The 57671-nt window shown below is 70.0% G+C and carries 52 protein-coding genes (2 of these 52 cut by a window edge); 9 read left to right on the top strand and 43 right to left on the bottom strand.

The genetic code is table 11. The annotated features are described in order from the left end of the window. Window positions 1-181, bottom strand: the 5' end (the start) of a protein-coding gene (gene nadC / locus ABD732_RS13150) for a carboxylating nicotinate-nucleotide diphosphorylase (RefSeq protein WP_344784579.1). The gene continues 713 nt to the left of window position 1, outside the view; 181 of the gene's 894 nt are visible here — the first part of the coding sequence; its start codon is at window positions 179-181; its stop codon lies off the left edge, out of view. 4 nt (window positions 182-185) lie between these two features. Further along, window positions 186-1196, bottom strand: coding sequence for a quinolinate synthase NadA (gene nadA, locus ABD732_RS13145; RefSeq protein WP_344784577.1), 1011 nt, complete (start codon window positions 1194-1196; stop codon window positions 186-188). 275 nt (window positions 1197-1471) lie between these two features. On the opposite strand from nadA, the gene ABD732_RS13140 reads away from it, so the two are divergent. Next, window positions 1472-2173, top strand: coding sequence for an NUDIX hydrolase (locus ABD732_RS13140; protein ID WP_344784405.1), 702 nt, complete (start codon window positions 1472-1474; stop codon window positions 2171-2173). Here ABD732_RS13140 and ABD732_RS13135 read toward each other — a convergent pair. Genes ABD732_RS13135 through ABD732_RS13110 form a run of 6 tightly spaced genes read right to left on the bottom strand, consistent with a single transcriptional unit; the run spans window position 2136 to window position 7319 of the window. Next, complete coding sequence (locus ABD732_RS13135; protein ID WP_344784403.1) at window positions 2136-2804, bottom strand: DUF2567 domain-containing protein; 669 nt, start codon at window positions 2802-2804, stop codon at window positions 2136-2138. The genes ABD732_RS13140 and ABD732_RS13135 overlap by 38 nt on opposite strands. Next, window positions 2801-3037, bottom strand: a complete 237-nt coding sequence (gene bsaP / locus ABD732_RS13130) for a biotin synthase auxiliary protein BsaP (protein WP_344784401.1) — start codon at window positions 3035-3037, stop codon at window positions 2801-2803. The genes ABD732_RS13135 and bsaP overlap by 4 nt, the downstream gene beginning before the upstream one ends. Window positions 3038-3087: 50 nt before the next feature. Continuing rightward, window positions 3088-4128 (bottom strand): biotin synthase BioB, encoded by a 1041-nt coding sequence (gene bioB / locus ABD732_RS13125; protein WP_344784399.1) that lies wholly within the window; start codon window positions 4126-4128, stop codon window positions 3088-3090. Between the two features lie 13 nt (window positions 4129-4141). Continuing rightward, on the bottom strand, window positions 4142-4840 hold the full coding sequence (gene bioD / locus ABD732_RS13120; RefSeq protein WP_344784397.1) for a dethiobiotin synthase: 699 nt from the start codon (window positions 4838-4840) through the stop codon (window positions 4142-4144). Beyond that, window positions 4837-6018: an 8-amino-7-oxononanoate synthase gene (locus tag ABD732_RS13115; protein ID WP_344784395.1), complete on the bottom strand. Its 1182-nt coding sequence runs from the start codon at window positions 6016-6018 to the stop codon at window positions 4837-4839. Before ABD732_RS13115 ends, bioD begins: the two co-directional genes overlap by 4 nt. Further along, window positions 6015-7319 (bottom strand): adenosylmethionine--8-amino-7-oxononanoate transaminase, encoded by a 1305-nt coding sequence (locus ABD732_RS13110; RefSeq protein ID WP_344784393.1) that lies wholly within the window; start codon window positions 7317-7319, stop codon window positions 6015-6017. The genes ABD732_RS13115 and ABD732_RS13110 overlap by 4 nt, the downstream gene beginning before the upstream one ends. 103 nt (window positions 7320-7422) lie before the next feature. Here ABD732_RS13110 and ABD732_RS13105 point away from each other — a divergent pair, with 103 nt between their 5' ends. Then, window positions 7423-8010 carry a TetR/AcrR family transcriptional regulator gene (locus ABD732_RS13105; protein WP_344784391.1) on the top strand — a complete coding sequence of 196 codons (588 nt, stop codon included), beginning with the start codon at window positions 7423-7425 and terminating at the stop codon, window positions 8008-8010. Between the two features lie 9 nt (window positions 8011-8019). Further along, entirely contained in the window at window positions 8020-10452 is a 2433-nt protein-coding gene (treY, locus tag ABD732_RS13100; protein WP_344784389.1) for a malto-oligosyltrehalose synthase, read from the top strand. Here treY and ABD732_RS13095 read toward each other — a convergent pair. From ABD732_RS13095 to lspA, 14 genes are all read right to left on the bottom strand, one after another. Further along, on the bottom strand, window positions 10386-11174 hold the full coding sequence (locus tag ABD732_RS13095; protein WP_344784387.1) for a hypothetical protein: 789 nt from the start codon (window positions 11172-11174) through the stop codon (window positions 10386-10388). The two genes, treY and ABD732_RS13095, sit on opposite strands and share 67 nt — an antisense overlap. A gap of 87 nt (window positions 11175-11261) precedes the next feature. Beyond that, entirely contained in the window at window positions 11262-12419 is a 1158-nt protein-coding gene (locus ABD732_RS13090) for an MlaD family protein (protein ID WP_344784575.1), read from the bottom strand. Beyond that, the gene (locus ABD732_RS13085; RefSeq protein WP_344784385.1) at window positions 12419-13519 is read right to left on the bottom strand and encodes an MlaD family protein; all 1101 of its coding nucleotides are present in this window, start codon (window positions 13517-13519) and stop codon (window positions 12419-12421) included. Before ABD732_RS13085 ends, ABD732_RS13090 begins: the two co-directional genes overlap by 1 nt. After that, complete coding sequence (locus ABD732_RS13080; RefSeq protein ID WP_344784383.1) at window positions 13516-14622, bottom strand: MCE family protein; 1107 nt, start codon at window positions 14620-14622, stop codon at window positions 13516-13518. The genes ABD732_RS13085 and ABD732_RS13080 overlap by 4 nt, the downstream gene beginning before the upstream one ends. Then, a complete protein-coding gene (locus ABD732_RS13075) occupies window positions 14616-15608 on the bottom strand; it encodes an MCE family protein (protein ID WP_344784381.1) in 993 nt (330 codons plus the stop codon). Before ABD732_RS13075 ends, ABD732_RS13080 begins: the two co-directional genes overlap by 7 nt. Further along, window positions 15608-16645, bottom strand: coding sequence for an MCE family protein (locus ABD732_RS13070; RefSeq protein WP_344784379.1), 1038 nt, complete (start codon window positions 16643-16645; stop codon window positions 15608-15610). Before ABD732_RS13070 ends, ABD732_RS13075 begins: the two co-directional genes overlap by 1 nt. Further along, window positions 16642-17949 (bottom strand): MlaD family protein, encoded by a 1308-nt coding sequence (locus tag ABD732_RS13065; RefSeq protein ID WP_344784377.1) that lies wholly within the window; start codon window positions 17947-17949, stop codon window positions 16642-16644. The genes ABD732_RS13070 and ABD732_RS13065 overlap by 4 nt, the downstream gene beginning before the upstream one ends. Window positions 17950-17955: 6 nt before the next feature. Then, window positions 17956-18822, bottom strand: coding sequence for an MlaE family ABC transporter permease (locus ABD732_RS13060; protein ID WP_344784375.1), 867 nt, complete (start codon window positions 18820-18822; stop codon window positions 17956-17958). Window position 18823: 1 nt separating this feature from the next. Then, on the bottom strand, window positions 18824-19597 hold the full coding sequence (locus ABD732_RS13055; RefSeq protein ID WP_344784573.1) for an MlaE family ABC transporter permease: 774 nt from the start codon (window positions 19595-19597) through the stop codon (window positions 18824-18826). A 391-nt stretch (window positions 19598-19988) separates the two neighbouring features. Beyond that, entirely contained in the window at window positions 19989-21371 is a 1383-nt protein-coding gene (gene ilvA, locus ABD732_RS13050; protein WP_344784571.1) for a threonine ammonia-lyase IlvA, read from the bottom strand. Next, complete coding sequence (locus tag ABD732_RS13045) at window positions 21340-21615, bottom strand: hypothetical protein (RefSeq protein ID WP_344784373.1); 276 nt, start codon at window positions 21613-21615, stop codon at window positions 21340-21342. The genes ilvA and ABD732_RS13045 overlap by 32 nt, the downstream gene beginning before the upstream one ends. 115 nt (window positions 21616-21730) lie before the next feature. Then, window positions 21731-25270: a DNA polymerase III subunit alpha gene (dnaE, locus tag ABD732_RS13040; RefSeq protein WP_344784371.1), complete on the bottom strand. Its 3540-nt coding sequence runs from the start codon at window positions 25268-25270 to the stop codon at window positions 21731-21733. A 175-nt stretch (window positions 25271-25445) separates the two neighbouring features. Further along, complete coding sequence (locus ABD732_RS13035; protein WP_344784369.1) at window positions 25446-26372, bottom strand: RluA family pseudouridine synthase; 927 nt, start codon at window positions 26370-26372, stop codon at window positions 25446-25448. Beyond that, window positions 26365-26973, bottom strand: a complete 609-nt coding sequence (gene lspA, locus ABD732_RS13030) for a signal peptidase II (RefSeq protein WP_344784367.1) — start codon at window positions 26971-26973, stop codon at window positions 26365-26367. Before lspA ends, ABD732_RS13035 begins: the two co-directional genes overlap by 8 nt. A gap of 93 nt (window positions 26974-27066) precedes the next feature. Between lspA and ABD732_RS13025 the strand changes: the two genes are divergently transcribed. Beyond that, entirely contained in the window at window positions 27067-28035 is a 969-nt protein-coding gene (locus tag ABD732_RS13025; protein ID WP_344784365.1) for a hypothetical protein, read from the top strand. Between the two features lie 78 nt (window positions 28036-28113). Here the strand turns inward: ABD732_RS13025 and ABD732_RS13020 are convergent, their stop codons facing one another. Next, the gene (locus ABD732_RS13020) at window positions 28114-28719 is read right to left on the bottom strand and encodes a WKL family lipoprotein (protein WP_344784363.1); all 606 of its coding nucleotides are present in this window, start codon (window positions 28717-28719) and stop codon (window positions 28114-28116) included. Between the two features lie 179 nt (window positions 28720-28898). On the opposite strand from ABD732_RS13020, the gene ABD732_RS13015 reads away from it, so the two are divergent. Beyond that, complete coding sequence (locus ABD732_RS13015) at window positions 28899-29837, top strand: asparaginase (protein WP_344784361.1); 939 nt, start codon at window positions 28899-28901, stop codon at window positions 29835-29837. Between the two features lie 31 nt (window positions 29838-29868). On the opposite strand, the gene ABD732_RS13010 is transcribed toward ABD732_RS13015, so the two are convergent. Further along, window positions 29869-31197, bottom strand: coding sequence for a DNA polymerase IV (locus ABD732_RS13010; RefSeq protein ID WP_425553048.1), 1329 nt, complete (start codon window positions 31195-31197; stop codon window positions 29869-29871). A 55-nt stretch (window positions 31198-31252) separates the two neighbouring features. Then, window positions 31253-31711 (bottom strand): nitroreductase/quinone reductase family protein, encoded by a 459-nt coding sequence (locus ABD732_RS13005; RefSeq protein WP_344784357.1) that lies wholly within the window; start codon window positions 31709-31711, stop codon window positions 31253-31255. A gap of 99 nt (window positions 31712-31810) precedes the next feature. Here ABD732_RS13005 and ABD732_RS13000 point away from each other — a divergent pair, with 99 nt between their 5' ends. Next, complete coding sequence (locus ABD732_RS13000) at window positions 31811-32497, top strand: TetR/AcrR family transcriptional regulator (RefSeq protein WP_344784355.1); 687 nt, start codon at window positions 31811-31813, stop codon at window positions 32495-32497. Here ABD732_RS13000 and ABD732_RS12995 read toward each other — a convergent pair. After that, window positions 32477-32674 (bottom strand): hypothetical protein, encoded by a 198-nt coding sequence (locus ABD732_RS12995; RefSeq protein ID WP_344784353.1) that lies wholly within the window; start codon window positions 32672-32674, stop codon window positions 32477-32479. The two genes, ABD732_RS13000 and ABD732_RS12995, sit on opposite strands and share 21 nt — an antisense overlap. 286 nt (window positions 32675-32960) lie before the next feature. On the opposite strand from ABD732_RS12995, the gene ABD732_RS12990 reads away from it, so the two are divergent. From ABD732_RS12990 to ABD732_RS12980, 3 genes are all read left to right on the top strand, one after another. After that, the gene (locus tag ABD732_RS12990; RefSeq protein WP_344784351.1) at window positions 32961-33731 is read left to right on the top strand and encodes an SGNH/GDSL hydrolase family protein; all 771 of its coding nucleotides are present in this window, start codon (window positions 32961-32963) and stop codon (window positions 33729-33731) included. 91 nt (window positions 33732-33822) lie between these two features. After that, entirely contained in the window at window positions 33823-34746 is a 924-nt protein-coding gene (locus tag ABD732_RS12985) for an ABC transporter ATP-binding protein (RefSeq protein WP_344784349.1), read from the top strand. Further along, on the top strand, window positions 34743-35579 hold the full coding sequence (locus ABD732_RS12980; RefSeq protein ID WP_344784347.1) for an ABC-2 transporter permease: 837 nt from the start codon (window positions 34743-34745) through the stop codon (window positions 35577-35579). The genes ABD732_RS12985 and ABD732_RS12980 overlap by 4 nt, the downstream gene beginning before the upstream one ends. Before the next feature lie 67 nt (window positions 35580-35646). Here ABD732_RS12980 and ABD732_RS12975 read toward each other — a convergent pair whose 3' ends face one another. The 17 genes from ABD732_RS12975 to ABD732_RS12895 all read right to left on the bottom strand — a co-directional run. Then, a complete protein-coding gene (locus tag ABD732_RS12975) occupies window positions 35647-36534 on the bottom strand; it encodes a phosphatase PAP2 family protein (protein ID WP_344784345.1) in 888 nt (295 codons plus the stop codon). Continuing rightward, the gene (ileS, locus tag ABD732_RS12970; protein WP_344784343.1) at window positions 36531-39719 is read right to left on the bottom strand and encodes an isoleucine--tRNA ligase; all 3189 of its coding nucleotides are present in this window, start codon (window positions 39717-39719) and stop codon (window positions 36531-36533) included. The genes ABD732_RS12975 and ileS overlap by 4 nt, the downstream gene beginning before the upstream one ends. Window positions 39720-39992: 273 nt before the next feature. Then, window positions 39993-40952, bottom strand: a complete 960-nt coding sequence (locus tag ABD732_RS12965) for a hypothetical protein (protein ID WP_344784341.1) — start codon at window positions 40950-40952, stop codon at window positions 39993-39995. 57 nt (window positions 40953-41009) lie between these two features. Then, window positions 41010-41822, bottom strand: a complete 813-nt coding sequence (gene wag31, locus ABD732_RS12960) for a DivIVA-like cell division protein Wag31 (protein WP_344784339.1) — start codon at window positions 41820-41822, stop codon at window positions 41010-41012. 259 nt (window positions 41823-42081) lie between these two features. Further along, entirely contained in the window at window positions 42082-42402 is a 321-nt protein-coding gene (locus ABD732_RS12955; RefSeq protein WP_344784337.1) for a YggT family protein, read from the bottom strand. A 59-nt stretch (window positions 42403-42461) separates the two neighbouring features. Beyond that, entirely contained in the window at window positions 42462-43217 is a 756-nt protein-coding gene (locus tag ABD732_RS12950; RefSeq protein WP_344784335.1) for a cell division protein SepF, read from the bottom strand. A gap of 55 nt (window positions 43218-43272) precedes the next feature. Then, a complete protein-coding gene (locus ABD732_RS12945) occupies window positions 43273-44010 on the bottom strand; it encodes an alanine racemase (protein WP_344784333.1) in 738 nt (245 codons plus the stop codon). Continuing rightward, window positions 44007-44750: a peptidoglycan editing factor PgeF gene (gene pgeF, locus ABD732_RS12940; protein WP_344784331.1), complete on the bottom strand. Its 744-nt coding sequence runs from the start codon at window positions 44748-44750 to the stop codon at window positions 44007-44009. Before pgeF ends, ABD732_RS12945 begins: the two co-directional genes overlap by 4 nt. Continuing rightward, window positions 44750-45913, bottom strand: a complete 1164-nt coding sequence (gene ftsZ, locus ABD732_RS12935; RefSeq protein WP_344784329.1) for a cell division protein FtsZ — start codon at window positions 45911-45913, stop codon at window positions 44750-44752. The genes pgeF and ftsZ overlap by 1 nt, the downstream gene beginning before the upstream one ends. A 160-nt stretch (window positions 45914-46073) precedes the next feature. After that, window positions 46074-46859 carry a cell division protein FtsQ/DivIB gene (locus tag ABD732_RS12930; RefSeq protein ID WP_344784327.1) on the bottom strand — a complete coding sequence of 262 codons (786 nt, stop codon included), beginning with the start codon at window positions 46857-46859 and terminating at the stop codon, window positions 46074-46076. 24 nt (window positions 46860-46883) lie between these two features. Then, entirely contained in the window at window positions 46884-48353 is a 1470-nt protein-coding gene (murC, locus tag ABD732_RS12925) for a UDP-N-acetylmuramate--L-alanine ligase (protein ID WP_344784325.1), read from the bottom strand. Next, the gene (gene murG, locus ABD732_RS12920; RefSeq protein ID WP_344784323.1) at window positions 48350-49549 is read right to left on the bottom strand and encodes an undecaprenyldiphospho-muramoylpentapeptide beta-N-acetylglucosaminyltransferase; all 1200 of its coding nucleotides are present in this window, start codon (window positions 49547-49549) and stop codon (window positions 48350-48352) included. The genes murC and murG overlap by 4 nt, the downstream gene beginning before the upstream one ends. Continuing rightward, window positions 49546-51492 (bottom strand): putative lipid II flippase FtsW, encoded by a 1947-nt coding sequence (ftsW, locus tag ABD732_RS12915; protein WP_425553044.1) that lies wholly within the window; start codon window positions 51490-51492, stop codon window positions 49546-49548. Before ftsW ends, murG begins: the two co-directional genes overlap by 4 nt. Before the next feature lies 1 nt (window position 51493). Further along, entirely contained in the window at window positions 51494-53035 is a 1542-nt protein-coding gene (gene murD, locus ABD732_RS12910) for a UDP-N-acetylmuramoyl-L-alanine--D-glutamate ligase (protein WP_344784321.1), read from the bottom strand. A gap of 6 nt (window positions 53036-53041) precedes the next feature. Continuing rightward, window positions 53042-54124, bottom strand: a complete 1083-nt coding sequence (mraY, locus tag ABD732_RS12905; RefSeq protein WP_344784319.1) for a phospho-N-acetylmuramoyl-pentapeptide-transferase — start codon at window positions 54122-54124, stop codon at window positions 53042-53044. Between the two features lie 120 nt (window positions 54125-54244). Then, complete coding sequence (locus ABD732_RS12900; protein WP_425553047.1) at window positions 54245-56308, bottom strand: UDP-N-acetylmuramoyl-L-alanyl-D-glutamate--2,6-diaminopimelate ligase; 2064 nt, start codon at window positions 56306-56308, stop codon at window positions 54245-54247. Between the two features lie 139 nt (window positions 56309-56447). Further along, window positions 56448-57671: the 3' portion of a peptidoglycan D,D-transpeptidase FtsI family protein gene (locus ABD732_RS12895; protein ID WP_344784315.1), read on the bottom strand. Its footprint extends 609 nt past the window's final position; only the last 1224 of its 1833 coding nucleotides appear in the window; its start codon lies off the right edge, out of view; the stop codon is at window positions 56448-56450.

Genomic DNA, 57671 nt, shown 5'->3' with positions numbered 1-57671 from the left:
CACGGCTGACGATCCGGGCGTCGGCCACCGCGTCGGCCGGAACGGTCGCCAGCGTGGTGACGTCCGGGCCGTAGCGCAGGTCCTCGTCGAGCGCGGTGGAGATGAGCGCCAGGAGTTCCTCGGTGACGACGAAGTCGAGCGATTCCGCCGCCGCGGACTGTCCGACGAACGGGCCGCTCACCGAATCACTCACCGCCGCCGGGATTGCCGATCGCGATCATCCGCTGCACGCTGAGCCGCGCCCGCTCGGCCACGTCCGGGGCCACGTGCACCTCGTCGCGCCCCTCGGTGAGGCAGCGCAGCAGTGCGGCCGGGGTGATCATCTTCATGTAGGGGCAGGCCGCCCGGGAGTTCACCGGCTGGAAGTCGACGTCGGGAGCGGCCTTGCGCAGCTGGTGCAGCATGCCCACCTCAGTCGCGACCAGCACCTGCGACGCCTTGGTCTCGCGCGCCGCGTCGATCATGCCGCCGGTGGAGAGGATCTTGACCCGGTCCTCGGGCACCGCACCCTCACCGGCCAGATACAGCGCCGACGTGGCGCAACCGCACTCGGGGTGGATGAACAGGTCGGCGTCCGGGTGACTGTCGGACTGGGCGGTCAGCTCGTCGCCGTTGATGCCGGCGTGCACGTGGCATTCGCCGGCCCAGATCTGGATGTTGTCGCGGCCCGTCTCGCGCTTCACGTGCGCGCCCAGGAACTGGTCCGGCAGGAACAGCACCTCGGTGTCCGGGTCGATCGAGGCGACCACGTCGACCGCGTTCGACGAGGTGCAGCAGATGTCGGTCAGCCCCTTCACCTCGGCCGTGGTGTTCACGTACGAGACCACCATCGCGTCGGGGAACTCGGCCTTCCAGGCCCGCAGGTCGTCGGCGGTGATGGAGTCGGCGAGCGAACAGCCCGCCCGCTCGTCCGGGATCAACACGCGCTTGTCCGGGCTCAGGATCTTGGCGGTCTCGGCCATGAAGTGCACGCCGCAGAAGATGATCTCGTCGGCCTCCACCTCCGCGGCGATGCGCGACAGGGCCAGCGAGTCGCCGACGTGATCGGCGATGTCCTGGATGGGCGGCAGCTGGTAGTTGTGCGCCAGGATGACGGCGTTGCGGGCCTCGGCCAGGCGCTTGATCTCGTCGGCCCACTCCTGCGTGGGCTCCACGCCGCCGTAGGCAGCCGGGATGCCCGTGCGCGGATCGGGCATGCCGAGATCGGTCTCGGTCCGGGTGATCACGGTTCCTGTGGTCATGGCGACTGCACTCCCATCGCAGCGACACCGGAGGCGGGCTGGCCCCCGGAAGGGTTTTCGACCGGCGGTCGAAAACTACCCTGTCATCGTAACACCGGCCGTCGCGGGACCATTCCCGCGCGGGCGCCGGACCGCCGTTCGCACTATAGAGGGCCGACCGGGGCCGGGTTCGCCCCAGTCCTGTGCGGCGGCCCGGCGACCCAGACTCCCGGCGACCTAGACTCATGGCCATGGCGACGTCCACACCCGTCGAGGTGCTCAGCGCGGTCTTTCAGGTCCGCGAGCCGGTCGACGGCCGCGCCACTCTGCACGTGCTGCTGCAGCGGAGCGGTGCCGCCGAGCCGTGGGCGCTGCCCGGCGGCGACATCGGCGACCGCGAGACCCTGGCGGCAGCGGCGCGCCGTCACCTGGGTACGCAGTGCGGCCTCACCCGGGTGGCCCACCTGGAGCAGTTGTCGGTGTTCTCCGCCCCCGAGCGGATCCCCGGGACCCGGACCATCGCGTCGACCTACCTGGGTCTGGTTCCGCGGGACGTGCCGGCCGAACCGGAGACGATGGACATCGACTCCCCCGCCGCGGCGAGCTGGTTCGACGTCGACGGTCTTCCGCCCCTCGCCTACGACCACGCCGAGGTGATCGAACTGGCCCGCGGCCGGCTGGCGGCGAAGCTGTCGTACACCAATCTGGCCTTCGCCCTCGCCCCGAGCCGATTCGCCATGTCGGAGCTGTCCGAGATCTACGGCGCGGCCCTGGGCCACCACGTCGATGCGACCAACCTGTTGCGCGTGCTCTCCCGCCGCGGGGTGGTGGTCGCCACCGGAACCCTCGGACGGACCGGCCGCACCGGCGGGCGGCCCCCGGCGCTGTACACGTTCGCCGACGATGAGCTGGTGGTCACCGACGAGTTCGCCACGCTCCGTCCGCCCCCGTGACCTGCTCGACGTCCCCGGGCTGCTCGACGTCCCCGGCCTGCTCGAAGCCATCGGCCGGCTCCACCGTTTCGGGCCGGCCGCGCGTCCAGGCGCGATCACCGGCGCCGGCGGCGCAGATCAGAAAGGCCAGCGCCGCTGTTCCCGGGGCGCAGATCAGCAACAGCCACGGCATCTCGATCGAACGCCACCCGGTGTCCGACAGCCACAGGCTCTCGACGACGCGGTAGGTGCCCGCCTGCTGCGGATCGACGCCGGGATACAGCCGGCCGGCGACGGCCTCGCCCACCTCGAGGCCGATCCCGGAAGCCACCAGCGCGACCAGCACCCCGTAGCCCACTCCGATCGGCCCGCGGACCCCCGGGGCCGCGAACCAGACGGTGAGGCCGCACACCAGGCCGAGGACCAGCGCCGTCAGGGCGAAGGTGGCCGGTCCGCCGAACAGGTGGGCGGACTCCTCGGGAGGTATGGCCATCCCGCGATCGGTGACGGTCACTTCGGCGGTGGGCGTGAGGTAGGCCCACAGCACCCCGGAAAGCACACCGAGGAGCAACAGCACCAGGACCGAGATCAACGGCGTCCACCGGGCGCGCCGCCCGCTGCGCGCCACGGTGTCGGCGGGCGCGGCGGTCATCGCCGGCCCAGTTCCACCGAGTCGAGGGTCCCGTGCCGCGAGCATCGCGCCGCCCAGCCGTCCGGGCGCACCTGGACCACCATGCGGCGCCCGCACTGCCCGCAGTAGCGCGGCGGTTCCAGACCGAGTCGCGCCGCCGCGGGCACCGCGTCGGGCGCCTGCAGCTCCAGCTCGATGCCGGTGTACACCCCGTAGCGGAGCGGCGGCTCCAGCGGTCCCCGCACCGTCGTCATCGGTTCTCCTTTTTCGGCACGCACCTCGATCGGGTACGACGTCACCGACGCTACAGGGTGTCGTTGAGGACCTTGATCGGCATGCTGAGGTCGTCCAGGAGGTCCAGATCGTCCTCGGCGGGCCGGCCCAGGGTGGTCAGGTAGTTGCCGACGATGACCGCGTTGATGCCGCCCAGAATGCCCTGCTTGGCACCGAGATCGCCGAGGGTGATCTCCCGGCCGCCGGCGAACCGCAGGATGGTGCGCGGGAGCGCGAGACGGAACGCGGCGACAGCGGTGAGCGCCTCGGAGGCCGGGAGCACGTCGAGGTCGCCGAAGGGGGTGCCGGGACGCGGGTTGAGGAAGTTCAGCGGTACCTCGTCGGGGTTCAGGGTCGCCAGTTCGGCGGCGAACTCGGCACGCTGCTCGACGGTCTCCCCCATGCCCAGGATGCCGCCGCAGCAGACCTCCATTCCGGCTTCGCGCACCATGCGCAGGGTGCTCCAGCGCTCGTCGTAGGTGTGGGTGGTGACCACGTTCGGGAAGTGACTCCGCGCGGTCTCCAGGTTGTGGTTGTAGCGGTGCACGCCCATGTCGCGCAGCTGGTCCACCTGCTCCTGGGTGAGCATGCCGAGGCTGCAGGCGATCTGGATGTCCACCTCGTTGCGGATGGCCTCGATACCGGCGGCCACCTGGGTCATCAGGCGCTGGTCCGGGCCGCGGACGGCCGCGACGATGCAGAACTCGGTGGCACCGCTCTTCGCGGTCTGCTTGGCGGCCTCGACCAGCGACGGGATGTCGATCCAGGCGCTGCGCACCGGGGAGGCGAAGAGGCCGGACTGGCTGCAGAAGTGGCAGTCCTCGGGGCAGCCACCGGTCTTCAGCGAGATGATCCCCTCCACCTCGACCTCGGGCCCGCACCAGCGCAGCCGGACGTCGTGGGCCAGCTGCAGGAGTTCGGTCAGGCGGTCCTCGGGCAGGCGCAGCACCTCGAGCAGCTGCTCGTAGCCCAGCGGTTCACCGCGTTCGAGGACTTGTTCGCGGGCGACCGCGAGGATGTCGCCGGCCGCCGGATTCTGTCCGGTGACGGGGGATTCGGTGGATGTGGTCACGCAATTCTCCTTCTCATGATGCGTGCGGCGCCGGCTCGGGCCAGAGCGGCGGGCCGGTCAGCCAGGTCGGTGCCTGCGCCGCGAAGTCGGCGGGGCGCAGCCGTCCGGCCCCGGCGGGGACGGCGGCCAGGACAGGTACCCCGGTGAGCCGGGGCAGGTCGTCGGCATTGCAGGTCATCGCCAGTTCGGGGGCTGCGGGCCAGGAACCCAGGATCAGCCCCGCCACCGCGCAGCCGGCGGACCGCAGGGCGGCGACGGTCAGTTCGGTGTGGTTGAGGGTGCCCAGGCCCGGATCGGTGACCACGACGACGGGGGCGTCGAGCGCGGCGGCGACGTCGATGACGGTCAGCTCCGGCGCCAGCCGGACCAGCACGCCGCCGGCGCCTTCGACCAGCACCAGGTCGGCTTCGCGGCGCAGGCCGTCGACCGCCGCGACGATCGTGTCCAGCTCCACGTACGGCTCGCCCGCGCGGCGCGCGGCGGTCTCCGGTGCGAGCGGCTCGGCGTACCTCACGACCTCGGCGGTGGGCAGCTCGCCGGCCAGGGCGATCACCGCGGCGAGGTCGCCGGGCTCGTCGGGGCCGACTCCGGTCTGGGCGGGCTTGCACACCGCGACCCGCAGGCCGGCGGCGCGGGCGGCGGCCGCCAGGGCGGCCACTGCCACGGTCTTGCCGACATCCGTCGAGGTGCCGGTGACGACGAGTACGGTCATCGCACCCCCACCCGGGTCAGCGCCTCGTCCACCACGCCGGCCACGGTGGCGAGCGTGCGGTCATCGAGGTCGGCGCGGACCGTCACCCGCAGCCGCGACGTACCCGCCGGGACCGACGGCGGCCGGAAGCAGCCGACCAGGACGCCGCGATCGCGGCACTGGGCCGCCGCCGCGACGGCGTCGACGGGGTCGCCGACGATCAGCGAGACCACGGCCGACTGCGGTTCGGCGGCGCCGACGGCGCCGGCGAAGGAGGCGACCGATCGCCGGAGGCGCTGCGGCAGCGCCGGATCGGCGCGCAGAACTCCGAGCGCGGCGTGCGCGGCGCCCACCGCTGCCGGGGCGAGTCCGGTGTCGAAGATGAAGGTGCGGGCCCGGTCGATGAGGTGGTCGCGCAGCAGCGCCGGTCCGGCGACGATGCCGCCCTGCGCGCCGAGCGACTTGGAGGCGACCGTCGTCACCACTAGTCCGGGCCGCCCGGACAGGCCGCACTCGGCGACCACACCGCGCCCGCCCGGACCTCTCACCCCGAGGGCGTGCGCCTCGTCGACCAGCAGGGTGGCCCCGAGATCACTTGCGGCGCTGTAGAGCTCGGCGATCGGGGCGCATTCGCCGTCGATGCTGTAGATCGAGTCGGTGACCACCAGGGCCCTGGTCTCGCTGCGTGCGGCGAGTTCCCGGCGCACGGCGGCGACGTCGCCGCGCTCCACCACCACCACGCGGGCGCGGGACAGTCGGCAGCCGTCGATCAGCGAGGCGTGGGTGCCGGTGTCACTGACGATCAGGTCGCCGCGCCCCGCGAGGGCGGTGACGGCACCGATGTTCGCGAGATAGCCGGACGAGAAGGCCAGTGCCGCCGGGGTTCCCAGGAAGTCGGCGATGTCGTCTTCGAAGTCGATGTGCGCCTGCGTGGTGCCGACCACCAGCCGCGACGAGGTGGAGCCGGCCCCCCACTCGGCGACCGCACGCTGGGCGGCGGCGATCACGGCGGGATGGGTGGCGAGTCCGAGGTAGTCGTTGGAGGCGAGATTGACCTCCGCGGTGTCACGACGGCGGGCCGGCGGACTCCGGTGGAGTCCCGCGGCGGCGATGGCGGCGGCCTCGTCGGCCAGCCAGGCCAGCGGGTCGGCGGCCGCGGACTGGGAACCTGCACGCAGATGGGCGGAATCGAGACTCATGCGCTCACCGCCTCGCGCGATACGGTCGCGGCCAGGCCTGCCCGGGCCGCGGACACCATGGCCGCGGCGATGCGGTCGACCTCGCCGGAGGTGCAGATGTACGGCGGCATCGCGTAGATCAGGTTCCGGAACGGCCGCAGCCACACGCCCTGGGCCAGTGCGGCATCGGTGGCGGCGACCATGTCCACGTCGCGGTCGAGTTCGATCACCCCGATCGCGCCGAGCGTCCGGACCTCGGCCACCCCCGGCGTGCCGTCCAGTGCGCCGAGCCCGGCCGTCAGGCGCTCCCCGATCATCTCGACTTGTGCGCGCCAGGCGCCGTCGTCGAGCAGGCTCAGCGAGGCGGCGGCGACGGCGCAGGCGAGCGGATTGGCCATGAAGGTGGGGCCGTGCGCGAGCCCACCGGCCTCGCCGGCGCTGATCACGTGGGCGATCGTGTCGGTGGTGAGGGTGGCGGCCAGCGTCAGGTAGCCGCCGGTGAGCGCCTTTCCCAGACACAGGATGTCGGGGCTGACGCCGGCGTGGTCCACCGCGAACAGCTCGCCGGTGCGGCCGAAACCGGTGGCGATCTCGTCGCAGATCAGCAGGACGTCGTGCGCGTCGCAGAGCCGGCGCAGCTCCCGAATCAGCCGCGGGTCGTGAAAGCGCATGCCGCCGGCGCCCTGAACCACCGGTTCGACGATCACCGCGGCCAGTTCATCGGCGTGCCGGCTCAGGGCACGGTCCAGCAGCGCCACGTATTCGGGGTCGAAGTCGCGCGGCGGGGCCTCGACGAACACCTGCTCGGCGAGCACCCCGCGCCACATCGCGTGCATGCCGCCGTCGGGGTCGCAGACGCTCATCGGAGCGAAGGTGTCGCCGTGGTAGCCGCCGCGCCAGGTCAGCAGGCGGCGCTTGTCCGGGCGACCGAGACTGCGCTGATACTGGATCGCCATCTTGACCGCGACCTCCACCGAGACCGAGCCGGAGTCGGCGAAGAAGACCTTGGTCAGCGGTTGCGGGGTGAGCTCGACCAGCTTGGCCGCCAGCGCCGCGGCCGGCTCGTGGGTCAGTCCGCCGAACATCACGTGGGCCATCGACGAGAGCTGGCGCCGCACCGCGGCGTCGAGGACCGGGTGCGCGTAACCGTGCACGGCGGCCCACCAGGAACTCATGCCGTCGATCACCTCGGTGCCGTCGCCCAGTGTCAGCCGGACGCCGGCGCAGGAGGTGACCACCCGCGGCACGGTGGAGGCGGGAAAGCCGCCGTACGGGTGCCAGACGTGTTCGGCGTCGATGCGGGCGATCTCGGCGGGATCCACGGGCACTCCTCCTTCCGGCGCTGCGGGCCGGCAGCGGGTTTCCTGAACACCGTACAGGAGCGCCTGTACGGCGTACAGGAGCGGCGCGGGCTAGGGTGTCGGCGTGGCCAATACGCGAGAGGACATCCTGCACGCCGCCCGCGGCATCCTGGCCGAGCACAGCCTCGCCGACCTGACGATGCGGCGACTGGCGACCGAAGTGGGCGTGCGGCCCAATGCGCTCTACTGGCACTTCGCCGACAAGCAGACGATGCTCGCGGCACTGGCCGACGACCTGCTGGCTGGTGTCGCCGTGCGCGACGACCTCGCCTGGGACGCGGCCCTCGCCGCCATGGCGGTGGACATGCGCGGCGCACTGCTGGCCGTCCCCGACAGCGCCGAGGTGGTGTCCTCGGCCCGCGCCTCGGGCCTGGCCACCGGCGACGTCACCGAGCGGTTCGCTGCTCTCGCGTCGGCCGGCGGACTGCCGGGCACCGCCGCCCGCGGCATCGCCACCGCACTCTGCCAGCTGATCATCGGCCTGACCATCGAAGAGCAGACCCGCGCCCAGATGGAGCGGCTCGGCGTCACCGGCCCCTCCGGACGCGACTACACCGCAGAGTTCACCGAGGCGCTCGAGGTGATCCTGGACGGTGCCCGCACCGCGCGGACCGCGTCCGGAGCCGCGATCACCCCGGCCGGTGAGCGGTAACATTCGGCGATGACCGCCATCCCGATCGAGCCGATCGCGACCTACCGGGTGCAGCTGACGCCCGAGTTCGCCTTCGCCGAGGTCGTCGGCATCCTCGATCAACTGGTCGACCTGGGCATCTCGCACCTGTATCTGTCACCGATCCTGGGTGCGATGCCCGGCTCCGAGCACGGCTACGACTGGGCGCCGCCGGCGCGCATCGCCGCGGAACTGGGCGGCCTCGACGGCTACCGGCTTCTGCGCGAGCACGCTCGCGCCGTCGGCATCGGGATCATCGTCGACATCGTCCCCAACCACGTCGGCATCGGCGTCCCACTCCACAACACCTGGTGGACCGACGTGCTGCGGAACGGCCTCGGGTCGCAGTACACCGGCTACTTCGACCTGCACCCGGTGACCGTCGAGGGGGTCGCCGACGTGATCGTGCTGCCCTACCTCGGCGACGCCGACGCCCTGACCGAACTCCGTCTGGATCCCGACGGCAATCTGCGCCTGCACGAATGGGTGCTGCCCACCGCACCGGGTTCGGCCGCCCCGGGCGACGACCCGATCGCCGTCCTGGAACGCCAGCACTACCGGCTGGTGCCCTCGCGCAACAGCATTCTGAGTTACCGGCGCTTCATGGACATCAGCGAACTGGCCGCGCTGCGCCCCGAGATCCCGGAAGTCTTCGAGGCCACCCACGGCTGGCTGCGCTACATGGTCGCCGAGGACCTGCTCGACGGTGTGCGCGTGGACCATCTCGACGGCCTGCGGGATCCGGCGGGCTACCTCGACACGCTGCGCGAGCTCGTCGGTCCGCGGCGGCTGATCTACGTCGAGAAGGGACTGGCGGTCGGCGAGCGGCTCGACGACACCCTGCCGGTGAACGGCACCACCGGCTACGACCAGTTGCAGCTGATCGAAGCGGCCTTCACCGCCCCACCGGGGATCATCGAGCTCGACGAGATCTACCGCTGGGTGACCGGCATGCACGGCGACGGCGACCAGCTCGCGGCACTTGCCCGGCAACTGCGCGAGGACACCATGCGCGGCCGCTTCGCCACCCGACTGCGCTGGGCCGGCTCGGCGGTCGCCGCCGCAGCCCCCTCGGTGCCGCTGTACCAGGTGGAGCAGGCGGTGGCCGGTTTCGTCATCGCCCTGACGGTGAGCCGTCCGGACTATCCGCACCTGCTTCCGGGCACCCTCGCCACCATCGAAGCCGCACGCGGCGAACTACCCAGCGCCAGTGCGGGTTTCGATTCGCTCGCCACCGTCTTCTCCCACCCGGACGACTACCCCGAGGCCGTCTTCCGGGTCAGCGAGCTCGCAGCCGTGGTGGCCGCCAAGGCGATCGAGGACATCGGCTTCCACCGCACCGCCCGCCTGGTGTCCACCCAGGAGATCGGCTGCAACCCTCGCCATCCGTCGATCGGCCGACCGGACTTCCATGAGCGCAATCGCTGCCGTGCGCGCACCTGGCCGCTCGCCCTGACCGCCACGTCGACGCACGACACCAAACGCAGCGGCGACGTCCGCGCCCGGATCGCGATCATCGCGCAGGTCCCTCAGCGCTGGAACATCCTGGTCCGCCGGATCTGGCGAGAGTGTCCGCCCCCGCATGAGCGCACCGCGTATCTGCTGCTGCAGAACGTGATCGGTGTGTGGCCGGAGGACGGCCCGCCGGGCCTGGAATTGCACGCGCGGCTGGCCGCCTACACCGCCAAGGCGATGCGCGAAGCGGCACTGGTCACGTCGTGGGCCGAGCGCAACCTGGATGCCGAGCAGGAGACGCAGGACTGGCTGAGCAGCCTGCTCGCCGGGCGGCCGGCGGAGCTCATCACCGAGTTCGTCGCACTCATCAGCGACGCCGGCCGCGCGGAATCCCTCGCCCGCAAGGCGGTCGCCCTGCTCGGCCCCGGTGTGCCCGACATCTACCAGGGCACCCAATGGTGGGACGACTCGCTCACCGACCCGGACAACCGCCGCCTCGTCGACTACGACCGCAGCCTGGACCACCCCAAGGCGCGACTGATCGCCGAGGCGCTCGCCGTCCGCCGCCGCCATCCGGGGGCCTTCGGCACCGCGGGAACCTACTGGGAGGTCTCCTGCCGCGGCGCGCGGGCGCGGCATCTTCTGGCCTTCGCGCGTGGCCTGCGCGGCGCCGCCCCCACGGTGGTGGTGGTCGCCGCGCGGATGACGCAGACCTTCCGGCCCGGGGCCGACCGCGAGGAAGCAGCGGTCGACCTGCCCGGCGGCCGATGGTGCGATGTACGCACCGGCGAGGAGTGGAGCGGCCAGGTCCGCACCGATCTGCTGCTCGGCGACCGTCCGGTCGCGATCCTCGAACGCGCCGCCGGCGATTCCGGCGACAGCGCCGACCGTGCCGCGGCGGATCAGCCCGCGGGAGCGCCCTCGGGTGCTGCGGGCTCAGGTGCGGCCGGTGCGGGCGCGCCGCCCTGAGGAACCATGGGCGACTCACCCTGACCACCGGACACGGTGGTGCCCTGCTGCGGGATCATCTGTCCCACCAGCCATGTGCCGTCTTCCTTGACCAGGTCGAGCTGCAGCAGCACGATCTGCTGTCCTCCGGCCGGCTCGGCGGCGCTGGTGCCCGACAGGGTGGCGCCGACCACCGTGGTGGCCGTGGTCGCGGTGAAGGACTCCACGGTCACCGCCGTGACGTCCACCTTCATGTTCGCGAACTTGGCCTCCTGGACCATCTTGACGGTGGTCTCGGCGTCGGTCTTCACCCGTTCGCGGGCTTCACCGGTGGTCAGCGGTACGATCGTCGCCTGAATCGCCTCCGGAGTGGCGTTCTCGGCCATCATCGAGTCGAAGTAGGTGGTCACGAACGACGACGACGCCGCTTTCGACTCGTCGAAGGCGGCGAGGGTGCGCGACTTCGCGATCACCTGCCAGGCCAGCAGGCCGATGGCGACCAGGCCCGCGATCACCAGCAGCGCCGCGGCCGCGCGCAGCAGCCCGCGGGACGTGATGGTGAATTCGCGTCCGCCGGACCCGGTCTTGCTCGCCCCGGTCGTGCTCGCCCCGTCGTCAGCGGACGCCCGTTTGGCGGCCTTGGCGGCCACGCCGCTCGGGGCGGCGGAGTCCGGCGTGGCGGAGCTCACCTTGTCGGTGGCCGTCTCGGTGGGGTCGTCCGGTCCAGTGGAGTCAGAGCTCATACGTCCTTCATCGTCGTGTCTTGATCGGCGGGCGGCCGCGCGGGGCGCTGCCTTCCGGGCCGCGTCGCCGAGGTCATGCGCTCGAGGCTAGTTGAGCGGCACCGTGCGGGTGTTCGGATCGTAACCCGGGGGCGGGTTCGCGGTGTCGTCTCCCTCGGGCCGCGGGGCGTTGACCGAGCCGCGGCGCTGCTGATTCTGGTCGTTGGTCACGCAGTACAGGTTGGTCGGCACCGACGCTTCCATGATCTGGGTGGGTCGGGTCGGCGTCACCTGATAGTCGCAGTACGGCTTCGGGTAGAGGGAGGCCATCGCCCACCAGGCCCCGTGGTGGAACATCTTCTGCGACTGCACCGAGCCGTCCCGGATCGACGGGAGCAGCACGGCCAGGGTCGGGGCGCGCAGCGCACCCTGCTGCGCGACGTCGATGAACTGGCCGAGGACGTCGGTGATCGGGTCCGTGATGGTGTCCAGGGACCCGGTCATGCTGGTGATCCGGCCCGGGCCGGTGCCCATCAGCGTCCGCAGTTCCCGGTCGGAGGCGACGGCCGCGTTGATCAGCTCCGCTCCCCCGTCGACCAGCGACCCGAGATCGGGCTGGATGTCGGCGGTCGTCTTCAGGATGGTGCCGACGTTCTGGATCAGCTTGGTGGTCTGCGGCATCACCTTGTACAGCTCGGCGAAGATCACGCCACCGGACTGGAAGATCGACTTGAGCTGGTTGGGCTGATCGTCGTTGAGCGCGATGGTCAGTTCCTGCAGGGCACCGCTCAGCTTGCCGGTGTCGATCTGCGAGATCAGCTCCAGGCTCGACTCCAGCACCGTCGAGAAGGGGGCGGTGACCGAGGTCTGTCCCGGTTCGATCACAGCGCCGGCGCTCAGGTAGGGCCCCTCGTCGGTGGCCGGGACGATGTCGACGTACTGCTCACCGGCCGCGGACAGTCCGAGCGCCGAGAACTCGGCGTCGCGGTTGATCTTGTACTCCTTGTCCAGCGACACCGTGACGTCGACGGTGCGCGGGGTCACCTGAATCGATTCCACGTCGCCGATCTCCACGCCGCGCAGAGTGACCTTGGAAGTCTCCTGCAGGCCGCCGGAGATCGGGAACTTCACGGTCACGTCGTAGCGGCCCTGCCAGGGACGCCAGTTCAGCGAGACGAAGGCCAGGTACGCCAAGGCGACCAGCATCACCAGCACCAGGGCGATGTTGCCGAGCAGCACCGAATGCTTGCGCAGGAAGGTCATCATCACGTCGCCCCGTTTCCGGTAAGGCGTGCCAGCACGATGGACAGCGTCTGCTGCAGACTCTCGATGCCGCCCTCGAGGTCCTGGAGCTCGGGCCAGCGGGACGCCGAGTCGAAGCCGACGCCCGGGGTGAGCCAGTACAGCTTGGTCGCCACCGTCGCGGCGCTGCCCGGCGTGGAGTTCTGCCACTTCGGGTTCAGCTCGAAGAGCCGCTGCATCAGTGGTCCCAGCTTCGGCGCGGTCTTGTTCAGCGCGGCCGTCGCGGTGTTGAGGTGCGTGAACAGCTCGATCAGATCGTCCTGACGCTTGTTCAGGAAGTCGCTGGTCGCCTTGGTCACCTGATTCGACTTGCCCAGCGTGTCCAGGATCAGGCCCAGCTCCGAGTTGATCGTGTTGATCGCCGGCGGCAGCTTGTTGATCGAGGCCGCGATCTCGTTCCGCCCGGCCGCCAGCTGACCGGTCAGCACCGCGGTGTTGGCCATCGCCGTATCCACCTGCGCCGCATTCCGATTGAACTTGTCGATGGCGGTGGTGAAGCCGTTGATGGCGCCCTGGAGCTCCACGTACTTGTCCTCGCCTGACAGCGCCGTGGACAGCTCGGTGAAGATCTGCTGCAGCGAACTGACCGACCCGGAGTCGACCTGGGCGGTCATGTTGACCAGCAGGTCCTCGACCGTCGCCGCCGCCGAGGTCTCACCGGTCAGGGTGTCGCCTGCGCGCATGAATCCGGCGGTGGTGTCCGCGGGCGGCTGCAGGGCCACGAAGACGTCGCCGAGCGGCGTCGCCTGACGCAGCTCGGCGCCGGTGCCGACCGGGACGCGGGTCGATTCGGAGACGTCCATCGTCACCACGGCGCGATAGTCCTTGGCCTCGATGTCGGAGACCACGCCCACGTCGGTGCCGCCGAGGCGCACCTTGGCCTGCCCGGGCAGGTTCAGGGCGTTGTCGAACACGGCCTTCAGCTCGATCGTGTCGCCCAGCCCTCCCGGCGAGGGCAGCGGGATCTGCTCGACGGTGATGCCCGGCAGCGCGCCGCAGGCTGTGAGGCTCAGCGCGGTCAGGAGCGACACGGCTCCCATGACGGCCTTCTTGGTGCGGTTCATCGTTTGCTCAACTCCAGCAGGGTCGAGTAGACGCCGAGATCCGGCCCGAACTGGTTCAGCTGACCGGTGCGGCAGCCGTTCTTGCGCAGGTTGACCGCCTCGCAGAAGCGGGTGAGCATCTCTGTGTCGATCAGCGACTTGTCCAGCAGCACCTGTGCTCGCCAGGCCCCCTGCTCGGCCGAGATCGAGTTCGCCAGGTTCTGGAACAGCAGCGGCCCCATGTCGATGGTGTCCACCAGTTGCCGCGAGTAGTCCGACAGGTTCGACGCCAGCGACGCCAGCCCCGTCATGGACGACGAGATGTTTCCGGAGTTGCCTTGCATGAACTCCGCGGTGTTCTCCAACGTCCGGTTGACGTTGGTCAGGGTGGCCTGCAGGCCCGGGCTCTGATCGCCCAGCATCTCCGACACTTGCGTCACCGAATCGGAGAAGGCCAGCATCTTCGGGTAGTTGGCGGTCAGCGTGCTGCTGAGTTCGCTGATGCTCTTGATGATCTCGCCGATCCCATCGGCGTTGGACGACGTCAGGCTGCCCGCCTTCTCCAGCGCGGCGAGCGCGTCGCGCAGCCGCTCCCCGTTACCGTCGGCGACACCGGAGGCGATGTCGACGAGGTCGGCGATCGGCCGCTCGCCGCCCTCCTCGCCCTTGAGGTTGTCGACCAGGCTGTCGATGGTGTCGAAAAGGGTACCGATCTCCACCGGGGATGCGGTGTGAGCCAACGTGCCGCCGGCGGCGAGCTTGTCGCCCCCGGTGTACACCGGGGTCAGCTCGATGTGCCGGGTGGTGACGATCGAGGTGTTCACGATCGCCGCGGTGGCGTCCTTGGGGATGTCGATGTCACTGTCGACGGCCAGTTCCACCTTCACCCGGGTGCCCTGGGGTTCAAGGGAGGTGACCCGGCCCACCGGCATGCCGAGGACGGCCACGTCGTTGCCCTCGTACAGTCCCGCAACGCTGTCGAAGTAGGCGGTGTACGTCTCGGACGCGCCCGTCACCGTCTTCAGGCCCGTCGGGACGAGAGAGCAGGCACTGAGGCCGACCGCGGTCACGGCGGTGAGCGCGGTCGCGGCCAGTGTGCGGCGCCAGCGGCTGGTCGTCAGCATCCGTCCACCACCCGTGCCTTGCAGAGCCAGTTGTCCGGGAAGATCCCCCACGGCAGATATCCGTTCGCGTACGGCCCGTCGCCGGTCAGGTTGGAGATGGAGCGCGCGGTCACCGGGAGGATGTCGAGCATGTTCCGCAGGTTGTCGCGGTTCTTCTCCAGCCCCTGACTGATCGTGTTCAGGTCGGCCATCAGCGGCGCTAACTGGCCCTGGTTCTGCTGGGCCAGCACTTCGGCCTGATTCATCAGATTCGCCAGGCCGTCGAGCAGCCGGGTCACCAGCGCCTCGCGGGCGGTGATCTTGCCCGCCAGCTGCGCGCCCTGGCCGACGATGATGGACAGTTCCTGCTGGCTGTCGTCGACCTGCTCGGTGACCGCCCGGGTGTCCTTGATCAGCTGATTGATCTGGTCGGTGCGGTTGTTGACTACCCCGGACATCCGGGTGAGCGCGTCCAGCGTCGGCTCGGCGATCTCCGGCACTCCGGAGAGCTGCTTGTTGAGGCCCTTGAGGCTGTCGGCGAGCTGCTCGTCCTCGATGTCGGCGAGGATCGGCACGCCCGCCTCGAGGGTCTTCTGCAGATCGTAGGGCACGTCGGTGTCGGCGATGTGACCGTCGGGGGCGGGCTGGTCGCCGTCGCCCAGGCTTACGTCGATGAAGCGCTGCCCGAGCAGCGTGGACAGCTTGATGACGGCGCTGCCCTGGTCGGTGACCTTCACGTCGTTGTCGACCCGCATGGTGACCTTGACGTGGTCACCTTCCAGTTCGGTGCCGGTGACCTCGCCCTTGTCGATTCCGGCCACGCGCACCTTGTCACCGGGGCGCACCCCGCCGGCGTTGGAGAAGTTCGCGGTGTACTGGGACTTGCCGATGCCCAGCTCGCTGAAGCCGACCACCGCCACCACCAGCGCGGCGATCACGACGCAGCCGATGAGCCCGTACCAGAGCAGGCGACGCTCACCCCACGAGGAACGCAATCGCTTCTTCATCACTGACACACCACCGAATGTTGGGTGCCGCCGATCATGCGCAGCAGGCCGGGCGGCAGGAAGACATTGCCGATCGAGATGTCGAGCTCACACGCGTAGATGTTCAGGTACGCGCCCTGGCTCATCACCATCGGGAAGTGCACCAGGAACTCGGGCAGCACCTCGGCGCCGCGGTCCAGGGTGCCGCCGATCCCGATCAGCCGATCGGTCGCGCTGCGTGCCTGGGTGCCCGCGGACTTCAGCGAATCCTGGCTCTTCTGGAGCACCGTGCCGAAGCCCGACGCGGTGCGGCCGATCAGCTGTACCGACTCGCCGAACGCCGCCGAGTTGCTGTTGAGTCCCTCGACCAGCTGGGAGGTGTTGTCCAGCAGCACCTTCACCTGATCACCCTGGGAAGCCAGTTCGCGCATGACGACCGACAGGTTGTTGATGATCGCGCCGAGCACCTCGTCGCGGTTGGCCATGTCCTCGGCGACCTGACCGATCTGCGTGATGGTGTTGGTCAGGGAGATCTGATCGCCTTCCTGGAAGGTGTTGATCAGGCTCATCGTCAGGTCGTTGACCTGCTCGGGCGTGAGAGTCTCGAAGACCGGCTGGAAACCGCCGAGGAGCTTCGTGACGTCGAAGGAGTCGATGCCGTCGCGTTTGAGCGAGCTGCCCTTGTCGAGCGCCTTGCCCGGGGTGTCGCCGTCCAGCGTCAGCGCCAGATACCGCTGGCCGATGAGGTTCTGGTAGCGGATCGCGGCCTGGGTGTTGTCGTAGATGTGCTGGGACGTGAGGACGTCGAAGCCGACGCGGGCCCGGCCGTCCTCCAGTTTGATCGACTCCACGCGCCCGACGCGCACGCCCGCCATGCGGACGTCGTCGCCCACCGCCAGACCGGAGGCGTCGTTGAAGCTCGTCGAGTAATCGCCGGTGGAACCGTCGAGGGTGCGCTCGAGCGTCGACCAGATCAGGTACGTCATGAATAGTGCGACCACCGCGAAGGCGAGGAAGCCGATCAGTGGCTTGCGAATGGTGGCGATGGGCTGACTCACTGCTCTCCTCCCTGGGGCTCCGGCAACGGCGTCACACCGGACACCAGCGGACCGAGCATCAACGACTCGGCGGCGGTGGGCTTCCGGCCCAGTGCCTCGCTCAGCGTCTTGGCGTCCTGGCGGGTGGTGACCCGCTTGGAGACCTCACGGCGCTGCAGGCCCTCGTCCGGGTAGATCTTCAGCGGACCGGACATGGTGGGTCCGGTACCGGTGCCGGGGCCGACGCAGCCGGGTCCGCGGAGCTGACCGTACGGTCCGCCGTCGTAGACCGGGCAGTTCTGGCGACCGTAGCGCTCGAACGGGCTGAAGCTGATGCCCAGGTTCAGTTGGACCTTGCCGTTGTAGCCGGTGAACACTCCGAGCACCCGGCCGGCCAGGACGTACAGCTCCTGAATCGCCTGCGGCATGGCTTCCGGTTCGTACATCGCGGCGCCCACCATCGTGTTCATGTCGCCCACGATCTCGATGCCGCCGGCGCCGTTCTTGGAGAACAGCGTCTGGGTCTGATCCAGCAACCCCTGCCCCGAGGACAGCAGAGCGGTCAGGTTGCGCTGGTTCTCGGCGATGGTCATCGCCGGAATCACGCTGCGCCCCAAGGTCTTCATCAGTTCCGGCGTCGACTCGGAGATGCCCTTGACCGCCGCGTTGTAGTTCGCGAAACCCGACGGCGCACCCGCCGGGAACTGAGCGTTGAGTTCCTTGAAGTAGGTGTCGAGCACCGGCAGGAAGGTCTTGAAGGTCTCGCCGCCGCCGTTCAGCGCGTCGGCGATGGTGCCGAGCACCATGCCGAGGTCCTCGGCAGGCACCGCCTGCAGGAGGTCCCGCAGGTCGTTCTGGGCGTCCTGCAGACGGATCGTGTCGGCGCTGGTGTCCGCCGGGATCGTGGCCCCGGACTCCAGATGTCCGGCCACCGGATCGGCCGGCTGGATCAGTTCCACCGAGTTCACGCCGAACAGGTTGGACGGCACGGTGCGTGCCGTGGTGTTGGCGGGTATCCCGTCGGCCTGCTTCGGGGTCAGTTCGATGTTGACGTTCTTCAGCGGGCCCGCTTCGGCGTTGCCCGCCGCCTCGACGCTGGCGACCGATCCGACGATCAGGCCGTTGTAACGGACATCGGCCCCCGGGATCAGCCCGTCGCCGACGTCGGTCATCTGGGCGACCACCTTGGTGTAGCTGTCGAACGTGCCCTGGTAGCGCATCACCAGCAGCGCGAACACGACGATGGCCACGGCCAGGAACGCGATGCCCCGCCAGAAGTACTGGCCCACCGACGGGTCGCGGCCTCCGGTATCCACACGAACCATGCTCAGTTACCCCGAAATCTTGATTCCCGATGTGGTGCCCCAGAACACCAGCGTCATGATCAGGTTGGCGAAGACGATCGTGATGATCGCCAGGCGGATCGCGTGGCCGGCGGCGACGCCGACTCCTTCCGGACCGCCCGAGGCGAAGTAGCCGTAGTAGCACTGGATGAAGGTGGTCAGCAGGACGAAGACCACCACCTTCAGGAAAGAGAAGAGGACGTCGCTCGACAGCATGAACTGCTGGAAGTAGTGCAGGTACGTACCGGCACCCTGGCCGCTCTGCAGCTGGAACATCAGCTGCGCGGCGATGTAGTTGGCGGCCAGGGCCACCGCGTACAGCGGAATGATCGACAGCACCGCGGCCACCATGCGCGTGGTCACCAGGTACGGCAGCGGCCGGATCGCGATCGCCTCGAGGGCGTCGATCTCCTCGCTGATACGCATCGAACCGAGCTGGGCGGTGAAGCGGCAGCCGGACTGCGCGGTGAACGCCGTGGCCGCCAGCAGCGGCGCGATCTCACGGGTGGTCGCGAACGCCGACAGCGCGCCGGTCAGCGGTTCCATGCCGAGCAGGTTCAGGGCGGTGTATCCCTCGATGCCCACCGTTGCACCACCCATGATGCCCAGGATCACCATGACGCCGACGGTGCCGCCGCCGACCACGATGGCGCCGTTGCCCCACGCCACGTCGGACAGCAGCCGCCAGATCTCCTTCTGATAGTGCCGGAAGGTGATCGGGGCCAGGCCGATGGACTTCACCAGGAAGGTGATCAGGTGTCCCATCGAGACCAGGGCGTCGCGGGGAGCGGTCCACAGCTTCTTCAGCCACAGCAGGGGCCGAAGGGCGGGCGCGGTATACCGGGAGGCGGTCACGTCACACCACCTTCGCCGGCACGACGAGGGCGAAGATCTGCGTCAGCACCACGTTGACGGTGAACAGCAGGATCACAGAGTTGACCACCGAGGCGTTCACCGAGTTGGCCACACCGGCCGGGCCTCCGCTGGTGGTCAGCCCCCGGTCGCAGGCCACCACCGCCACGATGGCCCCGAATATCACCGCTTTGACGAGCGCGAATATCAGGTCCGGTGGACCGGCGAAGGACGCGAAGGTGCCCGTATAACTGCCCGGTGTGCCGCCCTGGAAGTAGACGTTGAACAGGTACCCGGTGATGAAGCCGACGAAGCAGACGAAGCCGCAGAGCAGGAAGCTGACCACCATGGTCGCCAGCAGACGCGGGGAGATGAGCCGCTCGACCGGATTGACGCCCATCACCTTCATGGCGTCGATCTCGTCGCGGATGGTGCGCGAACCCAGATCGGCGGCGATGGCCGAGCCGATCGCACCGGCCATGATCAGCGCGGTGACCAGCGGTGCGCCCTGCCTGATGACGCCCAGCCCCGTGGCCGCGCCGGCGAACGACGTGGCACCGATCTGCCCGGCGATGTTGGAGACCTGGATCGAGACGATCACGCCGATCGGGATGGCCACCAGCAGCGTCGGAAACACCGAGGTGGAGGCCATGAAGCCGCACTGCCGCACGAACTCGGCGAACGGGAACCGGCCCTTCGCGAGGTCGGTGATCAGCACCTTGAAGACCTCGACGAACATCGCGAGCTGACGTCCGAAGGTCTCGAAGGACTTGGTGATGTGCTCACGCCACCAACGGCCGAAGCCGGTGTCAGAGAAGCGCCGTCGAGTACGGGCACGCGCAACGCCGGAGTCGACCGTGTCTGTGCTCACTCCCCTGCCTTCACGTTCGTCGTCATGGTGAGAACCACTCTTGAAGCAGCCCCCGACCGTGTCACAGGTCGGCGCTAACTGACCCGTGGGTAGCAATATACGTCACGACTCGACAGACTTGTGTCAGGCCTCACTATTCGACGCAAACGCGCCACAAACGGTCCGCGGTCCGCTAGTGCCCGCCGCGGGAATCGCACGGAGCGCCGCCGGCGACCGCCCATGCGTGGCAGCGGAAGGCGTTCTTGCAGAACGCAATTCACCAGGTGGTCGCGGCAGGCACTCGGGGGCCGGAAGGTCCTCAGGTGAGATATTCGTACGCCGGCGTACCCGGTTCCAGCAGTTCGACGTCCAGTCGCGAGTGCGCCATGCGCTCGAGGAGGCCGTCGAAAGCCGCCCGTTCGCCGAGTTCCACACCCACCAGTGCCGCCCCGGTCTCCCGGTTGTTGCGCTTGACGTACTCGAAGAGCGTGATGTCGTCGTCGGGGCCGAGCACCTCATCCAGGAACCGGCGCAGCGCGCCCGGCTCCTGCGGGAAGTTCACCAGGAAGTAGTGCTTGAGCCCGCGGTGCACCAGCGAGCGCTCGATGATCTCGCCGTAGCGGGAGACGTCGTTGTTGCCGCCGGACACCAGTGCCACCACCGTCGCCTCGGCGGGCAGGTCGAGTTCGGCGATCGCGGTCGCCGCCAGGGCGCCGGCGGGCTCGGCGATGATGCCTTCGTTCTGGTACAGCTCGAGCATCGTCGAGCAGATGGCGCCCTCGTCGACATGCGTGACGGTGACACTGCCGGGCGCCAGGTCGATCTGCTCGCGCGCGATCACCGGAACCTTCGGGTCGTCGGTGATCTGCGCGAGCACCGGGTGCTCCACGACACGAGCACCTGCGGCCGCCATCACGCGGTGTCCCAGATTGCCGATGCGCTTGACGGCCGCGCCGTCGACGAACGGATCGATGTCGTCCAGGGTGTAGGGCTCGCCAGCCACCAGGGCGGCCGCCAGGGACACGGCGCCGTGCGGCTCCACCCCGACGATCGCGGCGCCCGGGCAGGTGGCTCGCAGATAGGTGACTATGCCGGCCAGGCAGCCGCCGCCGCCGACCGGCAGGACGATCACATCCGGGGCCTCGCCGAGCTGGGACACGATCTCCTTGCCGATGGTCCCCTGCCCCGACGCCGTGCGCGGGTCGTCGAAGGCGTGGATCCAGGTGGCCCCGGTCCGCAGCACATCGGTCTGCGCCGCCGAGGCGGCCGCGTCGTAGGTGTCGCCGACGGCGATCAGTTCGACGAACTCCTTGCCGTGCCAGGCGATGCGGTCGCGCTTCTGCTTCGGAGTGGTGGTGGGTACATAGATGCGCCCCGGGATCCCCATCGCCCGGCAGGCGTAGGCGACGCCCTGGGCGTGGTTGCCCGCGCTGGCCGCGACCACGCCGGCGGAGCGTTCCTCGGGGGTCAGCTGGGCCATCACGTTGTAGGCGCCGCGGATCTTGTACGACCGAACCGTCTGCTGGTCTTCCCGTTTGAGATAGACGCGCGCGCCGGTGGCCTCCGAGAGACGCGGGCAGGGCTCCAGCGGACTTCGCGCGACGACGCCGTCCAGCCGCTGCGCGGCGGCATCGATGCTGGCCTGAGTCAGGCCGGGTTCGACGATGGGGTCAGCTGCGGGAGTGGTGGTCACGCCCACTATCGTCCCACCGCGCACCGAACGCGGCGCGCTCGCCCCACCAGACGAGAAGGACGGCGGCCGCACTGACCCACATGGCCAGCGCTCCCGTGCCGCCCAGCACCAGGACCACCGCGACGGCGGCCAGTCCGGCCAGAACGGCATGCAGTTTGTACTGCGGCCACGCGACCCCGAAGACGTCGACCGTCGGAACGCCGGCGGCCCGTCGGCGTCCTCCGATGGCGACGATGTCGTTCAGGGTGGTCATGACATCAGTATAGCCACAGCCACGACAAAAGTTTCGGCCCGCCGAAACATTCCATCGTGTGATTCCACACACGGGCCTGCGTCGTCGCGAACACGAGGTTGTGGTCGCGGCGGACTCAGGTGAGGCAGCTCGGCCCCAGGAGGGCCTTGAGATCCCCCATCAGGGCCGACGACGGCGTCACTCGCAGTGCTTCGGTGAGGCGCAGCTGCGTCTGATTGCGCTCGCTGACCAGGGTCACGTGCACGTCGGACGTGCCCGGGTGCCGGGTAAGCACCTGCTTGAGTGCGGTCACCTTGGCCGGCGTACAGGCTCGCGCCGCCAGGGTGAGGCTCAGCGGCCTGGTGGTCCCGACCGCGGACAGATCCGGCAGGGCGAGGTCGTTCGCGCTGATCATCAGCGAATCGTCCCGCTTGTTGGCGCGCGCCCGGACCAGCACGACGTTGTCGGGCACCAGATCCATGCCGTACGCGACGTACGCGCGCGGGAAGAAGAACACTTCCACCCCGCCGACCATGTCTTCGATGGTCGCCGCGGCCCACGGCTCACCCTTCTTGTTCACCCTCCGGGTGACCGAGGAGATGATGCCGCCGATCGTGATCTGTGCGCCGTCGGCCACCTCCCCCTCCAGCAGCGAGGTGATGGAGGTGTCGGTCTGCGAGGCCAGCGCGTGCTCGATACCGGCCAGCGGATGACCGGAGACGTAGAGACCGAGCATGTCCCGCTCCAGGGCGAGCTTGTGCTTGGAGTCCCACTCCTCGTCGGGCACCTTGACCGCGAAGACCTCACTGAGCGAATCGTCTCCGCCGCCCATGTCGCCGAACAGGTCGAACTGGCCGATCGCCTCGGCCTTCTTGGTACCCAGCACCGAGTCGACGGCGTCGGCGTGCACCAGGAACAGGCCCTTGCGCGGATGCTCAAGAGAATCGAATCCGCCGGCCTTCACCAGAGATTCGGTGACCTTCTTGTTGCAGGCGGTCACGTCGATCTTGGACAGATAGTCCGAGAAGCTGGTGAAAGCGCCCTTCTCCTCCCGCGAGGAGATGATCGAGGCCACGACGCCGGCGCCCACGTTGCGGATGGCGGCCAGCCCGAAGCGGATGTCCTCGCCGACCGCGGCGAAGTCGGCGCGCGAGGCGTTGACGTCCGGCGGGAGCACGGTGATGCCCATCTTCCGGCAGTCGGCCAGATAGATCGCCGACTTGTCCTTGTCGTCGCCCACCGAGGTGAGCAGCCCCGCCATGTACTCGGCCGGATAGTTCGCCTTGAGGTAGGCGGTCCAGTACGACACCAGGCCGTACGCGGCGGCGTGCGACTTATTGAATGCGTAGCCGGCGAACGGGAGGATGGTGTCCCACAGCGCGGTGATCGCGGGCTGGGAGAAGCCGTTGTCGAGCATCCCCTTCTGGAAGCCCTCGTAGGCCTCGTCGAGGATCTCCTTCTTCTTCTTACCCATCGCGCGTCGCAACAGGTCTGCTTGACCCAGCGAGTAGCCGGCCACTTTCTGTGCGATCTGCATGATCTGCTCTTGGTAGACGATCAGGCCGAAGGTCTCCGACAGGATCTCGGCCAGCGGCTCCTCGAGCTCGGGATGGATCGGCTTGACGGCCTGGCGGCCGTTCTTGCGATCCGCGTAGTCGTTGTGGGCGTTCACGCCCATCGGGCCCGGGCGGTAGAGCGCGCCGACGGCGACGATGTCCTCGAACTTGGTCGGCTGCATCCGCTTGAGCAACTCGCGCATCGGGCCGCCGTCGAGCTGGAACACCCCGAGGGTGTTTCCGCGCGCCATCAGCTCGTAGGTCTTGGAGTCGTCCAGCGGCAGCTTGTCCATGTCGAGGTCGATGCCGCGGTTGTTCTCGATGTTGTCGAGCGCATCGTTGATGACGGTGAGGTTCCGCAACCCCAGGAAGTCCATCTTCAGCAGGCCGATGTCTTCGCACGACGGGTAATCCCAGCCGGTGATGATGGCGCCGTCCTGCGCGCGCTTCCACACCGGGATCGCGTCGGTCAGCGGGTCGCACGACATGATCACCGCGCAGGCGTGCACGCCCGCGTTGCGGATCAGACCTTCCAGACCGAGCGCCGTGTCGTAGATCCGCTTGACGTCCGGATCGGTCTCGATCAGGGCCCGCACTTCGGTGGCCTCGCCGTACCGCTCGTGGGACGGATCGGTGATGCCCGCGACCGTGATGTCCTTGGCGGCGACCGGCGGCGGCAGCGCCTTGGTGATGCGGTCGGCGATGGCGAAGCCCGGCTGCCCGAACTGCACGCGCGCGGAGTCCTTGATGGCGGCCTTGGTCTTAATGGTGCCGAAGGTGATCACCTGGGCGACTTTGTCGGTGCCCCACTTCTCGCTGGCGTAGCGCACCATCTCGCCGCGCCGCCGGTCGTCGAAGTCGATGTCGATATCGGGCATGGAGACGCGCTCGGGGTTGAGGAACCGCTCGAACAGCAGACCGTGCGGGATCGGGTCGATGTTGGTGATGCCCAGCGCCCAGGCCACCAGCGAGCCGGCGGCGCTTCCTCGGCCCGGGCCCACCCGGATCCCGACCTCGTGAGCGTGCGCGATCAAGTCGCCGACCACCAGGAAGTAGGCCGGGAAGCCCATCTGGTTGATCACCTGCAGTTCGTAGGCCGCACGCGAGGCGTACTCGTCCGGAACCGGTCCGTCCTCGAAGCGGCGCCGCAGACCGGCCTCCACCTCGCGCTGCAGCCACGTCTCCTGCGTGTAGCCGTCGGGCACCGGGAAGATCGGCATACGGTCCCGGTGCGTGAAGACGTCGGCGTAGGACTGCACCCGCTCGCCGATCTCGACGGTGCTGTCGCAGCCGCCGGGCACCACGTCGTCCCACAGGGCCCGCATCTCGTCGGCCGACTTCAGGTAGTAGCCGTCGCCGTCGAACCTGAACCGCGTCGGGTCCGACAGCGTCTTACCGGTCTGCACGCACAGCAGTGCTTCGTGGGCGGTCGCGTGCTCGCGCGTGACGTAGTGGCAGTCGTTGGTGACCAGCGGCTTGATGCCGAGCTTGCGGCCGACGTCGAGCAGACCGGTGCGCACCCGCTGCTCGATCTCCAGGCCGTGCTCCATCAGCTCCAGATAGAAGTTGTCCTTGCCGAAGATGTCCTGCCACTTGGCTGCGGCCTCCAAGGCTTCGGCCTCGTGCCCCAGCCGCAGACGGGTCTGCACCTCGCCGGACGGACAGCCGGTGGTGGCGATGATGCCCTCGGCGTGCTCGGCGATCAGTTCGGCGTCCATGCGCGACCACTTGCCCAGTTGCCCCTCGATCGAGGCCAACGAGGACAGGCGGAACAGATTCCGCAGCCCGGTGGCGTTCTCGGCCACCATCGTCATGTGCGTGTAGGCACCCGAGCCGGAGACGTCGTCGCTCTTCTGGTCCCGGCTGCCCCACAGCACTCGCTTGGTGTTGAACCGCGACTCCGGCGCCACGTACGCCTCGATGCCGAGGATCGGCTTGATGTCGTGCTTGACGGCGGTGTTGTAGAACTCGCTGGCGCCGAACATGTTTCCGTGGTCGGTCATGCCGATGGCACTCATGCCCAGGCGCTTGGCCTCGGCGAACAGCGGAGAGACCTTCGCCGCACCGTCGAGCATCGAGTACTCGGTGTGATTGTGCAGGTGAACGAACGATCCGGACAAGCGTCCGACTCCCTCCCAGGCGGCGACAGCCCTCTCGGGCCGATGGAACGACTCCACTGTAGGCGGCGCCCCCGACAGTCGGCGGCTGGCTCGCCCGGGTGTGACAGATGAGCCTGCAGTGGACGGTTTCAGCCACCGCGCAGCCGTTCCCCCGACTCCACTCGGGAGGCGGGGGTCAGACGTCGCGCAGGACGTCCAGGGCGTGCTGCAGGTCGGCCGGATACGGCGCGGTGTACTGCACGCGCCGGCCGTCGGCGGGGTGCGCGAACGACAGCGCCCGCGCGTGCAGCCACTGCCGGTCGAGACGCAGACGCGCCGCCAGCGTGGGATCGGCGCCGTAGGTCGGATCCCCCACGCACGGGTGATGCAACGCCGACAGATGCACGCGGATCTGGTGAGTGCGGCCGGTCTCCAGATGCACGTCCAGCAGCGTGGCCGCCGCGAACATCTCCAGGGTCTCGTAGTGGGTCACCGACTCCTTGCCGTTGGAGGTGACCGCGAACCGCCAGTCCGACCCGGGATGACGGCCGATCGGCGCATCGATGGTGCCCTCCGGCGGATCCAGGTGCCCCTGGACCACCGCGTGGTAGACCTTCTCCACGGTGCGCTGCTTGAAAGCCCGCTTGAGCAGCGTGTACGCACGCTCGGAGGCCGCGACGGCCATGACGCCGGACGTGCCCACGTCCAGCCGGTGCACGATGCCTTTGCGTTCGGCCGGGCCGGAGGTGGAGATCCGGAAGCCCGCTGCGGCCAGTGCACCGATCACGGTGGGGCCGGTCCAGCCCTGTGACGGATGCGCAGCGACGCCCGGCGGCTTGTCCACGACGATGATGTCCGAGTCGTGGTAGATCACCTCCAGGTCTTCGACCGGGGTGGGCTCCACGCGCAGCGGCTCCGCCGGGGCGGGCAACACCACGTCGAGCCAGGTTCCGGCGGCCAGCTTGTGCGATTTGGGCACGGCCACGCCGTCGACGGTGATCTCGCCGGCATCGGCCAGCCCGGCCGCCACCGTCCGGGACAGCCCCAGGAGCCGGGACACCCCGGCGTCCACTCGTAGCCCGTGCAGACCGTCGGGCACCGGCATCGCGCGGGACTCACGCATCGGACTCGCCTTCCTCGTCGCCGGCGCCGGCCCGGCGGGCCGCCCAGCCGGATCGCGAACCGTCGTAGTCGTAGCCCAGCAGGGTCAGCACCACCAACAGAACGGCGCCGCAGACCACCGCGGAGTCGGCGACGTTGAACACCGGCCAGCTACCGACCGAGATGAAGTCGACGACGTGTCCGCGCAGCGGGCCCGGCTCGCGGAAGAAGCGGTCGGTGAGATTTCCCAGCGCACCACCGAGCACCAGTCCCAGGCCGATCGTCCATCCGGTGGACCCCAGCCGGCGGCTGAACCGGATGATCACCACCACCACGATCAGCGCGATGATGGTGAGGATCCAGGTGTAGCCGGTGGCCATGGAGAAGGCCGCCCCGCTGTTGCGCACCAGATGCAGGGTGGCGAAGTCGCCGATCACCTCGACCGGATCCGACGGGTCGAGGTGGTGAACCGCGAGCGTCTTGGTCGCGAGGTCGGCCAGGTACACGACCACGGCGATCAGGATCAGGCCGACGAGCAGGCCGCGCGACCGCCCGCGGGCCGCATCGGTAGCGGTCGGGGTGTCACCGGCGCCGGGGGCACCGTCCGGTGCGGCGTCGTTCATGCCCCCGATTCTCCACAACGAGCACGGTCGGCGCCCACTCGGGGCGCAGACCGGCCTCCGCCGGGGCGGTGCCGCTCCCCTAGGCTGGACGGCGTGCCCGCTCCTCGCCTCTCCCGCGCCGCAGCCGGTCTGCTCCCCCTGAGTGTCGTCACGGCGCTGGTATTGACGGGCTGCTCGTCGGACGATGCACCCCCGCCGGACCCCGATCGCGGCTGTGCTCCCACCTCGAGCGCACAGGCCGAGGACGTGCGGCCCATCGACCTGCCGCCGGCGCACGTGACGGTGACCGACCCCGGGACGGGTGATCTCTCGATCCCCGCTCCCGCCCCGCGCACCGACGCCCCGCAGCGAGTCACGCTGACCACCGAATCCCGCGAGACCAGTGTGGTCGGTTCGGAGTCGACGGCCCCCACGACGACGGTGGAGGCGGTGACGATGGCGCTCACCGCGTACGCCGGCTGCACGCAGCCCGACCAACTCGAGTTCACCTTCGGTGACGTGTCCTCCCCGGACGAAGCGCTCGATCCCGCGCTCGACGCTTTCGACGGCGCCACCGGGGGCGTCACCTACCGCGACGGGATGACGCCCACGTCGCTGCGGATCTTCCCACCGCAGGACGCCGAGGCCCCGGCCAGCCGGGCCGTCGAGCAGTCGCTGCTGAGTGCCCTGACCTATGCCGTCCCGATCCCGACCGCGCCGATCGGCGAGGGAGCCCGCTGGCGCGTGGAGCGCACCGTCACCGCAGCCACCACCGTCGAGCAGGTGATGGAGGTGACCCTCACCGCGCGAGACGGTGACCGGCTGACCCTGGACGTCAGCGTCGACGAGACGCCGACCGCACCGATCTTCCGGATCCCGGGGTCGGCCTCGACGCTGGACCTGAGCCGATTCAACAACACCGGTTCGGGCACCGTCACCGTCGATCTGGCGACGCTGCTGCCGCAGTCGGGCAGCCTGGAACTGCGCGGCGCCCGGGAACTGGTCGGCGCCGACGCCGAGCGCCCGATCCTGCAGCAGACGGCGTTCTCCCTGCGCTGGGAACCCACCGCCGGGCAATCCTGAGGCGAACGATCCTGATGCAGTGAGCCGGGCCGGACGGTGTGTCCGGCCCGGCTCACCGGGTGTGCGAGAAGCGAAAAGTCAGCGTGCCGACGTGGACGTCGTCTTGCTGCTCTTCTTGCTGGTGCTGTTGCCTGCGCTCGCACCGGAGGCGTCGCTGCACAGCGGGGTCTTCACATCGCCGGCCTGCAGGAGCGGGCACACGGTCGACTTGGACAGCTTCCAGCGCCCGTCTTCGTAGACGATGGAGGCGTCGATCTTGGTCGGCGGGTTGTCGGGCAGCTTCACCTCGACCTTCACCGAAGCACGCTTGGGACCGTTGCCGACCACCGGCTTCTTGATCTCGTAGGTGACGTCGGGGTTCTCCTTGGCCACCTTGACCAGCTGATCGAACAGGTCGGGGTCCACCTCGGAACCCTCCACCAGCTGGGTCTTGTCCTTCGGCGGGACGTCCGGGTCGAGCGCGATCTGCAGCATCTCGTTCAGGGCTGCGACCGTGGGACGCTTCTTCTCATTGGACAGCTCGGCCTCGAGGCTCGCGTCCTCGGCACCGCTGGCCGCTGCGCTCTCCGAGGTCGTCGAGGCCGTCGGAACAGCCGGAAGATTACTGTCGTCGCTGCCACAGGCCGCGGTCACACCGACCAGGGCGGTGACGGCGCCGACCACCAGAAACTTACGGAACTTCACCGAATCAAACCTCCATGGGATTCTGCTCGGTCGTTCGGGCCGATCACGAGCTTCAACCACTATGCCAAACGAACCTGAGCCCACACACAGGTTCCCACCGTCACCACTACTACCAGCAGTCACAACTCCCCTCCGGTGACCAGCGCACATGACCGTCGCGTAAGTGCGAGAATCGGCGCATGACCCCACGCCCGGTTGTGATGATCACCACTGGCGGCACTGCCGCTTCCCGCACCACCGACGACGGCGCCGTACCCGTTCTGACCGGTGCCGACCTGATCCCACACGACCTCTCGCAGACCGTCGTCCAGGCGGTGGACCTGATGACGCTGGACTCGTCGGCGATGACCGTCCGCGACCAGTTCGCGGTGGTCAGCGCGATCGCCGAGGCGCTGAGCGACCCGGAGGTGGCCGGAGTCGTCGTCACCCACGGCACCGACACCCTGGAGGAGACCGCCTTTCTGGCCGATGTCTTCGCCGCCGACCCCCGCCCGGTCGTCTTCACCGGCGCGCAGTACCCGGCCGACCACCCGAGATCCGACGGCCCCGACAACATCGCCGCCGCCATCTCCCTGGCCGCCGACCCCGCCAACCGCGGACGCGGCGTGCAGGTGGCCCTCGGGAGCCGAGTGCTGCCGGCGCGCGGGGTCTTCAAGGTCTCGACCACCGACGTCGACGGCTTCGACGCCGTGCACGACGGCCTTCCGCGGCCGCTGATCGCCGACGCGGTCCCCGGCGGCGTCCCCGCCCGGGTGGATCTGCTCGCCCTCTATCCCGGTGTCTCCCCCGGTCTGATCGCCGCGGCCATCGCCCAGCGCGCAGCCGGCATCGTCCTGTCCGCCACCGGCTCGGGCAATACGCATCCGGACATCACCGCCGAGGTGGCGCAGGCCAAGCAACGGAACGTCCCGGTCGTGGTCTCCACGCGCGTGCCCTACGGCGAGGTGGAGGCCACCTACGGCGGCGGAGGCGGCGGCGTCGATCTGGCCCGTGCGGGCGCGATCATCTCGCCGTGGCTGCGCGCCCCGCAGGCCCGGATGGCGATGATCGCCCTGCTCTCCACCGGCGCTTCGCGCTCGGAGATCGCGGATTTCTTCAGCGCCTCGCAGCCGTCCTGACCGTCCCGGCGCGTCCGTCCGGGGGGGGCAGTCAGTCCCAGGCGAGACTGTCGAGCGGATCGGCGCGCTGCAGCTTCTCCTCCGGCATCCGGAAGGTGACGGCGCGGCCCGGGCCCGTCGCCCGCGTCTCGAACCGCACCGTGACCACGCCGTGTCCGCCGCCCTGCACCCAGCCGTGACCGTGCTCGGGGTGGTAGACGTCGACCCCGGTGGTCCAGCCGTGGCCCGGGTCCTGTTCGTTCGGGGGATCGTCTTGCGGGGCAAGCTCTTCGGAGGTCTCGTCCGGTGAGCGCGCGGGGAGGTCGTCGTCGAGTCCGTACTCGTCCAGGTCGGGGAACAGCGTGTACTGCTCGTCGGCGGTGAGCCCGGCGTAGCCGACTCCCACCAGCCGGATGGGCCCCACCTCCAGCGGATCGAGCACCACGCGCTGAGCCGCCGCGGTGAGGACCTCCAGGTCGGTGCTCGCGGCGGGCATGGTGATCGAGCGCGTCAGGATCGACATGTCCGCGCGCCGCAGTTTCACCACCACGGTGCGGGCGCCGCGTCCGTCCTCCAGGAGACGGCGGTGAGCGTCGGCCGCCGCCCCGGCCACCGCCGTGCGCAGCCGCGCCAGATCGATGATGTCGACGGCGAAGGTCGACTCCGCACTGATCTGCTTGGCGACGGCGCGCTCGGCGACCGGACGATCGTCGAGCCCCTGGGCGAGCCGATGCAGGGCGGGGCCGACGGTGGCCCCCAGCACCGAGATCACTTCGGTCGGCGCCAGCGCCGCGAAGTCGCCGATCGTCTCCACGCCGAGTCGGGCCAGGCGGTCGCCGGAGACCGGGCCGATGCCCCAGAGCTTGCGGACCGGAAGTTCCTGCAGGAAGTCCAGCTGTCCACGCGGGGCGATGACGGCGATTCCGTCGGGTTTGGCCTGACCCGAGGCGATCTTGGCGATCTGCTTGCCGGAGCCGAAGCCCACCGAGGCCGGCAGCCCCACCTCGTCGCGAATGGCGGCGCGCAGACTTCGCGCGAAGTCCTCCGCGTCCGCGACACTGCCCCCGGCCAGTTCCGCCGGTTCGGCGAACGCCTCGTCGAACGACAGCGTCTCGATCACCGGGACGAACCGCCGGATGATTCCGAAGACCCGCGCGCTCACCGCCCGGTACACCTGACCCCGCGGCGGCAGGACCACCGCCGCCGGGCCCACCAGCCGCCGCGCCTGGTGCATCGGCATGGCCGAGTGCGCCCCCAGCGCCCGCGCCGGATACGACGCGCCGGCCACCACCCCGCGTCCACCGGCGCCACCGACCAGTACCGGACGTCCCTCGAGGGTCGGCCGGGTCAACTGCTCGACGGAGGCGAAGAAGGCGTCCATGTCGATGTGCAGGACCCACCGTGCACTCGTCTCGTTCCGGTCCTGCCCCACGGGCTCATCGTATCGACGGGCGCACCTCGAACACGGGCAGCCGGTCGAGGTAGTCGCGCAGGACGGCTTCGTCCGCATCGGGGGTCAGCCCCGGCGGCAGCAGCCGGCCCACCTCCCATCCCCACACCGACAGGTACCGCGTCAGTACAGCGGTCTTGATGTCGGCGTCGTCGGTCTCGACCAGGGTGACCGCCTCCTCGCGGCGACCGGTCCGCAAGCTCGCCGCCGGCTGGGCGCGGGCGTTGCGCACCCAGTCGGTGGTGCCGCGCGGGGCCACCAGATAGCGCCGGCCGTCATGCTCCAGCGGATTCACCGGAATGCGGTGCGGCGCACCGGTGCGGCGCCCGCGCACGGTGAGCGTCTGAGCGCCGGCCAGGCTCACGCCGGAATCGGCGAGCCGCCGGACGACGGCGTTGACGGCCCGGTCGAGACGGGTGACGGGGCGATGGGCGGTGGTGGACATATCGATCTCCTCAAGTGTGAGCGGTGCTCTCTGTTTGAGTGTGCGCCCGTCCGGTCGGATTTTCAAGAGCACCGCTCTCGGTTATGGCAGTATCGGGCCATGACCACCTCGCGCGCCGAACGCAGACAGCAGCTCGACCAGCAGATCGTCGAGCTCGGGCGCATGCAACTGTCGAAGGTCGGCGCCGCAGCGCTCTCGCTGCGCGCGATCGCCCGCGAACTGAACCTGGTCTCCTCGGCCGTGTACCGCTACGTCGACAGCCGCGACGAACTCCTCACCCGCCTGGTCATCGTCGCCTACGACGAGCTGGGCGAGGCGGTCGAAGCGTCCGTCGCACGAGCATCGGGTCCGCCGGAGGCGCGCCTGGCCACCGCCATGCGCGCGTTCCGCCTCTGGGCCGTCGACCACCCCGCCGAGTTCGCACTGCTCTACGGCAGCCCGGTTCCGGGCTATCAGGCCCCACCCGAACGCACGACGGCTCCGGGCACCCGGGTCATCGCAGTGCTCCTTCGACTGCTCTCCGAGGCGGCACAGGCGGGAACGCTTCGCACCAGCGGGCCACCTCCGCCCGGCGAGCCATTGTGCGCGGACCTGCGGGCCATCGCCGCCGAGTTCGGCGCCGCGCTCGACGAAGCCGACGTGCTCGCCGCACTGGGCTTGTGGACCTGGCTGCTCGGCGCGGTGGGCCAGGAGGTCTTCGACGGGTACGGACAGGCGACCTTCGCCGACCCCGGCGCCGTGTTCGAGGCGCAGCTGGTGCGGCAGCTAGCCGCCCTCGGCCGGTGAGGCGTTCTCCGCACACCACTCCGCCAGGCGCGGATCCGCACTGACCACGCGGTCCATCTCCTCGCCGCCGTCGCAGGTCAGCATCGACACCGTGAGCCGGTCACCGCGCCGGCCCACCACCCGGACATGGGCCCCCGAGTCGACCCAGCGCTGCAGCCGTTCCAGATCGTCACTCATGAACCCAGCCTAGGCATTCGAAAGTTTGTTCTTGTCGGGGGTGACTTGTAGCTTGAGAGTGACGGAGACGACGAAGTCCGGTGGACGCACCGGGGCGACCCGCTTCCGCGCAGTGTCGGGCTGGGAGGTCCGGCGCGATGTGTTGATTGAGAATTGCATACTCGAGCGACACCCTCCGGGTGGCCGCGCACTCGTCTCCCGAACGACAGGCCGGGAGCCGAGCGAAGGACGCCTCCCCCTGCGTCCGGCGCGGCCGCCCAGCGGGGCCTCCCACTAGGCTGGCCCGGTGACTTTCACTCGCTACGTGGCCCTGGGAGATTCCTTCACCGAAGGCGTCGGCGACGTCGCCGAGCACCTGCCGAACGGGGTGCGCGGCTGGGCCGATCGGACGGCGGCCGCGCTGGCCGCGGTCGAGCCCGGCCTGGAGTACGCCAACCTCGCCATCCGCGGCCGCAAACTGAAGCCGATCGTGGACGAACAGGTGCCGCCCGCGATGGCCATGGCACCTGATCTGGTCACCATTCACGCCGGCGGCAACGACATTCTGCGGCCGGCGGTGGATCTGGACGATCTGCTGAACTGCTACGACGAGGCGATCACGCGGCTGTCCGCCACGGGCGCGACCGTCGCCGTGTTCACCCCGCACGACCCGGGTTCGGCGCCCGTCTTCCGGGCCCTGCGCGGGCGCTTCGCGATCCTGGCCGAAGGCGTGCGCCAGATCGCCGACCGCCGCGGCGCAGTCCTGGTGGACTACTGGCGGATCCGCGACTACGACGACCGCCGTCTGTGGGCGTTCGACCGACTGCACATGTCGCCCGCGGGTCACCAGCGCATGGCCATCGCCGTCCTGGACGCTCTCGGCGTGCCCCACGGCCTGACTCCGCTGCCGCTCACCGAAGCGCCGGCCCGATCGACGGTTCAGGAGCGCCTCGCCGATCTGGACTGGGCCCGCGGCTTTTTGGCGCCCTGGTTGGGCCGGCGTCTGCGCGGCGTGTCGTCCGGCGATTCGCTGCAACCGCGCTACCGGCAGCCCACCCCGGCACTCGAGATCCGCTGACCGTCTCGGGGTCGGATCAGGGTGTATCCGGCGTGATCTCGGGGGCTTTCCCCGATGTGGCCGACCGGGCTCACGCGGCAGCCTGAAGGGCATGATCCAGGTACGCACACTCACCAAGAAATTCGGCGAGGCCACCGCCGTCGACGGCATCGACTTCACCGTCCGCCCCGGCATCGTGACCGGCTTCCTCGGTCCCAACGGGGCAGGCAAGTCCACCACGATGCGGATGATCCTCGGCCTCGACCGCCCCACCTCCGGGTCGGCGCTGGTCAACGGCCGCAGGTACATCGACGCGCCGGCTCCGCTCCGGGAGGTCGGTGCGCTGCTCGAAGCGCACGCCGTCCACCCCGGCCGGCCCGCCCGCGACCATCTGCGCTGGCTGGCCGCCAGCAACGGCCTCCCGGCCGGCCGCGTCGACGCGGTGCTTGAGCAGGCCGGTCTCACCGAGGTGGCCGGACAGCGCGCCGGCCGGTTCTCCCTCGGCATGGGGCAGCGACTCGGAATCGCCGCCGCTCTGCTCGGCGATCCGTCGGTGATCGTCCTGGACGAGCCGGTCAACGGACTCGACCCCGAGGGCATCCGCTGGATCAGGGGACTGGCCCGCCGGCTCGCCGCCGAGGGACGCACCGTGCTGATCTCCAGCCACCTGATGTCCGAGATGGCGCTGACCGCCGACCATCTGCTGGTGATCGGCCGCGGCCGACTGCTGGCCGATTGCTCGACGCAGGACTTCATCGACCAGCACGCGACCTCGTACGTCCGGGTGCGCTCACCGCAGGCGGAGGCCCTCGACCGCCTGCTCGCCGACCACGGCCTCAAGGTGACCGTCCACGGCGACGAGCTGCGGGTACCGGCCACCGACGCGGCCCGGGTCGGAGACCTGGCCGGGGGCGCCGGAATGACACTGCACGAGCTGACCCTGATGCGTTCGTCGCTGGAGGACGCGTTCATGACGCTGACCGCCGACAGCGTCGACTACCACTCGCAGACCGCGACCGAAGGAGCCGCAGCATGACCGCCACCGTGAACTCTCCCGCCATGAACTCCCCGGCCGACGCCACAGCGCCCACACCCATCCCCACCGCCGGTTTCGGCGACGTGCTCCGGGCCGAGGCGATCAAGTTCTGGACCGTCCGCGGGACGCGCTGGTCGCTGATCGCGATGGTGGTCCTCGGCGTGGGCCTGACCACGGCCGTCTGCTGGGGCAGCGCCGACTGGCTGGCCGGCGGCGAAGCCGACGAGGTCCCGGCGTCGTTCGTCACCTGGGGCGCCATGGTCGCCCAGATTCCGGCGATCGTCCTGGGTGCCCTGGTGATCACCTCCGAGTACGGCACCGGACTGATCCGGGCCACGTTCGCCGCGACACCGCACCGCGGGCGCGTGGTGGCGGCGAAGGCGCTCGTGCTGACCGGCACCCTCCTCGTGGCCGGCACCGTCACCGCCGTCGCCGGCTATCTCGCAGGCAACTGGTTCTTGACCGACGCGGGTGTCGGGGTGCCGTGGGCCACCGACGGACTGGTCCGGGCACTGTTCGGCACAGCCGTGGTGCTGGCCCTGATGGGCCTGCTGGCCTTCGCCGTCGGGCTCCTGGTGCGGCACACCGCCGCCGCGATCTCGATCGTCCTCGGAACGGTCGCAGTACTCGCCAATCTGGCCTGGGCACTGCCCGGCGAGTGGGGAGCCGCGATCGCCCGGGTGATCCCCGGCAATTCCACGCAGGCGCTGACCTCGGTGATTCCGTTCAACCCGGACTCGCTGGGTCCGTGGACCGGTCTCGCGGTGCTGGCCGGCCAGATAGCAGTACTCCTGGCGCTCGGCACCTACTCCGTCCAGCGACGAGACACCTAGCAGCGCAACCTTCTGCCCGGCGTCCCGCCCGTCACGGGTGGGACGCCGGGCAGAAGGTTTCCAGGTGTCACGCCGGGCGGGCGGTCTCGAGCCGGTGCCACGAGGCCCAGGCCAGCAGCAGCGCCAGCACCGAGCCGACCGACGCCAGCGCCTGCGCCCCGAGATAGATGTTGTAGTCGGCGGTCGCTCCCGGATCCTCGCCCGCCCCGGCCAGACCGACGAAGATCCCGAGCGCACCGATGACCACCACCCAGAGGCAGGCGAGGATCACCACGATCGTCCGGATCGGCGCGCTCCTGTCGGCCGGCACCCGCCGCACCATCCGCCAGCGCAGCAGGACGAGTGCGCCGAGCGATGCCGTCAGCAGCGCGATGGCGTCGGCGCCGACGGTGTCGGAGAGCCGGTGCCAGCGTGCGACCACCGTGTACGCCCCGACACCGACGGTCCACGACGTCACCAGCAGCATCGCGAGAGTGCGCCAGCGCCAGGACACCACCATCAGCGTCGCGCACGCCACGCTCATCGCCACCGTCGTATGGCCGCTCGGAAAACTGTTGTGCCGCAGATACTCCGGCGCCTCGATCAGCAGCGGACGCTCCAACACATAGCGTTTGAGCACCTCGGTGAGGACGGTGGCGACCCCGACCACTCCAACCGCGACCGCGGCCAGCCGCAGACCACCGCGCACCCAGCCGATCACCGCGAGGATCGCGACCGCGATACCCAGGCTGGCCAGAGTGAACGTCGCCAATGCCTCGTCGGCCGCAGTCACCTCGTCGGCATTCACCTGCAAGGCACCGCGCAGCGCGGCGTTCTCGACGCGCTGACCCGTCGCCGTGCGCACCGCCGCCAGATACGCGGCGACGACGACGATCACCGCACCGACGGCCAGCAGCACCCACCGCGCCCCCGAGGCGGCCGGCGTGCGCGCGGCGGGTGCGTGACCCACGGTCATGCTTTGACGATCTCGGCGCTGATCCCGTCGCTGAGTTCGGTCCCGCCGGCGGTGCCGGAGTCGACGGTGAAGGAGGTCGCCAGGATCTCACCGGCGATCAGGTCGGCGTGGGCCCGAGCGGTGGTGACCATGTCCGCCGGCACCACCAGGCGGACGCTGATCCGATCGGAGATGTCCAGGCCCAGGTTCCGGCGCGCATCCTGCAGCTCCCGGATGCGGTCCTTCGCCCAGCCCTCGGCCTCCAGTTCCGGCGTGACGGTGGTGTCGAGCACCACCAGACCGCCGCCGTCGGGCAGCTCGCCGGTCGAATCCGGCTGGACCGCAACGAGTTTGCGGGTGAACTCGTCGCCCCGCAACTCGATCCCGTCGGCGACGACCACCGGCTCGCCGGTCTCGGCGCTGGTGCTCAGTTCCCAGTTCCCGGATTTGACCGCCTTGATGGCCCGCTGCACATCCTTGCCGATGCGCGGACCGGCGGCGCGGGCGTTGACCGCGACCTCCACCCGGCCGTGCGCATCGACGTCGGTGCTCAGGTCGACGTTCTTCACGTTCATCTCGTCGGCGATCAGCCCGGCGTACGGGGCCAATGCGTCCGCCGACGGAGCGGCGATGGTCAGGTTCGGCAGCGGCAGGCGCACCCGCAGCTTGTTGGCCTTGCGCACGCTGGAGGCCACCGAGCAGACCGACTGCACCGTGTCCATGGCGGCCACCAGCTCCGGGTCGGCAGGCAGCTCGTCGGCGGCCGGCCAGTCCGTCAGATGGACCGAGCGCTCACCGGTGAGCCCGCGCCACATCGCCTCGGTCGCCAGCGGCAGCAGCGGGGCGGCCAGCCGGCCGGCCACCTCGAGCACCGTGTACAGCGTGTCGAAGGCATCCGGATCCTCGTCTTGGCCGGCCCAGAAACGGGCGCGGGACCTGCGCACGTACCAGTTGGTCAGGGAGTCACAGAAGGTGCGGAACGAGTCGCACGCGCCGGCGATGTCGTAGACGTCGAGCGCCGCGGTGATCTCGTCCCGGGTGACCGCCAGCTTCGCCAGGATGTACCTGTCGAGCACGTGCTGCGAATCGGTGCGCCAGGTGGCCGGGCGCTCGGCGTACAGCTGCAGGAAGCTGTAGGCGTTCCACATCGGCAGCAGCGCCTGCCGCACGCCCTCGCGGATGCCGCGCTCGGTGACCACCAGGTTGCCGCCCCGCAGGATGGGACTGGCCATCAGGAACCAGCGCATGGCGTCGGAGCCGTCGCGATCGAAGACCTCGTTCACGTCCGGGTAGTTGCGCTTGGACTTGCTCATCTTGGCGCCGTCGTCGCCCAGCACGATGCCGTGTGCAGCAACGGTTTTGAACGCCGGGCGGTCGAACAGCGCGGTGGCCAGGACGTGCAGGTTGTAGAACCAACCGCGGGTCTGGCCGTTGTACTCGACGATGAAGTCGCCCGGATTGTGCGCGAGTTCGCCGTTGCCGCCGTCGAACCAGTCGGTGTTCTCGAACGGATAGTGCACCTGCGCGTAGGGCATGGAACCGGACTCGAACCAGCAGTCGAGCACCTCGGGCACCCGGCGCATGGTCGACTCCCCGGTCGGATCGTCCGGGTTCGGGCGGGTGAGCCGGTCGATCACCGGGCGGTGCAGATCATCGGGGCGGACCCCGAAGTCGCGTTCCAGCTCGTCGAGGCTGCCGTAGACGTCGATGCGCGGATACGCCGGATCGTCGGAAATCCACACCGGGATGGGGGCGCCCCAGTAGCGGTTCCGGCTGATGTTCCAGTCCTTGGCGCCGGCCAGCCACTTGCCGAACTGACCGTCGCGGATGTGGGCGGGCGACCAGGTGATCTCCTGGTTGAGCTCGAGCATCCGGTCTTTGATCTTGGTGACGGCGACGAACCACGACGGGACCGCCATGTAGATCAGCGGCTTACCTGACCGCCACGAGTGCGGGTAGGAGTGCTCGATGGTCTCGTGGCGCAGCACCCGGCCGGCGGCCTTCAGATCCTTGATGATGTCGGGGTTGGCGTCGAAGACCATCTGGCCCTCGTAATCGGGCACCAGCTCGGTGAATCGCCCGCCCGGGTCGAGCGGCTGGACCACCTCGATGCCGTGGGCGGTCGCCACCTCCATGTCCTCCTCACCGAAGGCGGGCGCCAGGTGCACGATGCCGGTGCCGCTGTCGGTGGTGACGTAGTCGGCGGTGAGGATCCGGTGCGCGTTCGGGTGACCCGCGAAGTAGTCGAACGGCGGGCGGTAGCCCAGCCCGGCCAGGTCGCTGCCGGAGTAGGTGCCGACGGTCTCGGTCTCGCCGAGTTCCTTGGCGTAGGAGCCCACCAGCGCCGCCGCCAGCAGGTACTCGGCGCCGTCGGCCGTGCGCACGTGCGCGTACTCGGTCTCCGGGTGCACAGCGATCGCGAGGTTCGACGGCAGCGTCCACGGGGTCGTGGTCCAGATGACGGCGTTCACGCCGTCCAGCGGCGAATCAGGCGCCACCAGCGGCATGGTGACGGTGAGTGCCGGGTCCTGCCGCATCCGGTAGGCGTCGTCGAGCTTGGCCTCCTGGTTGCTCAGCGGAGTCTGCTCGTACCAGGAGTACGGAAGCACGCGGTAGCCCTGATAGACCAGCCCCTTGTCGTGCAGGCGCTTGAACGCCCACATCACCGACTCCATGAAGTCCAGATCCAGGGTCTTGTAGTCGTTGTCGAAGTCGACCCAACGGGCCTGGCGGGTGACGTAGTTGCGCCATTCGCCGGTGTACCGCAGCACCGAGTCCCGGCAGTACTCGTTGAACTTGTCCACGCCCATGGTCTCGATCTCCGACTTGTCGGTGATCCCCAGCTGCCGCTCGGCCTCGAGTTCGGCGGGCAGACCGTGGGTGTCCCAGCCGAAGCGGCGCTCGACCTTCTTGCCCCGCATGGTCTGGTACCGCGGAACGATGTCCTTGACGTAGCCGGTCAGCAGGTGCCCGTAGTGCGGCAGGCCGTTGGCGAAGGGCGGGCCGTCGTAGAAGACGAACTCCGGGGCCTGGTCCCGGTTGGCGATGGAGGCGGCGAAGGTGTCGTCGTCGGCCCAGTACTGCAGGACGCGCTCTTCCACCTCGGGGAAGGACGGCGCTCCCGGGCCACGGCCGCCGGTCAGATCGACGAGCGGATAGACGCGGGCGTGCGACGTGGATGCGTCGGCGGCGGAATTCTCGGTCATCGGCGTACTCCTCGTGCCTGCAGGCCGGCGGATGCCGGCTCACCTCGGGCACGGGGACGCGGCGCCGTTCTCGGCGGACGCGCGGTACCACCCCGCTTGCACCGCAACAGCGATGCCGCTCTGCAGAGGCCCTGCCTGAGCAGTGACCTCCCGCGGCGATGTCGGGCCGCACCCGCCCGGTTCTACTGGGGCCGCGCGTCGCAATGGCGACGCAACCGCCTGTTCTTCCGAGAGCTCCCCGGTGATGGCCGGATCAGCGCTGTCGCGCAGAGTCTACCCGTCCTCGTCGGTGAACGAGATCTTGGGCAGCGGGCCGGTGTGGTCGCGCACCACGAAGGTCTCCGTGCTGCTCCCGGCCTCGGTCCCGATCTCGGTCTCCGCCTCGGCCTCGGTGGTCTCGGAGACCACTACCGCGTCTTCGATTCCCGCGTCTTCGGGGGACGTCTCGGCGTCGAGCGGTGAAGCGCTCGGCCCGGCCTGGTGCTCCCCGGCCCGGGCTCCCCCAGCCTGGTGCTCCCCCGTCTGGCCCGGGACGTCCGCGTTCGGGGCCACGCCGCGGCGGCGGCGCCCGACGTACGGGGACATCGCGCGGATCGGGCCGGTGTCGGGGCCGTCGTCCTTGCTTCGGGTGTCCCTGTTCCGCGAGTCTCCGGCGGTCTCGGGGCCGGGCGGAATCGGTTCGGCGGAGGCCGGCCAGGCCCCCGAAGGAGCCTGCGCCGGGAAGGATCCGGTCACCGACTTGATGTAGTCGTTCGCATCGCCGGTGACGGGGGCGTTCTCACCGGTGTCCGGGGCGACCGCTCCGGGTGCCACCAGGGACCCCAGTCCACTGGCCGACGTGTCGTCGCCCGCCTGCGGGGTGTCGCCAGACTCGGGGCCGCCTGCGTTCTCGGGCACCGGGACCCCGGCACCGCTTTCCGGACGGCCTCCGGCGACGAGCGGTCGGGCCTCGTGGCCGCCGGTCTCCTGCGAGCCGGCCGGTTCGTCGCCGTCCAACAACGGCCCGGACCGCTTCTCGGGATCGCTGTCGCGATCACGAATGGTGAACAGCGGCTCGTCGTCGACTCCGGCACCGGACTTGGCGCCCGAGCGCAGGGTGTCCACCAGGAGCACCGCCAGACCGATGACGCACACGATGATGCAGGCCACGGCGAGCCAGAAGTTGCCGGTGATCAGCGCGACCACCAGAAGAACGAAACCGACCACGGTCGCAGCCAGTGCCAAGGTCAGCATCGCCGGCCCCTTATCCACTCATCGAAAACGAGACTCACAGACCCGAACCGGCGCAGGTCAGCCCTGCTGGTAGCCGTTCTCCGGCCCGTAGCCCTGTTCCACCGGTGCCGCGCTGCCGCGCTGCTGCAGCTCTTCCAGCTGCGACTCCAGGTAGGTCTTCAGGCGGGTGCGGTACTCGCGCTCGAAGGTCTTGAGCTGCTCGATCCGTCCCTCCAGCACCGTGCGCTGCTGGTTGATGGTGGACATGATCTCCGAGTGCTTCTGCTCGGCGTCGCGCTGCAGGAAGTCGGCGCGCTCCTGTGCCTGGCGGACCTGGGTCTCGGCCCGGGTCTGCGCGTCGGCCAGCAGTGCCTCGGCACGCTGCCGCGAGTCGGTGAGGGTGGCGTCGGCGGTGGCCTGGGCCTCCGCGACCATCGCGTCGCTGCGCTGGCGGGCGTCGCCCAGCAGCGTCTCCGCCTCGCCGCGGGCGGTGCCCGTCACGCGGTCGGCGGTGTCCTGCGCCAGAGCGAGCACGCGGGCGGCCCGGATGCTGGCGTCCTCGTCGAGGTTGCCCGGCGCCGCCGGCTGCGGCGCCACCGGTGCGGGTGCCGGAGCCGGTGCGGGGGTGGGGACCTCGACGGCTTCGGTGGCAGCAGCGAAGACCTGGGTGTGGTCGCCGCCGCCGGCCGCGCCGCCGGACCCTGCCGCAGACAGCTCTGCTTCCAGGTCGGCGTTGCGCTGCTTGAGCTCAGCGTTCTCATCGATCAGGCGAGCGAGTTCGGCCTCCACGAAATCGAGGAACTGGTCGACCTCATCCTCGTTGTAACCGCGCTTACCGATCGGCGGTTTGCTGAACGCGACATTGTGCACATCAGCTGGTGTCAGCCGCATTTCGGTATCCCCTTTGGTCTTCGAGCGTGTCCGTCGAAACACTCTGGTTCGTGTGTCGGTCGCCGGCGACAGGCCGGTCGCAGTTCTATTAATACCAGTAGCACTGCGTAACTAGCGTGTCATCTTGTCACATCAGGACCAAGTTCTGTTGCCCGGCTGCAGCCGGTTCGCAACCAAAACTCCGCCCTACCGTGTTCCGCGGCGGGTAGCCGCACGGGAATGTCAGCATCCCCGGAGATCACTGTGACCAGCGCTGACGTCAGGTCATACCCGGTGTCGCGGGCGCGAGATGCTGCGCGTACGCCTGCGCGATACGCATCCCGATCGTCACCACGATCAACACCAGAAACAACGACAAATCCAGTCGCACAGCTCCCAGATCAACCGGCTTCAGCACCCGCCGGAGGGCCTTCAGCGGTGGATCGGTGAGCGTGAAGACCACTTCCATGACGACTACGGCGAAGCCGTGCGGGCGCCAGTGACGGGCCAGCGACTGGACGAACTCGGCCACCAGGCGCGCCAGCAGCAGCACCCAGTACAGGAAGAGGATCAGGTAGAGGATCCAGAGGAAAGTACCCACGTGTCTACAGTGCCACGAAAGGCGCCGGGCATGCCCGGCGCCTGTCCGCGGAATCCCTTTCAGCTCTGGCTGTGAAAGCCGGTCTCGGCCAGTCGGCGGCGATCCTCGGGAGTCACCTCGACGCCGGCCGGCGACAGCAGAAAGACCTTGGTGGCGACCTTGTCGAACGATCCGCGCATACCGAAGACCAGGCCCGCGGCGAAGTCCACCATGCGCTTGGCGTCGTCGTTGTTCATGTCCACCAGGTCCATGATCACCGGGCTGCCGTCGCGGAACCGCTCGCCGATGGTGCGTGCCTCGGAGTAGTCGGCCGGACGCAGAGTGGTGATCCGGCTGGAGGTCTCGGCGGCCAGGTCGGCCCGCGGCTCCGGAGCGAGCGCGTTGGCGCCGCGCACCGGCATGGTGCCGCGACCGGAGACGTTGGCGCTGCGCGACAGCGGCTCGAGGCGCGTGCGCACCGGAGCGGGACCGCGGTCGAACTCGGCGTGCACGGCGCGCTCGGCGTAGACGCGGTCGTCACCGCGGTGGCCGTACTCGACCTCCGCGTAGTCCACCTCGTAGGGGTCGTCGGCGTAGTACGGCTCGTCGACGACGGCGCCGCCGCGATAGCGCTCCAGGTAGAGACGCTCCCGGGCGCTCATCGCGGACTCGTCGCGCCGGCCGGCCGGGGCGCGGTGATCGCCGCCGCCAGCACGGCGATCGCCGTAACCGTCCATCGGTTCCATGGGATCCATCGGTCCGGCGAGGTAGTCGTCCTCGTACTCACTCGGAGGCACCATGCCGAAATATGCCTTGAACTTCTGCATCGTCGTCATCGACTTGCCTTCCTGGTGATACCTGATCTGGATGGTTCTATTGTGACCAATGTGACTACGGTGAGGTTATCGGGCGCGCGCCCATGATCGCGGTACCGACACGCACACATGTCGATCCGTGTGCGATCGCCTTCTCCAGATCCGACGACATGCCCGACGACAGCTCAGCGGCCTCCGGATGCTCGGCGCGGAAGCGCGCAGCCACCTCGGCCGCCCGCGCCAGGTGCGCGTCGGCCTCCCCGTGCAGCGGCGCGATCACCATCAACCCGTCCAGGCGCAGCACGCCTTCGTGAGCGGCCACCCGGTCGGCCAGTGCGGGCAGGTCGGCCTCCACCACTCCCCCGCGTGCGGGATCACCGTCCAGGCTGAGCTGGAGCAGCACCCCCAATGCGGCGGTGCGTTCGCCGGCGTCGAGCGCCGTGGCGGCGGCCGACGCCAGCGCCTCGGTGAGTTCCGGCGAGTCGACCGACTGGACCCGGCGCGCCCAGCGCGCCACCGTCTTGGCCTTCTTGCGCTGCAGCGAGCCGATCATGTCGACGTCGAAGACCGCCCCCGGCAGGTCGGCGCGCACCTGCGCGACCTTCCGGCCCGCTTCGGGTTCGCGGGACTCGCCGAACTCGTCGGCGCCCAGTCCCACCAGGCGGACGAGATCGTCGGCCGGAAAGAACTTGGTGACCACCATCAACCGGGCACTGCCGGGGGCGCGGCCGGCTGCCGCCTCGGCACGGGCCACTCGTTCCCGGGCAGCGGTCAGCGCGGCAGCGAGTTCGTCACGCCGCGGATCGTCGCTCATTCGGAGTCCCCGGCAGCGTTGTCCACCCAGATCACCGAGGCGAGGCGCCCGGTGGGGGCGCCGCGCCGATGGCTGAACAGGTCCGGGTCCTCGATGGTGCAGCGCGGATCCACCGCGACCGCACCGACGCCCGCGGCCCGGAGCTGCCGCGCGATTCCGGCGCGCAGGTCCAGACCGGTGGTGCCCTTCAGCGTGCGGCTGGCGCTGCCGGGCAGGTGCTTTTCCACGTCGCGCTGCATCTCCGGCGGTACTTCGTAGCGCTCGCCGGAGGCGGCCGGCCCCAGCAGCGCGCCGATGCGGGCCGGCTCGGCGCCGAGGCCGCGCATCACCTCCAGGACGGCGGGCACGATCCCGATGCGGGCGCCCACGCGGCCGGCGTGGACGGCGGCGATGACGCCGGCTTCGTCGTCGCTGAGCAGGATCGGGACGCAGTCGGCTGTGAGAACAGCGAGCGCCAGCCCGGGCGTCGCCGTGACCAGTGCATCGGTGGCCGGTACCGGCGCATCCACCGGGCCGTCGACCACGGTGACGGTCCGGCTGTGGATCTGCTCCATCCAGACGACGTCCCTCGGCGCCAGCCCGAGGTCGCGCGCCAGCCGTTGCCGGTTGGCCGCGACGGCCGCCGGGTCGTCACCGACGTGGTCGCCGAGATTGAACGAGTCGTAGGGGGCCCGGGACACGCCGCCTGCGCGGGTGGTGACCACCCGCCGCACCCGACGGGCGGGTGATCGATCGATCATCACTTCATGAAGTCGGGGACGTCGACCTCGTCGTCGTCGAGCCGGACCGTGTTGCGCCGCGGCGCCGGCGTCTCGGCGAACGGGTCGCCGGAGGTGGCCGGCTTGTTGCCGAACAGCGGATCGTCGGCCGGGGCCGTCGTCACGCGGCCGGACTGCCCCGCCTCGACGGTGCCCGGCGCCTTGGTCGCCGCCGGATTCTCGACGCGCTTGCGCGGCGCGCCGCCGTCGAAGCCGGCCGCGATCACGGTGACCCGGACCTCGTCGCCGAGATTGTCGTCGATCACGGTGCCGAAGATGATGTTGGCGTCCTCGTGGGCCGCCTCCTGCACCTGCGTGGCCGCGTTGTTGATCTCGAACAGTCCCAGGTCGCTGCCGCCGGCGATGGACAGGAGCACACCGCGCGCGCCCTCCATCGAAGCCTCCAGCAGGGGCGAGTTGATCGCCGCCTCGGCCGCCTTGCGGGCGCGGTCCTCCCCACGCGAGGCGCCGATTCCCATGAGGGCGCTACCGGCGTCGCTCATCACGCCCTTGACGTCGGCGAAGTCGACGTTGATCAGACCGGGCGTGGTGATCAGATCGGTGATGCCCTGCACGCCGTTGAGGAGCACCTCGTCGGCGCTGCGGAAGGCGTCCATCAGACTCACCTGCGAATCGCCCAGCTGCAGCAGCCGGTCGTTCGGGATCACGATCAGGGTGTCGCAGGACTCGCGCAGCCCGGCGATGCCCTCGTCCGCCTGGTTGCCGCGCCGCTTGCCCTCGAACGAGAACGGGCGGGTCACCACGCCGACGGTCAGGGCGCCGAGCTTGCGGGCGATCCCGGCGACGACGGGCGCGCCGCCGGTGCCGGTGCCGCCGCCCTCGCCAGCGGTCACGAAGACCATGTCTGCGCCCTGCAGCAGGTCTTCGATCTCGTCGCGCGCATCCTCGGCGGCCTTGCGGCCCACCTCGGGATTGGCGCCGGCACCGAGACCGCGAGTGGAATCGCGGCCGATGTCGAGTTTGACGTCGGCATCGCTGATCAGCAGCGCCTGGGCGTCGGTGTTGATCGCGATGAACTCGACCCCCTTGAGGCCCTGTTCGATCATGCGGTTGACGGCGTTGACGCCGCCGCCGCCGATGCCGACGACCTTGATGACGGCGAGGTAGTTGTGAGGGGGCGTCATGATGCCTTCCTGGTCCGAGTCAAACCCTAAAGCTCAACCAAAGGGTTATAGTTATGTCAAGTACCGGTGTTAAGTGCGACCGTATTGACCAGGTCGGCGGTGAGCCAGGAGGCGCGCCGCGTGTCGGCGATATTTCTCGCCGATGCCGCTGTTCGGAGGGTCAGTTGACCGCCGGATAGTCCGGGCTGGAGACGTTGAAGGTCTTGCCGGGCAGGGTGAGCACGTGCCGCAGAGCCTCGGCCTTGTCGGCGCCGCGGCCGCTGTCCCCCCAGATCGCCGTGCGGTCCTTGGTCATGTGCAGGGTGAGATCCGACGGGGAGGACGCCGACACCTTCGTCACGTGCTTGCGCAGCCAGTCCGGCAGTTCGGCCACCATGTCCAGTGCCGCCTCGGTGGTGGGGTCCTGCGGCCCGGGTGTGGACACGTCCAGGGCGGGAAGGTCGCGGAAGGCCACGCCGCCCGCGCCCGCCTTCCCCATCGCCTCGCGCGAATCGTATTCGACGTAGACGACGCCGAGCCGGTCCATCACCCCGATCTTGCCGTCGTCGCCGTCGCCCTCGATCAGCACGCGCGGGGTGCGTTCGCGGACGTCGATGGTCAGCGTCGACGGGTAGCTGCGCTCCACCCGCGCGGACTCCACGCCCGGGATCCGCGCGACCCGCGCGGCGATCGTGGCCGGATCCACCTGCAGCAGCGGTGCCCCGACCGGGACTTCGGCCACCGACAGCACCTCGTCGCGCGAGACCGCGGTGACGCCGGCGACGTCCACCTGGCGGACGGACATGAGCGGTGAGAAATAGGCGGTGGCGGCCAGGCCCGCGAGGACCGCGACCAGCGCGATGCCGCCCAGCAGCCACCACAGGCGACGCCGCCCGGCCCGGCGGTCGCGATCGGCGGGCCCGGGCGCCGTCCGCCCGGTGCCCTGCTTCGCAGTTCCCCGCTTCACGATCCCCGCCTCACGATCCCAGCCTCACGATCCCAGGGCCGCGAGGATGAAGGGCGCCTGCATGGTGATGTCCCCGGCGCCGATAGTCAGCACCAGGTCGCCGGCCCGGGCCCGCGCGGCGACGGCGCCGGGCAGGTCGGCGACGGCGTCGACGAAGACGGCGGGCACGGTGATCGCGTCCGAGATCAGCCGGCCGGTGACGCCCGGCCGCGGTTCCTCGCGGGCCCCGTAGACGTCGGCGACGATCACCTCATCGGCCAGGCTCAGGGCCGCCGCGAACTGGTCGGCGAACTCCTCGGTGCGTGAATACAGATGCGGCTGGAAGACAGCCAGGACCCGGCCACCGGTCTCGCCGGTCACTCCGCGTGCCGCGGTGAGCACCGCCCGGACCTCGGTGGGATGGTGGGCGTAGTCGTCGTACACGCGGACCCCGCCTGCGGTCCCCCGGTTCTCGAAGCGGCGATGCACACCGCCGAAGCCGTCGATCCCGGAGATCACGGTGGCCGCTGGCGCAGCCGGGTCCACGGCGAGGCAGCCCAGCAGCGCGCCGAGCGCGTTGAGCGCCATGTGGCGGCCCGGGAGGGTCACCTCCATGCCGTGGCTCGCCGACTCCGAAACGATCGGCGGGGTCAGTTCCAACTGGACGCTGCTTCCGGTCCCGCGCGCGGTGAACTCGGTCAGCCGACCGGCCAGCGGCACCCCCGGTGCAAGGTCGGTGTGCACGCCCGACCCGTAGCCGATCACCCGCACGTCACGCCGGGCCAGGTCGGCGGCGCAGCGTCCGGCCAGGGCCGCCGCCCCCGGATCGTCCAGGCAGACCACCAGGGTGCCGCCGGGTGCGATGTGCGTGGTGAACTCGTCGAAGACCCGCACATAGGCCTCTTCCGAGCCGAAGAAGTCGAGATGGTCGGCCTCGATGTTGGTCACCACCACCACGTCGGGCCGGTACTCCAGGAGCGAGCCGTCACTCTCGTCGGCTTCGGCGACGAAGATCGCGCCGCTGCCGTGGTGGGCGTTGGTGCCCGATTCGTTGAGTTCGCCGCCGATGGCGAAGGACGGGTCGGCTCCGCGGTGCTGCAGTGCGACCACCGCCATCGAGGTGGTGGAGGTCTTGCCGTGGGTGCCGCTGATCAGCAGCGTCCGGTGGCCGTCCATCAGCTGGGCCAGCACTTGCGGCCGGTACAGCACCGGGATGCCGCGGCGGCGGGCCTCGACCAGTTCGGGATTGTCGTGGGGAATGGCCGCGTGCGTGGTGACCACGACGGTGGCGCCGCCCTCCAGCAGGTCGAGGCTCTCCGGGGAATGTCCGATGCCGACGCGGGCGCCCCGTGCGCGCAGCTCCACCACCCCGCGGCTCTCGCGGGCATCCGATCCGGAGACCTCCCCGCCGCGGGCCAGCAGGATCCGGGCCAGTCCGGACATGCCGGCGCCGCCGATGCCCACCATGTGGACGCGGGCCAGCTGCTCCGGCAGGTCGGATACGTCCGGAGTCATCGCCCGCTCCCCTGTGCCGGTCGGTGCTCGTCCGCGAGCGCCAGCGCGGCCGCGGCGACGGTCTCGGCGGCACGCCGGTGGCCGCTTCCGGCACCGGCGGAGCTCATGGCGGCCAGCCGCTGCGGGTCGCCGAGCAGTGCGGGCACCTCGCGGGCGACGTAATCGACGGTCAGGTCGGCGTTGTCGACCAGGCGGGCGGCACCGGCCTCGACCACCGGGAGGGCGTTGAGCCGTTGCTCACCGTTGCCGTGCGGCAGCGGAACGTACACGGCCGGCAGCCCGGCCGCGGTCACCTCGGCGACGGTCATCGCCCCGGAACGGCAGATCACCAGGTCCGCTGCGGCGTAGGCCAGGTCCATGCGGTCGATGTAGGGCACCGCGCGATAGGCCGGCGCGCCAGCGGGCACGTCGGGATTCACGCTGTTCTTGGCGCCGTGCGCGTGGAGCACCCCGATGCCGGCCGCACCGAGGGCGCCTGCGGCACCGGCGACGGCCTCGTTGAGTTGCTGTGCGCCCTGCGAGCCGCCGAAGACCAGCAGCGTCGGGGCTTCGGGGTGCAGGCCGAAGTAGTCGCGCGCCTGCGCGCGCAGCGCCGCGCGGTCGAGGTCGGCGATCGTCTGGCGGACCGGAATGCCGATCACCTCGGCGCCGGGGATACCGCAATCCGGCACCGCCGCCATCACCTGCTCGGCCAGGCGCGCGCCGATCTTGTTGGCGATACCGGCGTCGGCGTTGGCCTCGTGGATCAGGACCGGCACCCGGCGGGAGCGAGCGAACCGTCCGCGGGCGGCGAGATACGCCGGGAGTGCGACGTAGCCGCCGAAGCCGACCACCACGTCCGCGTCCACCTCGCGCAGTACGCGCCGCGTGGCCGCCACCGCCCGGCTGAGCCGGTACGGGGTCTTGATCAGGTCCATCCCCGGCTTGCGCGGCAGCGGGGCCGGCGGGATCAGTTCCAGTCGGTAGCCACGCTTGGGGACCAGTTCCCCTTCGAGGCCCTTCGGGGTGCCCAGGGCCGTGACCTGTGCCTGCGGAGCGAGGCGCCGCACGGCATCGGCCACCGCCAGCGCGGGCTCGATGTGCCCGGCAGTGCCGCCGCCGGCGACCACGACGGACGGGCCCGGGGAGAGCGCGGGATCGGCGCCACCGGCGGGTCGTGGATCATCGCTGCCGACTGGCCGGGAATTCCTGCTCACCGCTGTCTGTACTCCGTTCGACGCGGCGAGCCGGTGGACCGGCCGCGCGCGGCGGACCGGCGCGGATCACTCGACATCCGGGTGCTCGCCTGCCTTGCAGGATAGTGGATCTCGTCGGACCGCTGCGCACCCGTCCGCGGAGCCGGCCGGCCTGCCTGCGGGCTCGGCGCGCGATAGCGACCCTGCGCGCGCGGCGCCGCACGGCGCGGCTCGGTCCTGCGCGGCTCGGCCCGGCGGGGTGCGGCCGGACGCGGGGCGGACCGGCGCGGATCGTTCCGGGGCGATTCGGGGACGCGACCGGCCGTCCGTCGCCGGTTGAGGCGGTCGCGGGCCTGGTCCAGCGCACCGGGACGGTACGCCGACGGCGGTGGCAGGCGCAGCAGGCGGGGCAGATTGCGGCTGCGGTTGCCCGACAAGGCGACCACCGCCTCGGGTTCGTGCCGCGCGGCGCTGGCCATGAGTCCGAGCATCGTCAGCATGGTCAGCATCGACGTCCCGCCCTGGGACAGCAGCGGCAACTGGATGCCGGTCACCGGCAGCAGACCGACCACGTAGCCGACGTTGATGAACATCTGGGAGGTGATGAGCACCGTGATGGTGCCGGTGAGCAGACGCAGGAACGGATCGGCCGACCGCAGCGCGATGCGCATGCCGACGTAGCCGAGCAGCAGGAACAGCCCGACGACGATGATGCCGCCGACCAGGCCGGTCTCCTCCACCAGGATCGCGAAGATGAAGTCGTTGTGGGCGTTCGGCAGATAGTTCCACTTAGCGGTGCTCTGCCCCAGCCCGACGCCGAAGATGCCGCCGTTGGCGAGGGCGTACTGGGCCTGCGTGGCCTGGTAGCCGCCGCCGAGCGGGTCCTGGGTGCTGCCCAGGAAGCTGAACACGCGCGCCGCGCGGTAGTCGGCGCTCAGCGCCGCGACCACGCCCGCGAGTGCGAAGAAGCCGGTGAAGGCGGCGAACACGCTCACCGGCAGTCCACTGAACCAGAGGAGGGCGCCGGTGATGATCAAGATGATGACCGTGGTCGACAGGTTCGGCTCGGCGATGATGAGCGCGCACATCAGCACCGCGACCGGCACCACGGGGATCAGCAGTTCCTTGCCCCAGGGCCCGACCGTGCGGCGAGCGGCCAGCACGTGCGCACCCCACACGCAGAGTGCGAGCTTGGCCAGCTCGGACGGCTGAATGGAGACGCCGCCGACCTCGAACCACCGGCGGGCGCCGTCCACCTTGACGCCCAGGTGCGGCACCAGGACCAGCACCAGCAGCACCAGGCTGACCACCATGCCGGTGGTGGCGAAGCGCCGGAAGAACCGGAACGGCAGTTTCAGCACCAGGTAGAAGACGATCCAGCCCAGGATCGCGAAGACCGTCTGGGTGGCGAAAGCACCGTAGGAGGACTGACTCTCGGCGTAGCCCTCCACCGACGATGCGGACTGCACCATGATCAGGCCGCAGACGGTCAGCACCACTGCCAGCATGACGACCAGATGGAACGACGTCAGCGGCCGGGCCATCAGCGAACGGACTCCGTCGCGCGCAGTGGTGAACCAGGCGCGCAGGTCGATCGACGGCATGGTGAAGTTCAGTGTCGGCGCGGCCGCTCGTTCCGGTCGCGGGCGTGGGCCGGGATCGCGACGCGCCGGCTTCGGTCCGCGACGGCGCGATCCGCTCGAAGCGGATCCGCTCGAAGCGGATCCGCTCGTGCCGTCCTCGTCCCCGCCGGCTTCGTTCCCGTCGGCTTCGTCCCCGCCGGATTCATCCCCGCCCGCGTCTCCCGAGTCCGCGTCTCCCGAGTCCGAGTCGCTCGGTTCGGTCTCGACGTCCGCGTCGTCGTACTCGCGCGAGGTGACGGCGTCGGGGTCGAGCGCGTCGGGGTCGGGGGTGGGGGCGTCGGGGGCGGACCGGTCGTTTCCGGCCGCGTCGTCCGCAGCCATGTCAGGACTCCGCGACGGCGTCGACGAGGGCCCCGGCCGCGTCCGCGAAGCTGTCGCCGCGGGCACCGTACGAGGCGAACATGTCCAGGGACGCGGCGGCCGGTGCCAGCAGAACGGACTCGGTGTCCGGTGCGGCCTGAGCCAGCGACCAGGCTTCGAGCACGGCCTGCGCCATCACGGCGTCGGCGTCGGAGAGCTCTGGCCGGCGGCCCGCCGGCTGATCCGGCACGCGGCTAACGCGCCCGGCAGCGATGCGTTGAACAGTCACCGCACCAGTGTCGCCTGTGAACACTGTGACTACTGGGACTTGTGGGGCGTGTCGTGCAATCGCTTCGACAATCACCTCCCGATCCCGGCCGATCGCGACCACTCCGGCCAGCCGATCGGCGGCGTGAATCACCAGGTCGTCGACGGGAGCGCCCTTGAGCAGACCCCCGGCGATCAGCACCGTGCGGCGGTGGCCGTCGATCGCGGCGCGCGCGGCATGCGGATTGGTGGCCTTGGAGTCGTCGACGAAGGCCACGCCGCCGAGGCGCGCGACCGTCTGCCCGCGGTGCGCGGCCGGAGAGAATCCGGACAGCCCCCGGCCCACCGCGTCGGCGGACACCCCGATCGCCCGCGTCAATGCCGCCGCGGCGAGGGCGTCGGAGATCCCCGACGGCCCGGCCGGGCTGATCCGGGCCGCGGCGACCAGTTCCTGGGGCACCCGGCTGATCGGCCGGGTGCCGCCGTCGTCGTCGAAGGCGGCATCGACCAGAACCCCGTCGGTCAGGGTGCCCTGCACCCCCAGCTGGCCCGGCCCCGGCTCGGCGAGCGTGAACCCCACGCGGCGCGTCGGCGCGCTCACGCCGATCGCCGCGGCCTCCTCGTCGTCGAGGCCCACGATCGCGACGTCTCCGCGCAACACCTGCGCTTTGGCGTCCCGGTACGCGGCGAACGAGCCGTGCCAATCCAGGTGATCGGCGGCCACGTTGAGCACCACCCCGGCGCGCGGGCGCACCGACGGCGCCCAATGCAGCTGGAACGACGACAGCTCCACCGCCAGCACCTCCGCGCGCGGCTCGGCGCACAGCGCGTCGAGGACGGTGAGGCCGATGTTCCCGCAGGCCAGCCCGGGCAGCCCGGCAGCCTGCAGGATCGCCTCGCACATCGCCGTGGTCGTGGTCTTGCCGTTGGTGCCGGTGATCACCAGCCAGGTGCGCGGCGGGCCGGTCAGGCCGGCCCGGTCCAGTCGCCACGCCAGTTCGACGTCGCCCCAGACCGGCACCCCGGCCGTCCGGGCGGCCACCAGGAAGTCGTTGTCGGGCGGAAAGCCGGGTGAGGTGACCACCAGGTCCACGCCGGCGAAGGGCGCCGGACCGGTCAGAAACCCCTCGGGTGCCCGCTGCTCAGCGGACTCGTCGCCGGAGAATCGGCGATCGACCAGGACCGTCTTCGCCCCCAGCCGCTGCAGAACCGTGACCGCCGAGGCGCCCGTGGTGCCCGCTCCGGCGACCAGCACCCGTGCGCCGGCCGGCTCCAGTGGTTCGATGGACAGGCTCACCGGCGATCAGCCCGCGACCCACTCGCCGTAGAACAGGCCCAGGCCGAGCGCACAGGAGATGGCGCTGAGCAACCAGAACCTGATGATCACTGTGGTCTGGTCCCAGCCGCCGAGTTCGAAGTGATGATGGAACGGCGCCATTCGGAACGGCCGTTTACCGGTGGTCCGGAAGGAAGCGACCTGGATCATCACGGTGACGATCTCGGTGACGAACAGCGCGCCGATCACGATCATCAGCAGCTCGGTGTGCGTGGTCATGGACAGGCCGGCCACGATGCCGCCCAGAGCGAGCGAGCCGGTGTCGCCCATGAAGATCTTCGCGGGGGCCGCATTCCACCACAGGAAGCCCATGCAGGCCGCGGCGGCGACCATCGCCACGATCGCGAGGTCGTGCGGGTCGCGGACCTGATAGCAGGACGCGGCTTTGAGGTCGCCGACCACGTTGTCGCACGAATGCTGGTCCTGCCACATGGTGATCAGCACGTAGGTGCCCATCACCATGGCCGTCGCCCCCGCCGCCAGACCGTCGAGACCGTCGGTGAAGTTGACGGCGTTGGACCAGGCGTAGACCACCAGCCAGCAGAAGATCACGAAACCGACACCGGTGAGGGTGATGGCCTCGATGTCGCGCACGTACGACAGATGATCGTTGGCCGGGGTCCGGCCCTCCGCGTTGCGGAACTGCAGCAGCAGTATGCCGAAGACCACCGCCACCACCAGCTGGCCGATTGTCTTCTGGGTCTTGTTCAGGCCGAGGTTGCGCTTCTTGGCCAGCTTGATGAAGTCGTCGAGGAAACCGACCAGGCCCAGACCGGTCGCCAGGCCCAGCACCAGCAGGCCCGAGGCGGTGGGGCCGCCGTCGCCGCGGACCCAGCTGAAGATGTACGAGCCGAGATAACCGGCCCAGATCGCGACCAGGATGGCGACGCCACCCATCGACGGGGTTCCCGCTTTCGCCTGGTGACTGGCCGGACCGTCCTGCCGGATCTCCTGGCCCCAGCGCCGCCGGGAGAACTCTCGGATCAGCACCGGCGTCAGCAGAATCGCCACCACCAGCGCGATCGCGCCCGCGATCAGGATCTGAGTCACTGCATGAAATCCTTCGTCGTCTGCCGTCACCGTTTGCGGCGACCGATTGATGACCCTAGCGCGCGCTCAGCGCGTCCGGACAGCCGCGCCCACCGTGTCGGGACGACCGATACACGACCGTCACCGTGTGTGCACGCGCACATCCAGGTCCGGTTGGTCCCGCCAGTGCGCCACCAGCGCCTCTACCAGGCCCGATCCGCCGGCCACCAGAACCACGTCGCCGGCCCTCGGCGCGGCCGGGGTGCCCGCGTCCGCCCGCAGCTGCGCGAGCAGGTCGTCCGCGGTCGGATAAAACGCGGCCTCCTCGCCCCAGGACCCCTCCTGGATGGCGCCCTGGTAGAGCGCGCGTGCCACCCGGGTCGGACCGACGGCTACGGTCTGGTCGACGGCCAGGCGCACCGCGAGGCGCCCGAGTAGGTCGTGCGCCACGCAGCGGGCGTTCTCGTCCTCGTCGCGGCTGCCAAACTCCCCGAAGAACGCCCAGGTGCGACGACCTTCGGCGCTGTCGGCGCCCGGTGTGCGGTGGGCGCTGCCCACCGCCTGCTCGGCGGCCTCGACGAGGACCGAACGCAGCAGGGTGCGCGTGCTGTCCAGGCTCGCCGCTCCGCCATCGATGTACACGGCGAGCACCGCCGGGTCGGCGGCCGGCTCTGGCCGCCGCCGGTCCAGTGCGGCGGCCAGCACCTCCCGATCATCGAAGGGGTGCTTGACCCCGGCGATCTCCTGCCCGGTCTCGTGTCCCTTGCCGGCCACCAGCACCACGTCGCCGGGCTCGGCCCATTCGACGGCCTCGGCGATCGCCCGCGCCCGGTCCGCCGTCTCGATGATCGAGGCGGCGCGGCGCTGGTCGCCGGGCACCGCGTCGGCGCCGGCCCGGACCGCCGCGCGGATCGCCGCGGGATCTTCGGTGCGCGGATTGTCGTCGGTGATGATCAGCAGATCGGCGCCGCGGGCCGCGGCCGCCCCCATCAGGGGCCGCTTCTCGGTGTCGCGGTCGCCGCCGGCACCGATCACCACCGCGATGCGCCCGCGGGTCTGGGCCGCCAGGGTCGCCAGGACCGCCTCCACGGCGGCCGGTTTGTGCGCGTAGTCGACGACGGCCAGGAAGTCCTGCCCGCGATCGACCTTCTCCAGCCGCCCGGGCACCGCGACCGCGGCCAACCCGCCGATCGCGGTCTCGACCGGCACGCCGGCGGTTGCCGCCAGCCCCACCGCCAGCAGGGCGTTCGCCACGTTGTAGGCCCCGGGCAGCGGCACGGTCAGCACGTGCTCGGCGCCACCGGGATCGGTCATCAGAACGGTCTGCGAGCCCGCATCGGCGGAGATCCCGGCGGTCACCGACCACCCCGCCTCACCGGTGGTCGACACCGTCGCCAGCCTTTCGGCCCCGCGGCGAGCCACCTGCGCCATCCGCTCGCCCCAGCTGTCGTCGACGACGACCAGCGCCTCACCGGCGCGCACGGACGACGCACCGTCGAACAGCCGGGATTTCGCCGTGAAGTACTCCTCCATCGTGCGATGGAAGTCCAGGTGGTCCTGGGAGAGGTTGGTGAAGCCGCCGATCGCGAAACGGGCGCCGTCGACGCGGCCGAGGCTCAGCGCGTGGCTGGACACCTCCATCACCACCGAATCGACGCCGCGCTCGAGCATCACCGCGAACATCCGCTGCAGATCCGGGGCTTCCGGTGTGGTCAGCGAGCTGGGCACCCGGACACCGTCGATCCGGATCTCCACGGTCCCGATCAGACCGACCACCCGGCCGTCCGCGCGCAGGGCGGCCTCGGTGAGGTAGGCGGTGGTGGTCTTGCCCGAGGTGCCGGTGATACCGATCAGGGTGAGCTGCCGGGACGGGTCGCCGTAGATGCGGGCCGAGACCACTCCGAGGATCTCCCGCGGTGCGTCGTGCACCAGCACCGGGACGTCTGCCGTGGCCGGCTGCGCCCGCAGCAGGCGAAGCCCCTCGGCGTCGGTCAGTACCGCGACGGCGCCGGCGGCGACCGCGTCGGCGGCGAACCGGGCGCCGTGCACCTTGCTGCCGGGCAGCGCGGCGAAGAGATCGCCGGGCGCTGCGTCCTGCGCCCGCAGGGTCGCGCCGAGAACGGTCCGGTCAGCACCGACCAGTTCTCCACCGGACAGTTCGGCGAGTTGGTACAGGTCGGCTCCGGCCGGGTGCTCCGGTCGCATCGGCGTCTGCGTCGACTTCTCCGCCACTGTGGGATTCAGCCCTTCTCTCAAGCCCTCACCGCCGTCCAGACGGCCCGGCCGGCCGGTGAGCCGGTCTGGCCATCCTGACAGGCGGGGTCCGGCCGTGTCAGGGACGAGCCTATGCTTCCAGCTTCTGCCGGGGAGTCTTGCCCGACGAGTACGGCACCTTCTCGTGCTGCAGGAGCCACGATCCGATGGTGCTGAACAGCGGTGCCGCAGACTGGCCTCCGCTGCCGTCGGAGCTGCGCACCGGGTTGTCCAGCATGATGCCGACCACGTAACGCGGGTCCTCGGCGGGAGCGATCCCGGCGAAGGTGATGTTGTAGCTCGACCGGGAGTAGCAGTTGCAGCTCGGGTCCACCTGCTGGGCGGTGCCGGTCTTGCCCGAGGTCTGGTAACCCTCGATCGCGCCCTGCGCGCCGGTGCCGTTCTGCACGCCGGTGGGATCGTTCTGCATCACCGCCTGGAACATCTTGCGGACGGTGGTCGCCGTCTCCGGGCTGACCACCCGCACCGGCTCGGCCTCGCTGAAGCCCGCACCGCGTTCGCCGTCGGCGGGCACCAGGACTCGTGGGGGCACGCGCACACCGTCGTTGGCGATCGCCTGGTACATCGACGTCATCTGCAGCAGCGTCATCGACAGACCCTGCCCGATCGGGAGGTTGGCGAAGGAGCCGCCCGACCACTGGCTGAGCGCCGGCACCTCGCCGGCACTCTCGGCGGGCAGGCCGACGCCGGTGCGCTGGCCCAGACCGAAATCGGTGAGCAGGTCGGCGAACCGCTTCTCCCCGACCTTCTGCGCCAGCATCAGGGTGCCGACGTTGGACGACTTACCGAAGATCCCGGTGGTGGTGTACGACGCGAGGCCGTGCTCCCAGGCGTCTTTCACGGTGATGCCCGACATCTCGATCGAGCCGGGCACCCGGTGCACCTCGTCCGGCGTGGTCAGCCCGTACTCGATGGCGGCCGAGGCCACTACCAGCTTGTTCACCGACCCCGGCTCGAACGGCGAGGTGACGGCGCGGTTGCCCAGGTCGGCGTCGGACTGTTCCGACATCGGCCGGGAGGCGTTGAACGTGCTGTCGTTGGCCATGGCCAGGACTTCGCCGGTCTGCGCGTCGAGCACCACTGCCGAGGCGTTCTGCGCGCCCGAGTTCTTCTTGGCGGCATTGACCTGCGCCTGCACGAACCACTGGATGTCGGAATCGAGGGTCAGCTTGACGGTCTTGCCGTCGATCGCCGGGTGCACGTTGCGCTTGCTGCCCGGGATGATGGCGCCGTCCGATCCGCGATCGATGGTCTCGGTGCCGTTCATCCCGGCCAGGATCGGGTCCAGTGAGGA

The sequence above is a fragment of the Gordonia caeni genome, from assembly GCF_039537105.1.
GTDB lineage: Bacteria > Actinomycetota > Actinomycetes > Mycobacteriales > Mycobacteriaceae > Gordonia > Gordonia caeni.
Note: the sequence above shows the minus strand (reverse complement) of the source record. Positions and strands in the feature narration are given on the sequence as shown.

Bases quoted from the DNA above. Each gene is read 5' to 3' on its own strand.
- ileS (WP_344784343.1), bottom strand. From the start codon at position 39,719: ATGACCGAGAATTCCGCCGCCGACGCATCCACGTCGCACGCCCGCGTC.
- ABD732_RS12965 (WP_344784341.1), bottom strand. From the start codon at position 40,952: ATGCTGACCTTGGCACTGGCTGCGACCGTGGTCGGTTTCGTTCTTCTG.
- ABD732_RS13115 (WP_344784395.1), bottom strand. From the start codon at position 6,018: ATGAGTCTCGATTCCGCCCATCTGCGTGCAGGTTCCCAGTCCGCGGCC.
- murC (WP_344784325.1), bottom strand. From the start codon at position 48,353: ATGACTCCGGACGTATCCGACCTGCCGGAGCAGCTGGCCCGCGTCCAC.
- ABD732_RS13000 (WP_344784355.1), top strand. From the start codon at position 31,811: ATGACCACCTCGCGCGCCGAACGCAGACAGCAGCTCGACCAGCAGATC.
- ABD732_RS13095 (WP_344784387.1), bottom strand. From the start codon at position 11,174: ATGAGCTCTGACTCCACTGGACCGGACGACCCCACCGAGACGGCCACC.
- ABD732_RS12900 (WP_425553047.1), bottom strand. From the start codon at position 56,308: ATGCGACCGGAGCACCCGGCCGGAGCCGACCTGTACCAACTCGCCGAA.
- ABD732_RS12950 (WP_344784335.1), bottom strand. From the start codon at position 43,217: ATGACGACGATGCAGAAGTTCAAGGCATATTTCGGCATGGTGCCTCCG.
- ABD732_RS13035 (WP_344784369.1), bottom strand. From the start codon at position 26,372: ATGCGTGAGTCCCGCGCGATGCCGGTGCCCGACGGTCTGCACGGGCTA.
- ABD732_RS13135 (WP_344784403.1), bottom strand. From the start codon at position 2,804: ATGACCGCCGCGCCCGCCGACACCGTGGCGCGCAGCGGGCGGCGCGCC.
- bioD (WP_344784397.1), bottom strand. From the start codon at position 4,840: ATGACCGTACTCGTCGTCACCGGCACCTCGACGGATGTCGGCAAGACC.
- ABD732_RS12995 (WP_344784353.1), bottom strand. From the start codon at position 32,674: ATGAGTGACGATCTGGAACGGCTGCAGCGCTGGGTCGACTCGGGGGCC.
- treY (WP_344784389.1), top strand. From the start codon at position 8,020: ATGACCGCCATCCCGATCGAGCCGATCGCGACCTACCGGGTGCAGCTG.
- ABD732_RS13010 (WP_425553048.1), bottom strand. From the start codon at position 31,197: ATGGACGCCTTCTTCGCCTCCGTCGAGCAGTTGACCCGGCCGACCCTC.
- ABD732_RS13090 (WP_344784575.1), bottom strand. From the start codon at position 12,419: ATGATGACCTTCCTGCGCAAGCATTCGGTGCTGCTCGGCAACATCGCC.
- ABD732_RS13085 (WP_344784385.1), bottom strand. From the start codon at position 13,519: ATGAACCGCACCAAGAAGGCCGTCATGGGAGCCGTGTCGCTCCTGACC.
- ABD732_RS13080 (WP_344784383.1), bottom strand. From the start codon at position 14,622: ATGCTGACGACCAGCCGCTGGCGCCGCACACTGGCCGCGACCGCGCTC.
- nadA (WP_344784577.1), bottom strand. From the start codon at position 1,196: ATGCCCGATCCGCGCACGGGCATCCCGGCTGCCTACGGCGGCGTGGAG.
- ABD732_RS13140 (WP_344784405.1), top strand. From the start codon at position 1,472: ATGGCGACGTCCACACCCGTCGAGGTGCTCAGCGCGGTCTTTCAGGTC.
- ABD732_RS13015 (WP_344784361.1), top strand. From the start codon at position 28,899: ATGACCCCACGCCCGGTTGTGATGATCACCACTGGCGGCACTGCCGCT.
- ABD732_RS13045 (WP_344784373.1), bottom strand. From the start codon at position 21,615: ATGACCACCCTGAACGACATCGTCGCCATCGGAGGACGCCGACGGGCC.
- ABD732_RS13065 (WP_344784377.1), bottom strand. From the start codon at position 17,949: ATGGTTCGTGTGGATACCGGAGGCCGCGACCCGTCGGTGGGCCAGTAC.
- bsaP (WP_344784401.1), bottom strand. From the start codon at position 3,037: ATGACGACGGTGCGGGGACCGCTGGAGCCGCCGCTCCGCTACGGGGTG.
- ABD732_RS12985 (WP_344784349.1), top strand. From the start codon at position 33,823: ATGATCCAGGTACGCACACTCACCAAGAAATTCGGCGAGGCCACCGCC.
- ABD732_RS12945 (WP_344784333.1), bottom strand. From the start codon at position 44,010: ATGAGCGACGATCCGCGGCGTGACGAACTCGCTGCCGCGCTGACCGCT.
- ftsZ (WP_344784329.1), bottom strand. From the start codon at position 45,913: ATGACGCCCCCTCACAACTACCTCGCCGTCATCAAGGTCGTCGGCATC.
- lspA (WP_344784367.1), bottom strand. From the start codon at position 26,973: ATGAACGACGCCGCACCGGACGGTGCCCCCGGCGCCGGTGACACCCCG.
- ABD732_RS13075 (WP_344784381.1), bottom strand. From the start codon at position 15,608: ATGAAGAAGCGATTGCGTTCCTCGTGGGGTGAGCGTCGCCTGCTCTGG.
- ftsW (WP_425553044.1), bottom strand. From the start codon at position 51,492: ATGGCTGCGGACGACGCGGCCGGAAACGACCGGTCCGCCCCCGACGCC.
- ABD732_RS13005 (WP_344784357.1), bottom strand. From the start codon at position 31,711: ATGTCCACCACCGCCCATCGCCCCGTCACCCGTCTCGACCGGGCCGTC.
- ABD732_RS12975 (WP_344784345.1), bottom strand. From the start codon at position 36,534: ATGACCGTGGGTCACGCACCCGCCGCGCGCACGCCGGCCGCCTCGGGG.
- ABD732_RS12980 (WP_344784347.1), top strand. From the start codon at position 34,743: ATGACCGCCACCGTGAACTCTCCCGCCATGAACTCCCCGGCCGACGCC.
- pgeF (WP_344784331.1), bottom strand. From the start codon at position 44,750: ATGATCGATCGATCACCCGCCCGTCGGGTGCGGCGGGTGGTCACCACC.
- wag31 (WP_344784339.1), bottom strand. From the start codon at position 41,822: ATGCGGCTGACACCAGCTGATGTGCACAATGTCGCGTTCAGCAAACCG.